Here is a 56,785-nt window from a genome sequence, read left to right as displayed (position 1 = left end):
CGAGTTCCTTGAGAGCGTCTTCGATGAAAACGCCCGAGACCTGTGGCAGCGCGCTGTCAAGCAGTCGGTTTCCAACGAGGCGCTGCGTTGGACCCTGTTCAAGAATGATCTGTGGCAAGTGTTCAATGCGCTTTTGCCGATGGTCAGGGGCCCGGTGGCGGTGGCGGGCTGGTTGTCCCAGACCTTCAGGACATTCCAGGCGGTGCTGGCGCTGCCGGCCGAGACGAGCCGCGAAGATTCCGCCAATGCCTTCGCCGAGCTGATCGGCAGCGTGGCCGGCCTGCTGATGAGCCCGGTGGTCACGCTGGATCAACGACTGCGCTTGAGTTCGGGCGCTGCCCAGGCACATGACTTGATCCCGGCCAGCCACACGCGCCACTCGGCGTCGACGTTTGCCTGGCAGCGTTCATTCGCCGACGTCACGGCAATGGATTTTTCCTGGGCCAACTCAAGGTCCAGGCTTACGACCCGGCAGCGTGTCCAGCTCGAGACTTTCCAATGGTCACCCAGGCAGGGCGAGCGCTGGCCCGACTCGCCGACACTGGCCTCGGCGGCCAGCCCGGTGCGTGGTCGGGTGCTGGTCCAGCGCGACGGCAGCGCGGCCCGTCACGAGCAGTACACCTTGATAGACAGCAAAGTCTATGGCGTGAGGACGGTCAGGGATGGCTGGCGGGTCGTCGATCTGCGGCAACCCCAGCGTCTCGGCCCGTGGCTGGACAAGGATGCCCATGGGGTGTGGAAAGTCGACCTGGGCCTGCGCCTGGTTGGCGGGCAGCCAAAGAGCACGGTGGCCCAGCGGCGTGCCCACATCGAGCGGCAAAAGCTTGAGCTTGAGCACGAATACAGCGCGGCAAGCCGCGAATTACAGAGCCTCGAGCGTGTCGTGACCGCGGCCGAAGACCTGTGTGAGAAGGCGCACCTGACCTCCGAGGCGGCCTTTACCGAGCAGCACCGGCGCGATGCCAGGGCGCGTTACCTGCGCGAGTTGGAAAAAAAGGCCGATGCGCAACAGAAAAAACTCAATGTGCTGATGCGCAGAAACGCCAACAAGCCCCTGGACGGCTTTGAACGGGAACAGTGCCTGCAGTTGGAAGATATCGTGCTGAACATGCGCCGGCAGATGTTCGTGCTGACCTTCAGTCGCCGCGAGGAGCAGTTTTCCGCAGCGCATCTCGCGCAACTGTCGGAGCGAGTGGCGGGGGAGGACGCGACCGCAGTCCAGGCGGTGATTGGGACCTTGACCGAAGAGAGCCGCAGGATCGGCGAGTTTCACGACAAGATGGTCAACCTGAGCTTCTGGGAGCGGGTCAATTACGAGCGGTTGCTCAGCATTCCTGCCTACAAGTCCTACATCGGTGAGTTGCAACCGTCCTCATACGGGCTGCCATTGGACTGGCGGACCGTGCAGTTGCAGGTGCTCAAGGAGCAGCTGTGGCGCCGGCTGCCCCTGCCTGAAGAACAGGATGATTACAGTCGGATCGACGCGGCCATGGATGAGGCGATCCAGTCGGCCCAGTCCCAGAAAACCATCGATGAGCCAGGCGTGCTGAGTGTGCAACAGCGCATCGACGGTACCCGGGCGGTGCTGCACGAATACGCGAAAACCCTGGCGCTCCTGGATGAATACCGTGCCGCCGCGCCGGAATTGATCCATGGGGATGCCGAGGTGCCGGTGCAAGCCACGATCCTCAGCCTGGAACAGGAGTCGAGAATCGCCCTGGCAAAGCTGCTGCGCGAGCACGAGCGCAACCCTCAGCCTGGCCGGGTACGGCCCCTTGAAGCTGATCAACGGCTGATCCGCGATTCGAAAAAGCGCTATCAATTGGGGCGGGTTCGCGCCCGCACGCCGGAAGCGACCGAAGACATCGTTGATGTCATCAACCCGATTGACCAGGCCGTGGTGGTCAGCCTGCATCAGCAGCCGGGTTCGGATACGTTCGAAGCGATCACCGAGGCTGGCGCGGTGATGCCGCGGCCGACGCGTTCCCTGGAAAAACTCAAGGCCGACGCGCGCCGCTTGTTGGCCAGGGCACCGCTGGTGCTGCAGCAGGCCCGCGATGAAGCGCGCAGTGCCACGCTGCCGGCCAGCGTCGAAGCCCGGTTGACGCGGCAGTCCGAGGGCATCAAGGCGGTTGCCGAAAAGATCCGCAAGGCGCTGCCGTCAACGCCGGATACCGCGGCCCAGGCGCTGCTCGATGAACTGGAACAGGCCGCCAGCGACTCTCTGGAGCAGGGGCGAGGGTTGCGCATCGAGATGATCAAGCGCTTGCCGCCCGATGAGGATGGGATTGCCTGGCTCCAGGCCCAGGACCAGGTGCAGATACTGCGCATCGAGGGGCGTATTGCGCTCAAGCGGGTGGATGATTTCCTGCAGGAGTATGTGGTCAAGGACAGGCAGGGCAAGGTCCTGGCTTATGCGCACTTTCATTACTCGTCGCCCACGGACCCCGATTTACCCTACAACGCCGGCCATCTGAAAAGGCCGGAGCAGCGCTTCATGAGTTTTCGCAGCCTGCTCGACAAAACCGACAACGAGGCCATCGCGATCTACTATTCGCGCATCAGCCCGCCCATGGCCACGCAACTGTTTTTCAGCGCCACCGGCGTTATCAAGCATCGTGGCCGGCGTGCGTTCTGGTGAGGCAGGCGCTAGGGTTTTGCGGGAATGCCGTACTTGCGCAAGCGGTGGGCGATGGCGGTGTGTGAGGTTTGCAGGCGGCTGGCCAACTGCCGGGTCGAGGGGTAACTGACGTAGAGTTTCTCCAGCAGGCTGCGCTCGAAGTCCTCGACGGCCTGTTCCAGGCTATCGACTTCGCCGTCGTTCTGGCGGGCCACGGAGGTGCCGGCGATGTCGAGGTCACCGATGTCCACCAGGCTGCTTTCGCAGATGGCGGCGGCGCGGAAGATCACATTCTGCAACTGGCGCACATTGCCCGGCCAGCGGTTGCCCAACAGCGCCGGATAGGTGCCGGGCGCCAGGCGGCACACCGGGCGCTGGATCTGCGCACAGGCCTGCTGCATGAAGTAGCGGGCCAGCAACAGGATGTCCTGGCCGCGTTCGCGCAGGGGCGGCACTTCGACGTTGAGCACGTTGAGGCGGTAGAACAGGTCTTCGCGGAAGGTGCCTTCGCTGACCATTTTTTCCAGGTCGCGGTGGGTGGCGCTGAGGATGCGCACATTGACCTTCACCTCGCGGTCGCCGCCGACCCGGCGGAAGCTGCCGTCGTTGAGAAAACGCAGCAGCTTGGCTTGCAAATAGGGCGACATTTCGCCGATTTCATCGAGAAACACCGTGCCCTGGTTGGCCAGCTCCATCAGCCCCGGCTTGCCGCCGCGTTGGGCACCGGTAAAGGCGCCGGGGGCGTAACCGAACAATTCACTCTCGGCGAGATTCTCCGGCAACGCCGCGCAGTTCAGCGCCAAAAACGGCGCACTGTGACGTGCGCTGATGGCGTGGCAGGCCCGCGCCACCAACTCCTTGCCGGTGCCGGTTTCGCCCTGGATCAACAGCGGCGCATCGAGTGCGGCAACCCGTTGTGCGCGTGCCTTGAGGGTGCGGATCACCGGGGATTCGCCCAGCAGCGCATCAAAGCCTTCGGCATGATCGTGGTGCAGCGCCGACAGTTGTTCGCCGATGCGGTTGGGTTGGTACAGGGTGAGCAGGGCGCCGGCATCGGTGATCGGCGTGGCGTCGAGCAAAAACGTCTGGCCGTTGACGCTGATTTCACGCAAGGGCAGGCGAAAGCCGTTTTCCAGCAAGGTGTCCAGCAAGGCCGGATCATTGAACAGCTCGGCGATACTTTCCCCGGCCGGTTCGCGACCGTACAGCGCGATCAGCGCCGGGTTGGCCAGCAGGATCTTGCCCGCACTGTCCAGGGCCAGCACCGGGTCGGTCATGGCTGCCAGCAGGGCATCGAGTTGCAGGTGGCGGCGTTGGCCGGGGAGAATGTCCACCACCGTCACCGCTTGTACGCCGCGCACGCTGAACAGCGCGTCACGCAGCTCTTCGAGCACGTCGGCGCTGAGGGTCGGCGCATCGATATAGACGTTGGGCGGCACCATTTCCACCGCATCCAGGTTGAGATTGCGCCCACCGAGCAAGGCCAGGACTTCCTGGGTGATACCGACGCGGTCGATAAAGCTGACGTGGATACGCATGGGGCGAATGTTGGTTCTGGCGTACTGAGGGTGGCCAGTATGCCTGACAGGTGATGGAGATCAAAAATGTGGGAGCGGGCTTGCTCCCACATATGAGGGTTGGAGTCGGGGGCGTCGGGTTATTCCAGGTGTTCAGGCTTGATCGGGTCCCCGGATTTCACATCCAGTTGATGCCGCACATCCTCGAACATCAGGTCGTACTGTTTGTGCATCGAGCCATTCAACACCGCAATCTTCGGCATCCCATACTTCTGCGCGATGTTCATCGCATGCCGGGCAAAGTCGAATGCCTGGTCCTTGGGCAAGAAGAACTCTTCCTTGAGGTCCTTGCCCTGCACCGAGCCGTGCAGCTTGAACAGCATGCCCTTGCCTTCCTTTGGATCCTGGCTGACTTCGTAGTCGATACACAGGTTGTAGCTGTAGTCGTCCTTGTTCAGCGCGTGACGTTCGACGTGCAGGTGACCGGGTTCAAAGGTGGCCATAGGCGTATCTCCTCTACTTCACAGATAGGTGATGCCAGGTGTCGCCGTGCTGATGCGTGTGCCGGCGCTGCCCTGGACGATGGCTTCGATGTCCGAGAGTGAACCGATCACCGCGGTTTTGCCAGTCTGGCGGGCGAACTCGCAGGCGGCTTGCACCTTGGGCCCCATGGAACCGGCGGCGAAGCCGAGTTTTTCCATGTCGTCGGGGTGGGCCTGGCCGATGGCTTTCTGGGTCGGCTTGCCGAAGTCGATAAAAGCGGCGTTGACGTCGGTGGCGATCACCAGCAAATCGGCGTCCAGTTGCGTGGCCAGCAACGAGGAGCACAGGTCTTTGTCGATCACGGCTTCGATGCCCTTGAGCTTACCGTCTTCACCGTACAGGGTCGGGATACCGCCACCACCGGCGCAGATCACGATGGCGCTTTTTTCCAGCAGCCACTTGATCGGGCGAATCTCGAAGATGCGTTTGGGCCGTGGGCTGGCCACGACGCGGCGATATTTATCGCCATCCGGGGCGATGGCCCAGCCTTTCTCGGCGGCGAGTTTTTCCGCTTCGGCCTTGGAGTACACCGGGCCGATGGGCTTGGTCGGGTTCTGGAAGGCCGGGTCCTTGGCATCCACTTCCACCTGGGTGAGCAGGGTGGCGAACGGCACTTCGAAGTCCAGCAGGTTGCCCAGTTCCTGTTCGATGATGTAGCCGATCATGCCTTCGGTTTCGGCACCGAGCACGTCCAGCGGGTACGGCGAAACGCTGGTGTAGGCCGCCGCCTGCAACGACAGCAGGCCGACCTGCGGGCCATTGCCGTGGGCGATGACCAGTTCGTTGCCGGCATGGATCTTGGCGATCTGTTCGGTGGCAATGCGGATATTGGCGCGTTGGTTGTCTGCGGTCATGGGTTCACCACGGCGCAGGAGGGCGTTGCCGCCCAGGGCTACGACGATGCGCATAATGCAATCCTTCTATAGGTGTGAACACAGAGGCCAATGTGGGAGGGGGGCAAGCCCCCTCCCACATTTGACCGTGTAGCCTTTAGATATCCGCGAGTGCCGACACCAGGATCGCCTTGATGGTGTGCATGCGGTTTTCCGCCTGCTCAAAGGCGATGTTGGCCGGCGACTCGAAGACTTCCTCGGTCACTTCCACACCATTGGCCAGGTTCGGATAACGTGCGGCGATGTCCTTGCCGACCTTGGTTTCGCTGTTGTGGAACGCCGGCAGGCAGTGCATGAATTTCACCCGAGGGTTGCCCGAGGCTTTCATCATCTTGGCGTTGACCTGATACGGCAGCAGTTGCTCGATGCGTTCGTCCCACGCTTCCACCGGCTCACCCATGGACACCCAGATATCGGTGTGGATGAAGTCCACGCCTTTGACGGCTTCTTTCGGGTCTTCAGTGATGGTAATGCGTGCGCCGCTTTCCTCGGCGAAGGCCTGGCACTGTTTGATGAAGTCTTCATGGGGCCACAGGGCTTTCGGCGCGCCGATGCGCACGTCCATGCCGAGCTTGGCGCCGATCATCAGCAGCGAGTTACCCATGTTGTAGCGCGCGTCGCCCAGGTAGGCGTAGCTGATGTCATGCAGCGGCTTGTCGCTGTGCTCGCGCATGGTCAGGGTGTCGGCGATCATTTGGGTCGGGTGGAACTCGGCGGTGAGGCCGTTGAACACCGGCACGCCGGCGAACTTGGCCAGTTCTTCGACGATTTCCTGCTCGAAGCCACGGTATTCAATGGCGTCGAACATGCGACCGAGTACGCGGGCGGTGTCTTTCATGCTTTCTTTGTGGCCGATCTGCGACGACACCGGGTCGATATAGGTGACGTGGGCACCCTGGTCGTGGGCCGCCACTTCGAAGGCGCAACGGGTGCGGGTCGAGGTTTTTTCGAAGATCAGCGCGATGTTCTTGCCTTGCAGGTGCGGACGCTCGGTGCCGGTGTATTTGGCGCGCTTGAGGTCGCGGGACAGGTCCAGCAGGTAGTGCAGTTCGCGGGTGGTGTGGTGCATCAGCGACAGTAGGCTGCGGTTGCGCATATTGAAAGCCATGATGGGATCTCCTTAATAGTCGATAGGGTCGCGGATGATCGGGCAGGTCATGCAGTGGCCGCCGCCACGGCCACGGCCGAGTTCACCGGCGCTGATGGTGATGACTTCCACGCCGGCCTTGCGCAGCAGGGTGTTGGTGTAGGTGTTGCGGTCGTAGCCGATCACTACGCCAGGCTCCACGGCCACCACGTTGTTGCCGTCGTCCCACTGCTCGCGTTCGGCGGCGAAGCTGTTGCCGCCGGTCTCGACCACGCGCAGGGCCTTGAGGTTGAGCGCGGCGGCCACGGTCTCGAGGAAGTTGGTTTTCTCCCGCTGAATGTCGATGCCGTGGGGTTTGCTTTCGTCAGGGCGCAGGGTGAAGGGCACGATCTGGTTGACCACTTCGGGGAAGATGGTCACCAGGTCGCGGTCGCAGAAGCTGAACACGGTGTCCAGGTGCATCGCCGCGCGGGACTTAGGCAGACCGGCAACGATCACCCGTTCCACCGCTTTGTTCTTGAACAGGTTGCGCGCCAGTTGGCCGATGGCCTGGTGGGACGAGCGCTCGCCCATGCCGATCAACACCACGCCATTGCCAATCGGCATGACGTCACCGCCTTCGAGCGTGGCGGCACCGTGTTCCTGGTCGGGGTCGCCGTACCAGATCTGGAAGTCCGCGTTGGTGAACTCGGGGTGGAATTTGTAGATGGCGCTGGCCAGCAGGGTTTCCTGGCGTCGCGCCGGCCAGTACATCGGGTTGAGCGTCACGCCGCCGTAGATCCAGCAGGTGGTGTCGCGGGTGAACTGGGTGTTGGGCAGCGGCGGCAGGATAAAACTGGCGTGGCCGAGGAAGTCGCGGAACATCTCGATGGTCTTGCCACCGAAGCTGCTCGGCAGGTCATCGGCCGACACGCCACCGATCAGGAACTCGGCGATCTTGCGTGGCTCCAGGCTGCGCAGCCAGGAGCTGACCTCCTCGACCAGGCCCAGGCCCACGGTGTTGGAGGTGATCTTGCGTTCCAGGATCCAGTCCAGGGCTTCGGGGTTGGCAACGATATCGGTCAGCAGGTTGTGCATTTCCAGCACATCGATGTCCCGTTCGCGCATCTTGGTCACGAAGTCGAAATGGTCGCGCTTGGCCTGGGCTACCCAGAGCACGTCATCGAACAGCAGTTCATCGCAGTTGTTAGGGGTCAGCCGCTGGTGGGCCAAGCCTGGGGAGCACACCATGACTTTGCGCAGTTTGCCGGCTTCGGAATGTACGCCGTACTTCACTTTTTCCGTGGTCATTACAGATCCTCCAGTGAACATCAGTTACAGAGTCAGGAAGCCGTCGTAGAGGCCATAGGCAGCCACCAGGGCGCCAATGACGACTGCGGCGAAAATCAGCTTCTCGACGTTGGTGAAAATCGGTTTGCCCAGTTCATGCTTGGCCTTGGCGAACAGGATCGCGCCGGGGGCATAGAGCAGGGCGGACAACAGCAGGTACTTGGTGCCGCCGGCATAGAGCAGCCAGACCGCGTAGATCAGTGCGATCGCGCCGATAAACAGGTCTTTCCTGCGCTCCTTGAGGGCGTTTTCGTAGGTTTCGCCGCGTACCGCCAGTAGCAGCGCGTAGGCCGCCGACCACAGGTAAGGCACCAGGATCATCGAGGTGGCGAGGTAGATCAGCGACAGGTAGGTACTGGCGGAAAACAGCGTGATCACCAGGAATATCTGGACCATGGCGTTGGTCAGCCACAGGGCGTTGGCCGGCACATGGTTGGCGTTTTCCTTGCGCAGGAACTCCGGCATGGTGTGGTCCTTGGCGGCGGCGAACATGATCTCCGCACACAGCAGCACCCACGACAGCAGCGCACCCAGCAACGAGATGATCAAGCCGACGCTGATCAGCACCGCACCCCAGTGGCCCACCACATGCTCCAGCACGGCGGCCATCGACGGGTTCTGCAGCTTGGCCAGCTCCGGTTGAGTCATGATGCCCAGGGACAGCACGTTCACCAGCATCAGGAACAGCAGCACGGTGATAAAACCGATCACGGTGGCCTTGCCGACGTCGCTGCGTTTTTCGGCGCGTGCCGAGAAGATGCTCGCGCCTTCGATGCCGATGAACACCCACACGGTGACCAGCATCATGTTGCGCACCTGGTTCATCACGCTGCCCAGGTCCGGGTTCTTCACGCCCCAGATGTCAGCGGTGAAGATGTCCAGCTTGAAGGCGAACACGGCGATCAACACGAACAGCACCAGGGGCACCACCTTGGCGACGGTGGTCACCAGGTTGATGAACGCCGCTTCCTTGATCCCGCGCAGTACCAGAAAGTGCACGGCCCAGAGCAAGACCGACGCGCCAATCACCGCCGCAGGCGTATTGCCTTCGCCGAAGATCGGGAAGAAGTAACCGAGGGTGCTGAACAGGAGGACGAAGTAACCGACGTTGCCCAACCAGGCGCTGATCCAGTAACCCCAGGCCGACGAAAAGCCCATGTAGTCACCGAAGCCGGCCTTGGCATAGGCGTAGACGCCGCCGTCCAGGTCAGGTTTGCGATTGGCCAGGGTCTGGAAGACAAACGCCAGGGTCAGCATGCCCACGGCGGTGATCACCCAGCCGATCAATACCGCGCCAACATCGGCACTGGCGGCCATGTTTTGCGGCAGAGAGAAGATCCCGCCGCCAATCATTGAGCCGACGACAAGTGCAACCAATGCACCCAATCGAAGTTTTCCGGGAGATTCAGACATCGCATAACTCCAATGCAGGAGAAGAGAGACCACAGAATAATTCCGTGCGCTAATCAAACAGCTGACTCAGATCACTTCATTGGCACATTCCATTGTGAATTAATGACTTAGACTGGAAAGTCGTGGGCAATAGTTTTCCGCGCAAAGGCGCTTTCCAGAGCGATCTCTGCGGTTTGGTCAATCATTTAGTGCTGCGTATGGACGTTTGAAACTAGCCCGTTTTCCCGAATGTGCAAACTTTTCGCAATGGCGACAATAAATAGCTTGGAAGCGACAAAGTATTCGGCGTATTTAAAATCTAAATAAGCCTAAACTATAAAAACTGTCATGCCGCTGAGTTATGAGCGTGGCGGTTTTATCGCTGTCTTTAATAAACGCTACACTCGCTGAGTTAATTAGTTGAGTGCACGGTTGTCCGCTCAAATCTTATTCAGGAGTCTGCATGTCTCAACCGGCCCAGAAACTTCGGCTTGGCGCCCTGATTGCCCTGGTGGTGGGCTCGATGATCGGCGGGGGGATTTTCTCGTTGCCGCAGAACATGGCCGCGCGCGCGGAGGTGGGCGCGGTGTTGATCGGTTGGGCGATCACCGCCGTGGGCATGCTGACCCTGGCGTTTGTCTTCCAGACCCTGGCCAATCGCAAGCCGGAACTGGATTCCGGGGTGTACGCCTACGCCAAGGCGGGTTTCGGCGACTACATGGGTTTTTCATCGGCCTGGGGTTACTGGATCAGCGCGTGGATGGGCAATGTCGGTTATTTCGTGTTGCTGTTCAGCACCCTCGGCTATTTTTTCCCGGTGTTCGGCCAAGGCAACACGCCGGTGGCCATCGGCTGCGCATCGTTGCTGCTGTGGGCCGTGCATTTCCTGGTGATGCGCGGGATCAAGGAAGCCGCGTTCATCAACCAGATCACCACTGTGGCCAAGCTGGTGCCGCTGCTGATGTTCGTGGTGATCGCCGCCGTGGCGTTCAAGGCCGATATCTTCACGGCTGACATCTGGGGCCTGGAAAAGCCGCAATTCGGCAGTGTGGTGGACCAGGTGCGCAATATGATGCTGGTCACGGTATTTGTGTTTATCGGCATCGAAGGCGCCAGTGTGTATTCGGCGCGGGCCGAGAAGCGCGCGGACGTAGGGCGGGCCACGGTGATCGGCTTTCTCGGCGTGCTGGCGCTGTTGGTGCTGGTGAATGTGTTGTCCCTGGGCATCATGAGCCAGGCGGAGCTGGCCGGCCTGCAAAACCCGTCCCTGGCCGGTGTGCTCGAGCATATCGTCGGTCCCTGGGGCGCGTTGCTGATCAGTATCGGCCTGGCCGTGTCGCTGCTGGGTGCCTTGCTGTCCTGGGCGCTGCTGTGTGCCGAGATCCTCTATGCCACCGCCCATGACAAGACCATGCCGGCCTTCCTGAAGAAGGAAAATGCCAACCAGGTGCCGGTCAACGCCTTGTGGCTGACCAATGTGATGATCCAGGTCTTCCTGGTGATCACGCTGTTTTCCCACAGCACCTACACCACCCTGATCTACCTGGCGTCGTCGATGATCCTCGTGCCTTACCTGTGGTCGGCGGCCTACGCGGTGTTGCTGAGCGGGCGTGGTGAAACCTATGAAGGTGCCCACCGCCATCGCATCAAGGACCTGCTGGTGGGGTTGATCGCCCTGGGTTACGCCGTATGGTTGCTCTACGCCGGGGGCCTTAAATACCTGCTGCTGTCGGCGCTGCTGTATGCGCCGGGCGTGATCCTGTTCGCCCTGGCCAAGCGCGAACAGGGCCAGCCGTTGTTCACCCACGTTGAGAAAGGCATTTTCAGCTGCGTGATCGCCGGCGCGGGGCTGGCGGCGTATGGGTTGTACAGCGGGGTGTTGTCGTTGTGATGGGGTGACGGTACTGGCCTCATCGGGAGCAAGCCCCCTCCCACATTTTGAATATGTTCACCCATCAAAGTGTGGGAGGGGGCTTGCTCCCGATAGCGGCCGTCAAGTCACCATTGAGGCCGGTGGGAGCCCAATTCTCCCGCCGGCAAATCCCATTGCAATGGCGTACCGCTGATGGTCAGCGGGGGCAGCAGCCGATGGGCCTGGCCCCAGGCGGTCTGTTCGACGACCAGGCCTTGATCCCCTGGTTCTTCCTCGCGCAACGCCGGTTGGTCGGGCACTTGGCCTGCTTGCACCAGTAACGTTGCGGTGCGTGCCAACGACAACCGCGCCGAACCACCGCGCCCCGACTGCAACCGTTCGCCCAGCGCCTGAATCGCACTGGCCGCCATCAGATACCCGGTCGCGTGATCCAGCGCCTGCAACGGCAGTGGCAGCGGTTTATCCGCGTGTTTCCAGCGCATGCCGGCCTCGGCGATCCCGCTGCTCATCTGCACCAGGCTGTCGAAGCCCCGGCGATTACGCCACGGGCCGCTCCAGCCGTAGGCGTTGAGGCTGACGTCGATCAGGCCTGGGGCGAGGTGTTGCAGTTCGGGAGCGGTGTAGCCCAGATGCTCCAGGGCGTCAGCGCGGTAACCGTGGAACAGGATGTCGGCGTCCCTGAGCAAATGCTCGAAAACCCGCCGACCTTCGGGCGTTTTCAGGTCCAGGCGCGCGCAGCGTTTGCCCAGGGTCATTTCCGGGACTACGCCGGGCTCGTTCCAGGTGGGTGAGTCGATGCGCAGTACATCCGCGCCGAGGCCGGCAAGGAAACGACTGGCCACCGGGCCGGCCAATACGCGGGTCAGGTCCAGCACCTTGAGGCCGGCCAGCGGGCGTGCCAGCGAACCGTGCCAGGGTTTGTCGGTCGTGGTTTCGAAGGTCTGGCGTTGGACCAACGCCTCGGCGTTCACCGCCAACCCCTGCGGGTGCTGCTGCCAGGCTTGCCAGGCACGCATCTGCGCGGCGCAGCCACCTTGGTCGACAATCGCCTGTTCCAGTTCTGCCGCGTTCCACGCCGCGACCTTGCCGGCCATCCCGGCGCGGTCGGCGACCGTGCCCAGCACCCGCTCGGCGGCGGCACGGTGATGAGGCGCGTTGGTGTGCAGGCGAATCCAGCCATCGGCGCTGGCGTAATCGCCGGCCACCGGATCCCACAACGGCGGCACTTGCCAGCCCCGCGGGCGGATCGAGGACGAGAACCAGAAAGAGGCGAGGCGTCGGTCCACGGTCACGTCGGGCAGGCGCCCGGTCCGTTGCCGGATCAACTGGGCGACGGCCTGCCCGGCGGCGCCGATGCTGGCACTGGCCAGTTCGGTGACGGCGAAGGTCGAGGGCAGCGCGCCAGCCTCGGTGAAGGTCAGCGGGGTGTGGGGTAGATCGAGTGCGGCTTGGATGGGAGTCAGCAGGTCAGTCATCAAAGGCCCTCCGTAAGAGAAGGGCCACTATAGAAGATCATCACACCGGCGTGACAACTCCCGGTTCCAACGGCAGGTCGATGCTGGCGATAAAACCACCGGCTGGGTGATTGGCCAGGATCAGGCTGCCACCGTGGCGTTCGGCCGCGCGTCGCGCGATCGCCAGGCCCAGGCCGTGGCCTTGGGCGGTCTGGCCGGGAGCGCGGTAGAACGGTTCACCGAGTTGACTCAGGTGTTCGGCGTCCACACCGGGGCCATGGTCGCGCACGCTGATCAGGATACGTTCGCCCTGGAGCTGGGCGTGCAAATCGATCGGTTGCCCCGGCGGGTTGAAGCGCTGGGCATTGCGCAGCAGGTTATCCACAGCCCGTTCGATCATGGTCGGCCAGCCCTTCAGTTGCAGGTCGGCGTCGGTGCTCAGTTGCACCACCTGGTCCGGCGCGCTGAGTTGGGCATCCTTTTGCAGGGTTTTGAGCAGGGCGATGAGGTCGACGTCTTCGGCGCTGGCATTGTCGGCATCGACGCGGGCCAGTACCAGGATCTCGCTGATCAGCGCTTCCAGGCGGTCGCATTCGCGGGTCAGGCGTGGCCAGAGTTTTTCCCGTTCTTCGGGGCTGGCGCGTTCGGCCAGGGCCAGGGCGATGCGCAGGCGCGCGAGGGGCGAGCGCAGCTCATGGGACACGTCGCGCAGCAGCTGGCGTTGACTGCCGATCAGGCTTTGCAGGCGTGCGCCCATGCGGTTGAAGTCGGTGGCGAGTACGCCGAACTCATCGCGGCGGTTGGCCAGTTGCGCCAGGCTGTTCTGCTGGTAGGTGGCCTGGCCGAGGTCATGCACCGCGCCGCGCAGGCGGCTCAGTGGACGGGTGATGGACAAGGTGACGAACAGGCTGAACAAGGTCAGCACCACCAGGGCAATCACCAGTGCGCTCAAGGGCCATGCCAGGCTGCTGCGGTGCCACTCGTCCAGCTCCGGGTGCGGGATGCGGTAGATCAACAGGTAAGTGTCGCCGGTCTTCTCGCTGGTGTACTCGGCGGTCAGGCGTCGCCAGGGCAGATGGCCTTCCTTGCTGTCGTTCTGTCGGGCTTCAAAGGCGGCGGCGCGGCGCGGGAAGGTGCCGCGCACCACCGGCTCGCCGCTTTCGTTGAGCACTTGCACGTCGATGTGGTACTGGCGCTTGCGCTGTTGCAGCAGGTCCTGGGCGGCATCCTCGCCCTGGGTTTCGTAGAGTTGGGTCCACTCTTGCGCGAGGTTATTGAGGCCGGGGTGGCGGCTGAGAATCCAGGCATCCTGGTTAAGCATGTGCCCAAGCAGGATCGACAACCCGGCAACCAGGGCGATGGCCAGCCAGAAACTGGCCAGGATGCGCCAGAACAATGAACGCACAGGAAACCCTCAAACAGGAAAAGCCCAGTGGCGGTGGCCACTGGGCTGGGAGTGTTAACGCGGGGGCATTATTGCGCTTTTTGCGGCTGTTGCGCTTTCCAGGCCTGGAATTCCTTCCATTCGGCACGGCGCTGTTCTTGCTTCTTGACGATCTCGTCGAACTTCTTCTGCTGGTCAGGCTTGAGCACGGCACGGATATCGGCCTGGGTCTTCTGCTTGCCGGCGGCGATTTCATCCTGCATGGCTTTCTGGTCGGCGGCCGGGAGTTTGTCCAGGTACTTTTTGACCAGGTCTTTGCGAGCGTGCCATTGGTCACCCATCAGCTTGCCGATCTGCTCGCGCTGTTCGCGGCTCAGGTCCAGTTGGCTGAAGGGGCCGCCTTTGCCACGCGGACCGTGTTCACCGCCGTGGCCCGGGCCACCCATCATGTGCCCTTCAGGGCCGCCCATCGGGCCTGGGCCTTCGGGCAGTGCGGCCATGGCAACGGTCGGCAGGGCGGCGGCGAACATCAAAGCGATAAGGGTCTTGCGCATGGTGATTCTCCTGTCTCTATTCCGGTGAGTCCGGATGTGAGTAGATTACGGAGATCAAGGTCAGCGGCGGTCAGGTGTGGGTAAAGCTTGGGTAAAGAGGGTTTTGTTGTGAACTGACAAAACCCTGCAGGAGCGAAGGGGACTTAGAGGCTGTAGTAGTAGCCCCGGCTGCGCAACGCCACGATCCGTGGCCGGCCATCGGGGTGCGGGCCGATCTTCTTGCGCAGGTTGCTGACGTGCATGTCCAGGCTGCGATCGTAAAGGGTCAGCTTGCGGCCCAGGGCGATCTGCGCCAGTTCCTGCTTGTCCAGCGGTTCGCCGGGCTGGCGCAATAATGCTTCCAGCAGGCGGCTTTCGGAGACGGTGAGGGTGAACTCCTGCTCATCGATGCTGACCACGCCGCGCACCGGGCTGAAGCACAGGTCGCCCAGTTCCAGTTGGCTGGACACGGCGGCCGGGTGGCTGCGGCGCAATACCGCGCGCAGCCGCGCGGTGAGTTCGCGCGGGTCGCAGGGCTTGGCCAGGTAGTCGTCGGCGCCCAATTCCAGGCCGAGGATGCGGTCCAGGGGTTCGCCCCGCGCCGAAAGCATCAGCACCGGCAGCTCCGGGTGGTCGTTGCGCAATTGCTTGAGCAGCTCCAGGCCGCTGCCGTCGGGCAGCATCACATCCAGCACTACCGCTGCCGGGGCGCTGTCGGCCAAGGCCTTGCGTGCGCTCAAGCCGTCGTGGCAGGCGCGCACCTGGAAACCTTCCTGGCTCAGCCAACTGCTCAGCAGCTCGCAGAGCTCCTGGTCATCATCTATCAGTAACAGCTCGCTCATGACTCACTCAATTTAGCCATTGTCGACGGCGACGGTGCCCACCGCTGGCGAAGATCCCGCACAACAGGGCGATCAGTGCGACGGCCCCACCGGTGACGAACCATTGTTGCTGCTCGGTCAGCCAGCGGGTCAAGGCGCCGCCCTGTGCATCTTTGAGTTGCTGGGCCAGGCGTTGGTTCTCCTGGCGAAGGCGACTCAATTGAGCGCTTTCGCGGGTGGCATCCGCGCTTTGCAGTTGCTTGCTCAGTTCTTCACGTTGCCGTTCGCTTTCTTTCAAACGTTGCTGCAACTCGGTGATCTGGGCGCCGGCGCTCAAGGACAGGGGCGTGGAACTGCCGGTGCTCGAGGTTTCTTCAGCGTGGGCCGTAGCCCCGATCATTAACACTGCCAACAGACACAACTGACGTAAGCGCATCGGAACTCCTGATTCCACACGAATATTCAGAACGTTGTCGGCAGGTTGCCGAAAATAATGAGCAATTAGGAGTGCGCCGTACTCAATAGGTTCGGCGCAATCGGGATCAGGGCAGGACTTGCTTGAAGGGTTTGATCACTACGTCGGCGTAGACCCCCGCGGCGACATAGGGATCGGCCTTGGCCCAGGCCTGGGCATCGGCCAGCGAGGCAAACTCGGCGACGATCAGGCTACCGGTAAAACCGGCGTCGCCCGGGTCGTTGCTGTCCACGGCCGGGTGCGGGCCGGCCAGCACGATGCGGCCTTCGGCTTGAAGGACTTTCAGGCGCTCGACGTGGGCCGGGCGCACGGACAGGCGTTTTTCCAGCGAGTTGGCGACGTCGGTGGCAATGATGGCGTAGAGCATGTCAGTCCTCGGTTTTCGGCGTAGTAGGCTCGGTGTCATGCAGGTGGCGCGACAGGTAGATGCCCTGGGCGACCAGGAACAGCACGGTCATGCCCAGGCTGCCGAACACTTTGAAGTCGACCCAGTAGTCCTGGAAGGTAAACGCCACGAACAGGTTGGCGGCGCCGCAGAAGATGAAAAACGCGATCCAGGCCAGGTTCAAGCGTGTCCACACCGGTTCCGGCAGGGTCAGCGCGTGGCCCATGATCCGCTTGATCAGCAGGCGATCACCGATGAAGTGGCTGCCGATGAACGCCAGGGCGAACAGCCAGTTCACCACCGGCGCTTTCCATTTCAGGAAGGTTTCGCTGTGGAAGGCCAGGGTCAGGCTGCCGAAGACCAGGCAGGCGACCAGGGTCAGCCACTGGCTTTTTTCCAGTTTGCGCTGGGAAATGAAGATGGCGCCGTAGACCACCACAGAGCTGATGATGAGCACGGCGGTGGCACTGTAGATGCCGCCGACAGTCAGCTCATGGCCGGCCAGGTCGATGACCCTGGGGTCGAGTTTGTAAACGATGAAAAACAGCAACAGCGGGATGAAGTCGATGAATTGTTTCACAGTAAGAGCCAGAAGCTGGATGTGGCGGCATAATAACAAACATCCTTGGTTGCGATAGCGCCAGCTGACTTGAGGTTACACCCCCCCGTGAATGTTGATTTGCACTGCCACAGCACGGCCTCCGACGGCGCCCTGGCGCCCGCGGTACTGGTTGCGCGTGCGTTTGAAAAAGGCGTGCGAGTCCTCTCGTTGACCGACCACGACACCCTCGAAGGCCTCGACGAAGCCCGTACAACGGCCCATGCCCTGGGCATGCAGCTGGTCAACGGGGTGGAATTGTCCTGCACCTGGGGCGGCGCCACCATTCATGTGCTCGGCTACGGCTTCGATCAAAAAGCGCCGCCGCTGGTGGAGGCTATCGCGCAATTGCACGATGGCCGCTGGCTGCGGTCCGAAGAAATAAGCCGAAAACTCAGCCTCAAAGGCATGCCCAACGCCCTCGACGGCGCCCGCGCCATCCAGCAGGAACTGGGTGACAGCGGCAACGCGCCGGCCCGTCCGCACTTTGCCGACTGGATGGTGCGTGAGGGTTTTGTCAAGGACCGCGCCGAAGCCTTTCGCAAGTGGCTGGGCGCCGGCAAGTTGGGCGATGTGAAGCAACATTGGCCGACCCTCGAAGACACCGTCGAGACCCTGCGGGCCTCCGGAGCCTGGGTCAGCCTGGCCCATCCCTGGCATTACGATTTCACCCGCAGCAAGCGTCGCAAGCTGATTGGCGACTATATTGGAGCTGGCGGTCACGCGATTGAAGTGGTCAACGGCTTTCAACCCGCCGAACAGGTGGGCAGCCTGTCGATCCTTGCTCGCGAATTTGGTCTGCTGGTCAGCGCCGGCAGTGACTTTCATGGCCCTGGCGGCTGGTCCGAGATCGGCGAGTACCGCGCGGTCCCGGAAGATTTGCCGCTGTTGTGGGGGAGATTCAAGCATGACCCCATTATTGCCACCGTCTGAACAGGTAGAACCCGTGAGTCAATTCTTCCAGATTCATCCGGAAAACCCCCAGGCGCGCCTGATCAAGCAGGCCGTAGAGATCATTCGCGCCGGCGGTGTGGTGATCTACCCGACCGATTCGTCCTACGCCATCGGTTGCCAGATCGGTGACAAGGGCGCTGTCGAGCGTGTCAGACGTCTGCGCCAGCTGGATGACAAGCACAACTTCGCGCTGATCTGCAGCGACTTGTCCCAGCTGGGCCTGTTCGCCAAGGTCGACACCGGCACCTTCCGCCTGCTCAAGGCCCACACGCCAGGGCCCTACACCTTTATCCTCAACGCGACCCGCGAAGTGCCGCGCCTGCTGCTGCACCCGAAAAAACGCACCATTGGCCTGCGGGTGCCGGAGCATCCCATCGCCCTAGCGTTGCTGGCCGAGCTGGGTGAGCCGTTGATGAGTGTGTCGCTGATCATGCCCGGCGACACCGAGCCCCTGGAAGACCCATACGAAATGCGCCAATTGCTGGAAAAACAGGTCGACCTGATCATCGACGGCGGTTTCGGCGGCAACAAGGCCTCCACCGTGATCAACCTGGCCGACGGCGAACCTGAAGTGATCCGTGTCGGTTGCGGCGATCCTGCGCCCTTTATGGCCGAGGCCTGAATGTCAGCCGTGGAAACCGTCGACAGCCAGGCGGGCGCCCAGCAGGAGCTGCCGTTTGCCATGGTCTACGGCCAGGCGGTGCTGGAAATGCCGCTGGACCTGTACATTCCGCCGGACGCCCTGGAGGTCTTCCTTGAGGCTTTCGAGGGCCCGCTGGACTTGCTGCTGTACCTGATCCGCAAGCAGAACATCAACATCCTCGACATCCCGGTGGCGGAAATCACCCGCCAGTACATGGGCTATGTCGAATTGATGCAGTCGGTACGCCTGGAACTGGCTGCCGAGTACCTGGTGATGGCCGCCATGCTCGCCGAGATCAAGTCGCGCATGCTGTTGCCGCGCGCGGAGACGGTCGAGGCCGAAGAGGACGACCCGCGCGCCGAACTGATCCGCCGGCTGCAGGAATACGAGCGCTTCAAGGCCGCCGCCGAAGGTATCGACGGCCTGAGCCGCGTCGGTCGCGACGTGGTGGTACCCAAGCTCGACGCCCCCGAGGCCCGTGCACGCAAGCTGCTGCCGGACGTGAGCCTGGAAGAGTTGCTGATGTCCATGGCCGAGGTGCTGCGCCGTGGCGATATGTTCGAGCACCACCAGGTCAGCCGCGAGGCCCTGTCCACCCGCGAGCGCATGAGCGATGTACTCGAACGCCTCAAGGGCGGCGGGTTTGTGCCGTTTGTGGAGCTGTTCACGGCGGAAGAAGGGCGCCTGGGGGTGGTGGTGACCTTTATGGCGGTCCTCGAACTGGTCAAGGAGTCCTTGGTCGAGCTGGTCCAGAATGAGCCTTTTGCGGCTATCCACGTGCGGGCGCGAGCCGAATAAAGAGCTGAAACGATGAATCTGACTGAACCCCGCGAACTGGCCCCGTTACTGGAGGCCTTTCTCCTGGCCTCGGGTAAGCCGCAATCCCTGGAGCGTCTGTTCGAACTGTTTGAGGAAGCCGAGCGCCCTGAACCGCCGGTGTTCAAGAAGGCACTGGAAATCCTGCGCAAATCCTGCGACGGCCGCGCCTTTGAACTGCGCGAGGTGGCGTCGGGTTATCGCCTGCAGATCCGTGAGAAGTTTTCCCCGTGGGTCGGCCGCCTCTGGGAAGAGCGCCCGCAGCGCTATTCACGGGCGATGCTGGAGACCATGGCGCTGATCGCCTATCGCCAGCCCATCACCCGTGGCGAAATCGAGGACGTGCGGGGCGTGGCGGTCAACAGCCATATCGTCAAGACGCTGCTGGAGCGTGAGTGGATCCGCATCGTCGGCTACCGCGACGTGCCCGGCAAACCGGCGATGTTCGCCACCACCAAGGTGTTCCTCGACCATTTCAACCTGAAAAACCTCGACGACCTGCCGCCCCTGGCCGAATTGCGCGAGATGGAAGCCGAGCCGGTACTTGACTTCGACGACGCCCCGGTCCCGGCGAGCCTGCAGGAACTGGCCGACGCCACCGCCGAGCCGGAAGAGCCCAAGGACGAAACCAGTTTCCATACGTTGTTGCTGGAACTGGACGACATGGAGCAGGGCATCAAGACCGACTTTGATGACTTGCTGCGCGATGGTGCGGCCGAGCCGGACGCCCAGGTGAGCGTGGAGGTCGAGCCTGAACCTGAGGACGATATCCTCGGCGTGGCCGAAGCCCGCGAAAAACTCCTGGCCGCCGTCGCCGCCCTCGAACAACCGCCCCTGAGCGACGAAGAAGACGAAGCCCGGGCACTGGCCGAGGCCATCGAGGCAGAACGCCGCCAGTTCGAAGACTGACGCAGTCCAATGTAGGAGGGGGCTTGCCCCCGATAGCGGTGGTTCAGTTAAAGAGATTGAGACTGACACACCGCAATCGGGGGCAAGCCCCCTCCCACAAGGGTTCAGTGGTGCCCTGGGCATCGCCGGTCGGCGGAAAAAGCAATGACCTGGCGCTTATCGACTAGTCTCTGATGCGCAATGCGCGCCATGGGCGTATGATTCGCGACCCTTTGCCGACCTATTCGGCCAAAGCCCCGCTTTCAACACTCTTCAGGCCACGCCTGAATCGACCCACCGGGAGGTGCTTAAGATGAACGATAAAGACCAGAACGACAGCCAGGAAATCGGCCCTGCAGGCGAAAAGCTGCAAAAGGTGCTGGCGCGTATCGGCGTGGGCTCGCGCCGCGACGTCGAAGCCTGGATCACCCAGAAGCGCATCAAGGTCAACGGCGTCGAGGCCACCCTTGGCCAGCGCGTCGACCTGCACGATGCAATCACCATTGATGGCAAGGTCATCAAGCGTGAAGAGGCCGCCGAATCGGTGCGCCGCGTGATCATGTACAACAAGCCCGATGGCGAGATCTGCACCCGTGACGACCCGGAAGGCCGTCCGACCGTGTTCGACAAGATGCCTAAGCCCAAGGAAGGCCGTTGGATCAACATCGGTCGTCTCGACATCAACACCACCGGCTTGCTGATGTTCACCACCGACGGTGAACTGGCCAACCGCCTGATGCACCCGTCCTACGAGATGGACCGCGAATACGCCGTGCGTGTGCGTGGTGAAGTCGATGACGAGATGATCGAACGCCTCAAGGCCGGCGTGGTGCTGGAAGACGGCCCGGCCAAGTTCACCGACATCAAGCAGGCGCCGGGCGGTGAAGGTTTCAACCACTGGTACCACTGCGTGGTGATGGAAGGCCGTAACCGTGAAGTGCGTCGCCTGTGGGAATCCCAGGGCCTGGTGGTCAGCCGCCTGAAGCGCGTGCGTTTTGGCCCGGTGTTCCTCAACTCCGACCTGCCGATGGGCCGCTGGCGTGAAATGAGCCAGTACGAAGTCGACATCCTCAGCGCCGAAGTCGGCCTGACGCCGGTCGCCATGCCGCAGATGAACGCCAAGAGCAAAGACAAGCTCGATCGTATGCAGCGTAAATCGTCGCGCCCCGTGGCCCGCACCGAACGTGTTGCCCGCACCCTGCGCCCGGCGCTGGATGCACCGGCGACCGGCGGGCGTATCTCGCGTCAACCGCATATCGAAGGCGAGCGTCGCCCCACCGCGCCATCGCGCCAGGAAGGCGAACGTGCGCCACGCACCCCACGCCCAGCCGGTCGTGGTGACGCGCCAAGCGGTGGTCGCAGCAACCGTGGTGACGCCGGTCGCGGTGCTCCGGCATCCGATCACCCAGCCGACAGCGCCAACACCAAGCGCCCGGCCAAGCCAGCGCCGAAAAAGCGCCCAGGCCTGAAGCTGGTGGCGGACGAGCCATCGGGCAAGCGCCGTGGCGCACCGGCCGGTTCGGGTCAGCGTCCAGGCTTCGGTCGCAAGAAGCCGCAGTGATGTAACCGCTGCACACAAACGCCAACCCTAGGGTTGGCGTTTTTTTTTGCCTTGGAATACAGGTAAAACATGTGGGATGGGGCTTGCTCCCACAGTTGGTTCTCCATCATTTTCAAGTTCGGTGTTCAGAACGCGAAGGTGCCGTCAAACACCGGTTTGTCATCCAGCGCCAACACCCCACTGGCAAAGATCAGGTCCAGGTGATGGCTGCCTTTCTGCCCGCCACCCAAGCCCAGGTGCAAGCCGCAATGGCGCTCCTCGAACCCGGCATTGCGCGCGTACAGGTCCTTCACCCCTTCATTGGTGCCAATCCCCAGTTCCTCCACCCGGCGATTGGACGGGTTGGCATTCAGGTATTTATTGAAGTCGTCGGCCAGCCCCGGCACGTCACTGGCCACGCTGCAGATGGTCGAGTTTTCGATCCACAGTTCCAGCGGTGACTGCAGCACGCCGTACTTGCGTGCGAAGGGGATGGTGCTGAGAAAGGTGCCGACAAACCGCACCTGGCCATTGATGGCTTCGCTGTGGGTGGCGATTTCGCCGGGGGCCAGGTCGTGGTTGCCGATGCCGTTGATATTGGTCCACTTCTTGATGCTGCTCATGGGCGCCTGCAGGCGTGAGCCGTGTTTGTCGGTAAAGCTCAGCACAGCGGCTTGGGACATGCGCCGGATCAGCGTGGCGTTGAGGTCGGCGATGCGCTGCGGCTCGACGCTGAAGGTGTCGTAGAAATAGTCGCCGTAATCCTTGAACAGCAGGGATTTCTTCCAGTGTTCGGCCATCACGCCTTGCAGGGCACGGATAAAGTCCGGGCCTTCGGCGCGCGGGTTGGGCAGGGTGGAGGAATCGTAGAGGAACAGGTACAGGTCGCAGGCTTCGATGGCCTGCGCCAGGCTGTCGCTGTCGGCCAGGTCCAGGCGCTGCACCTGGAAGTTGAAACGGGCGGCGCTGCTCTGGGCGATCGCCTGGGCGATGGCGTCGTAGCGCTCGGTGTGGCCCAGCAGCACGGTGGGGCAGTTCAGGCCGCCGAGGGCCGGATGGTGTGCAAGGTAGTAGAGAAAGTGTTCAACGGCGCGGGCCTTGTCCATGACGTATGTCCTTGTGTGCCTTGGGTAAGGAGGCAGGTGCCGTGCACAGCACCTGCCGAATACGTGCCGGGTGTCAGAAAGGCCACATCGCCGTGCCAAATGGCACAACGGCATCGGCTTGCATCATTTCAACGGCGGCCTCGTGGGTCGGCGCTTCAAACCAATCGTCGAGTTGCAGTTCGGTTTCCAGGTCGTTTTCCAGTGCTTGCATGGTGTATCTCCTAGAGGACGTTGTTTGAGAACGGCTTGCCAGCGGGCTTCGCTGGGCAAGTGAAAGAACCTAGGTGAGAGTGTTTGGTAATGCAAAAAATTTATTGACACGGTCTCATTTGGATTTTTTCTTCTGTTTTTTCGCCGGCTTTTTTTCTTCAGCAAATACAGTGAGCTGGCGTCGCTAATGGTGATGAATTTTCCTACCGCCATTTTTTCAAAAACTTACAGCTGTAACGCCGATTTTCCAGGCTGTAACGATTAATTTACGTGTAGCTCGCGGCATGATTGCCCTATTTACCGCTGTAAGGAATACCTGACAGATCGTCGCACGTGCTCCGCGGGTACGGCTTGAAGCTGTCGAGCGGTGTACAATGCGCCGCGTTTTACTGTGACCCCCTTGCGTAACCACGCAAAAGGCCAAGACCTCAGGGTTTACCCACCCTGATCACTCCGCCTGGCCACGAGCCCGGCGGGTTCGATTTCGTCACAGATAAAAACAAACAGGTGACGCATGACCGTTAGAAAGACGCTGTACTCCTGGTGCCTGCGCTGGGGTTTGAGCGGCGCTGCTTGAGTCGGTAATTCAAGGCAGCAACCTGCATTCAACATCATCAAACCTTGCGTGAGACCCTTTTCATGAGTGAACCCCATTCCTCTTCAGGCGAGCTGAAACGCGGCCTGAAAAATCGGCATATCCAGTTGATCGCCCTTGGTGGCGCCATCGGCACCGGCCTGTTCCTGGGCTCGGCCGGCGTGCTCAAATCCGCCGGCCCGTCGATGATCCTGGGTTATGCCATCTGCGGCTTCATTGCCTTCATGATCATGCGCCAGCTCGGCGAAATGATCGTCGAAGAGCCGGTCGCCGGTTCCTTCAGCCACTTTGCCCACAAGTACTGGGGCGGTTTCGCCGGCTTCCTGTCGGGCTGGAACTGCTGGATCCTGTACATCCTGGTGGGCATGTCCGAGCTGACAGCCGTCGGCAAATACGTGCACTACTGGTGGCCGGAGATCCCGACCTGGGTGTCGGCGGCGGCGTTCTTCGTGCTGATCAACCTGATCAACCTGGCCAACGTCAAAGTCTTTGGTGAAGCGGAGTTCTGGTTCGCCATCATCAAGGTGGTGGCCATCGTCGGCATGATCGCCCTGGGCAGCTACCTGCTGGTCAGCGGCAGCGGCGGCCCGCAAGCCTCGGTGAGCAACCTGTGGGAACACGGCGGCTTCTTCCCCCATGGCGTCAGCGGCTTGGTGATGGCCATGGCGATCATCATGTTCTCCTTCGGCGGCCTGGAAATGCTCGGCTTTACCGCCGCCGAAGCCGACCAGCCACGCACCGTGATCCCCAAGGCGATCAACCAGGTGATCTACCGCATCCTGATCTTCTACATCGGCGCCCTGGTGGTATTGCTGTCGCTGACACCATGGGACAGCCTGCTGGCCACCCTCAACGCCTCCGGCGATGCCTACAGTGGCAGCCCGTTCGTGCAGGTGTTCTCCATGCTGGGCAGCAACACCGCCGCGCATATCCTCAACTTCGTGGTGTTGACGGCGGCGTTGTCGGTGTACAACAGCGGCACCTACTGCAACAGCCGCATGCTGCTGGGCATGGCTGAGCAGGGTGATGCGCCCAAGGCGCTGGCCAAGATCGACAAGCGCGGCGTGCCGGTGCGTTCGATCCTCGCGTCGGCGGCGGTCACGCTGGTGGCGGTGTTGATGAACTACTTCATCCCGCAACATGCGCTGGAATTGCTGATGTCCCTGGTGGTGGCCACGCTGGTGATCAACTGGGCGATGATCAGCTTCTCCCACTTCAAGTTCCGCCAGCACATGAACCGCACCGGCCAGGTGCCGCTGTTCAAGGCGCTGTGGTACCCGTATGGCAACTATGTGTGCCTGGCGTTCGTGGTGTTTATCCTGGTGATCATGCTGATGATTCCGGGAATCCAGGTGTCGGTGTACGCGATCCCGCTGTGGGTGGCGTTTATGGCGGTGTGTTATTGGATCAAGAACAAGCGCAGTGCTGAAGCGGCGTTGAGCACCGCGAGTGCAGCGTTGAAGTAAACAGGCGCCTACCTGGAAAACCCCGCATCCTGCATAGGGCGCGGGGTTTTTTGCGGTTTGAAGCCGTCAACTTTTTGAAATCACACCGCTCATGTATTCATTCAAGTCGCGAAAGTCCTTAACGTTCCAGGCATGCGGCGCGACCTTCACCCCATTCTCGCGCAGCGTTTTTGGGATCAGGTCTCCATTCGGGCGAAGTATGACCGACGACACAATAACGCCCGGGTAAGCCGCCAGCCGTTTTTTGAAGGCTGGGGTTGTCAGGTCAGGTGTAGGCGGGTTGCTTTTATTGGCCAACGGCCCCGTTGCCTTGAGGTCCGGCCCGTGGCACATGGCGCAGCGCTGTGAATAGAGGTTTTTGCCATTGGCGTTATCTGCAAAGGACAGTGACGTTTGAATGAGTGATAAGGTGCCGAGCAAAGTGATCAATAGTCTTTTCATTGTCATGCGTCCTTGTTGTTGAGGCTGTTGTCCTGATTGGGTGTGTCTGTTGCCTAGGGTTTATTGAGTGATGCTGGTTATTTCCAACAACGTGCACCTGCCCGATGCCGAAATCGAGCTGACCGCCATCCGCGCCCAGGGCGCCGGCGGGCAGAACGTCAACAAGGTGTCGAGCGCGGTGCACCTGCGGTTTGATATTCCGGCGTCGTCGCTGCCGGCGTTCTACAAGGAGCGACTGCTGGCACTGCGTGACAGCCGTATCACCAGCGAAGGCGTGCTGGTGCTCAAGGCCCAGCAGTACCGGACCCAGGAACAGAACCGCGCCGACGCGCTGGAGCGCCTGGTGGAGCTGATCCTCAGTGCCACCAAGGTCGAGAAGAAGCGCCGCCCGACCAAGCCCACCCTGGGCTCGAAAAAGCGGCGCCTGGAATCCAAGACCAAGCGCGGCAGCATCAAGGCCGGGCGCGGCAAGGTCGACTTCTAGGCATCGCGCGCTTCGCGGGCCTTGGGTGCTTGCCGGTACAGGTAGACACTCAGCAGCAGCCCACCGAGGGCGGCGAGGGCGGCGAACAGGAAGATCGACGCAAAACCGAAACCTGCCGCCACGGCCCCGGCCAGCGGCCCGGTAATGCCCAGCGACAGGTCGATAAACAGCGAATAGGCGCCCACCGCCGAACCACGGCTGGATGCGGGCACCAGGTTGACCGCCTCCACCCCCAGCGCCGGAAACACCAGGGAGAAGCCGAAACCGCTCAACGCCGCGCCGGCCAGGGCCAGGTTGGCATCCGGCGCCAGCCACAACAGCAGCAGGCCGAGGATCTCCACCGACAGGCAGGCGATCGCTACGCGAAAGCCGCCGATACGGTTGATCAAGTTGCCGAACAGCAGGCGCGCACCGATAAAGCTGGCGCCGAACAGGCTCAATGCCCACACCGCGTTATCCCAGTGCTGGGTGGTGTAATACAGGGTGATAAAGGTGGCGATGGTGCCAAAGCCGATGGAGCCCAGGGCCAGCGCGCAGCCGTGGGGCAGGACTCGGCCCAGTACGTTCATGAACGGCAGGCGCACGCCGGCGACGATGGGGGCGGCCACTTTGTTCCAGGCCAGCAGCACGCCGACGACCGCCAGCAGGATAATGCTGACACCCATGCTCCACAGTCCGAAATTCCGCACCAGCAGCACACCCAACGGCGCACCGACCGCCAGCGCGCCGTAACTGGCGATGCCGTTCCACGAAATGACCTTGGCGGTATTGGCCGCGCCCACCCGGCCGATGCCCCAGCCGATGGCACCTGAGCCCACCAGGCTTTCTGCGCTGCCCAGTACCAATCGACCAATGAGCAGGCTGGCCAGGCTGACGGCCGGCACGCTTGAAAACCACGCCGCAAGCAACATGAACACGCCACTCGCGCCGCAGCCCACCAGGCCGATCAGCACCGCCCGCTTGCTGCCCAGGTTATCGATGATTTTGCCGGCATAGGGGCGGCTCAGCAGCGTGGCCAGGTACTGCACGCTGATCACCAGGCCGGCGATCACCGCGCCGTAGCCCAGTTCACTGTGGACATAGCCCGGCAACACGGCCAGGGGAATGCCGATATTCAGGTAGCCGATAAAGGTGAACAACACGATGGAAACAACTTGCAGCGTTACCGCCAGGGGGCGCTGGGTATCTGGCATGGGAGAGGTCCACTGTCGCAGCAGGTAAAGATAGGCTGCTAATGATACCGGGGCTTGGGCGTGCGCAGGGCGGTAAAACGCAAAAACGTCAGATCAAAAAGACGTCAGGCTTGAAGGGGGGCGAGTAACTGGGTGGTGACCAGGGCGGCCAGGGCGTTTTCCTGGGTGCCGAAGCGCTTGAGCAGCAAGGCTTGTTTGTCCGCGCTGAGGCGGTTCCACACGTCGACCATCTGCAGGGCGGTGTCGAGTACGGCGGTGTCCGGGAGGGTGTCTGTCATGGCGGGTACCTCGGGGTGATTCAGGCAGTGTGGAAAGCGTTCAAAGGTACGCTTTCCACACGGTCTGGTACGGCGTCAGTCCTGGCTCTTGCTGTCGACTGGTTTTGCTTCTTTGGCCTCAGGCTGCTTCGCGCTGGCCTGCTGCGGTGTTGGCTGCTCAGTTTCGTGCAGGCTTGGGAAGGGGAGATTAGGTATCTCGTGCATCGTCGTCGCTCCTCGCAAAGTCTGTTTTTTCAATCGCAGGTGATTCCGCGCTCTCAAAAAGCCTTGGCAGGATACAGCACTGTAAATGACAAAAAGACTTTTATATCGCCGGCTGTACGAACCTTTTATCGTTTTTACGCAAGTGACAAGAGGTCACATCGCTCAGAACGGCACCTTGCCGAGGATCATGTCGCGGTACATCACAAAATCCCCGAGCAAGCTGTAGAACGGGTGCTGGAAGGTCGCCGGACGGTTCTTTTCGAAGAAGAAGTGCCCGATCCAGGCAAAACTGTAGCCGGCAATCGGCACGGCCAACAACAGGACCAGCGAACCCCTGCCGATGGCATAGGCCAGGATGCCGATCACCAGGGTAGTGCCGATAAAGTGCAGGCGCCGGCAGGTGCTGTTGCCGTGCTCGGTCAGGTAATAGGGGTAAAACTCGGCAAAGCTGTTGAATCGATTGAGGTTTTCCACTGCAGCCGGCCCTTTGATTGTTGTGCCGCCGAACAGATGTTCGGCGGGGAGCTTATTTGAGTCTAGAGTGATCAGTGGTAACAGCCAGTGACAATAGATGCCACTTTAGTATCCTTGGCTTTCCTGGCTGCCATTTTGAGCCTGCTTTATTAAGAAGACGCCATGAGCGAACGAACAACTTCTGCAAGCTGGGCGATGGGGATAGTCAAGGCACTGGAAATGGACGGCCTGGATTGCCGCGCCTTGTTCAAGCAACTGGGCCTGGACTACGCCGCCCTGAGTGACCCCGATGCACGGTTCCCGCAAGACTCCATGACTCGCCTGTGGCAGCGCGCGGTCGAGCTGTCGGGTAACCCGGCGATTGGCCTGAACATGGGCAAGGTGGTGCGCCCGGCGTCGTTTCATGTGGCCGGTTACGCCTTGATGTCCAGCAACACCCTGGCCGAGGGCTTTATGCGCCTGGTGCGTTACCAGCGGATCATCGCCGAAAGCGCCGATTTGAGTTTCCGACTATTACCTGAAGGCTATGCGCTGATTCTGACGGTGCATGGCGATCATCTTCCGCCGACCCGACAAAGCGCCGAAGCCTCCCTGGCCTGTGCGTTGGCGCTGTGCGGCTGGCTCACCGGGCGGACCCTGCAACCCCGCAAAGTGCTGTTGCAGGGCGATCAACCGGGGGACCTGGCCCCCTATAAACAAGCGTTCCATGCCCCGCTGGAGTTCAATGCGCCGTATGACGCGCTGATCTTTGAGCGCGCCGACATGGACGCGCCGCTGCCCACGGCCAACGAGGCCATGGCGCTGTTGCACGATCGATTTGCCGGTGAATACCTGGCGCGGTTCTCCGAAAGCCGCGTGACCCACAAGGCGCGGCAGGTGCTGTGCCGACTGCTGCCCCAGGGCGAGCCCAAGCGCGAAGTGGTGGCCCAGACCCTGCACCTGTCCCAGCGCACCTTGCAGCGGCGCCTGCAGGAAGAAGGCACGAGTTTCCAGACCCTGCTCGACGACACCCGCCGCGAACTGGCCGAGCAGTACCTGGCGCAGCCGAGCATGACCCTGTTAGAGATCGCCTACCTGCTGGGCTTTGCCGACCCGAGCAACTTCTTTCGCGCGTTTCGCCGCTGGTTCGATGCCACGCCCGGCGAATACCGGGCGCGACTGCAGGACGCGTCGACGGTCAGTGACGCCAGAACGCCGGAATGCACAGAACAAAGACTGTGATGATTTCCAGCCGGCCCAGCAGCATGCCCAGGGACAGGATCCACTTGGCCGCATCCGGCAGGCTGGCGAAGTTGCCGGCCGGGCCAATGGTTTCCCCCAGGCCCGGGCCGACACCGGACACGGTGCTGGCGGCGCCGGTGAGTGCGGTCATCCAGTCCAGGCCCAGCAGCGACAAGGCCAGGGCGATGGCGCAGATGGTGATGGCGAAGAAAAACGAAAAGGTCAGGATCGAACGCACGATCTCTTCGTCGAGGCGGTGGCCGTTGTACTTCTGCTTGATTACCGCGCGCGGGTGAATCAGCTGGTTCAAGTTGGCCTTGAGCAGGATATAGGCGACCTGGAAGCGGAAAATCTTGATCCCGCCCGCCGTGGAGCCGGAACAGCCACCGATGAAGCCCAGGTAGAAAAACAGCATCAGTGAGAAGTTGCCCCACAGGCTGTAGTCCCCCAGTGCAAAACCGGTGGTGGTCACTACCGACGTGACGTTCAACGCCACATGGCGCAGGGCGTCCAGCCAATGCAGGTTGGTGGTCCACCAGTACCAGGTGCCGAGCACCAGCCAGGTCACCAGCAACAGGCCGAGCAAGCCTTGTACTTGCTGATCCTTGATCAATGCCTTGCGATTACCCCGCAAGGTGGCCACGTACAGGGTGAACGGCAAGCTGCCGAGGATCATCACCACCACCGCCACCCAGTGCACCGCCGGTTGTTTCCAGTGCGCCAGGGATTCGTCCGAGGTGGAGAACCCACCGGTGGAAATCGCCGACATCGCATGGTTGATCGCATCGAACAGGCCCATGCCGGCCCACCAGAACGCCAGGCTGCCGAGGATGGTGATGCCGACGTAGGCCGCCACGATCAGCCGCGCCACCATGTGCGAGCGGGGCATGACCTTCTCTGAGCGGTCCGAGGATTCGGTCTGGAACAGGCGCATGCCACCGATACGCAGCAGCGGCAGGATCGCCACCGCCATGCCGATAAAGCCGATGCCGCCGAGCCAGTGCAGCAGCGAGCGCCACATCAAAATGCCGGGGGACAGGGTGTCCAGGCCGCTCAGCACCGTGGAACCGGTGGCGGTGATACCTGACATGCTTTCGAAAAACGAGTCGGTGTAGCTGATGTGCTGGGTCAGCAGGAACGGCAGCGCGGCGAACACGCATACCACCACCCAACTGCTGACCGTGAGCAGGTACATGTCTCGCGGACGCAGGTGCACGTGTTCGGGACGACCGGGAATCACCAGGGCAAGCCCGGCGACAAAGGTGATCAGGCTGGCCCAGAGGAACGAGGGCAGGTCGCTGGTCCGTTCGAAAATCACCAGGGTGGCCATGGGCACGACCATGGCGATCGCAAGGGTGATCAGGAAGATGCCGATGATGAAACCGATGATGCGTAGGGTCGGCAACGCCATGAAGTGAGCTCGAAATAGGGCAGAGGCGTCATTCTACCTGGGGTGCCGGGCATGTAAACCGGGCCTTGAAAGCGACGCAAATCAAATGTGGGAGGGGGTGGCGGTCCTACTGTGAAAGGCAGGTAAAAAAAAGGCGACCCGAAGGCCGCCTCATTCAACACCGTACTGATCAGAACTCGTGATCAGCGTTATCCGGGTTCAGGTCGCTGATGCCCAGCTTGCCTGCCGCGGCCTCGATCGAACCGGTCTGCTTGACCAGGGCGGCGATGGCGTCACGCACGATCTGGTTGCCTGCGTCGTTACCGGCCGCGATCAACTGGTCGTAGTGTTCACCTTTCTGAGCGTGATCAACCATGACCTGGATTTTCGCTTCGGTCGCCGCCAGGTCCGCTTTCAGCGCGGTATCGGCAGCCGGGTCGACCTTGGCCACCAGGGACGACAGGCTGGCGCCGGTCAGTTTGGTGCCGTCGACGCGGGTGTACTCGCCCAGGTAGACGTTGCGGATACCCTTGGCGTCGTAGAAGTGCGAGTAATGGGTGTTGTCGCTGAAGCAGTCCTGTTCGTCTTCGGGCGAGTTGGCTTCCAGGGAAACCTTCATGCGTTCACCGGCCAGTTCGCCCAAGGACAGGCTGCCCATGCCGAACAACATTTTGCGCAGGCCGTCGGTGGCAGGTTCTGCCTCCAGGGTGGCGCGGTAGTTGTCTTCGACGTTGGGTTTCCAGTTGCCGACCATTTCCTGCAGGTCGCTGACCAGCAGTTGGGTCACGGCGGTCAGGTAGGCGCGGCGGCGCTCGTTGTGGCCGCCGGTTGCGCCGTCGCCGGTCAGGTAATCCGACGCAGGGCGGTTGCCGGCGCCTGGGCCGGTGCCGTTCAGGTCCTGGCCCCAGAGCAGGAATTCGATGGCGTGGTAGCCGGTGGCGACGTTGGCTTCGGAACCGCCCAGCTCATTGAGGCTGGCGAGTTTTTCCGGGGTGATGTCCTTCACGTCGACCTTGTCTTCGCCGACCTGGACTTCGGTGTTGGCGATGATGTTGGCGGTAGCGCCCGGGTTGCCCAGAGCGTGTTCGTAGGATTTGTCGACGTAGTCGATCAGACCTTCGTCCAGAGGCCAGGCGTTAACCTGACCTTCCCAGTCATCGATGATGGTGTTGCCGAAGCGGAACACTTCGCTCTGCAGGTACGGAACGCGCGCGGCAACCCAGGCGGCGCGGGCGGCTTTCAGGGTTTCGTCGTTCGGTTTGGCGAGGAAGGCGTCGATTGCGGTTTGCAGGGTTTTTGCCGTGGACTCGGCATCGCTGTACACCGCGAAGACCATGTCGGCGTAATGCGCAACCACGGCCTTGGCGGCCGCTTCATCGACCTGGCCGGCAGGGGTGGCAGCCGCTGGAGCGGTGGTGCTGGCAGCCGGGGTCGGCGCCTGGTTGGCTGCGGGCTTGTCTTTACCTTCGCCGCAACCGGCGAGAGAAATGGCAATGGCCAGCAGACTGGCGGTGGCCAGGGGCATACGAATCATGGCGAACATCCTGCTTCGGTTGTTGATGGGCGCGCGGGGGTCGCGCAAAACTGCGACATAATGCGAAAGATTTGCATTTTGTGTAAAGGGTTATACGCGGGAAATCTTCAGTATCGTTTTGTCCGCTCAGAGAATAGCCGCGCCATTGCGCTCCGCCTGCTTCAAAAAAGCCGCCAACTCCCGGGCCGGCAGGGGTTTACTGTAGTAGTAACCCTGACCTTCATGGCAACCCTCGGAGATGATGTAGGCCTCCTGCTCCGCGGTTTCCACGCCTTCCGCGATGACCTGCATGCCCAGGCTTTTGCCCAGTTGGATAATGGCGCGAACGATGGTGGCGTCGTCATCGTCGTCCAGCAGGTCCTGGACGAAGCTTTTGTCGATCTTGATCTTGTCCAGGGGCAGGCTCTTCAAATAGCTCAAGGAGGAATAGCCGGTGCCGAAATCATCAATCGCGATCAATGCCCCGGAGCGGCGCAGGCTCAACAGGTGTTGGGCGGCGGTGCTGATGTCTTCCATCAGGCCGGTCTCGGTGACTTCCAGTTCCAGGCTGCGCGGCGGCAGGCGGTAGATCTGCATCAGGTTGTTGACCACCCGTGGCAACTCGGTGTGGTGCAACTGCACGGTGGACAGGTTGACCGCCATGCGCAGTTCGGTGAAGCCCAGGTCATGCCATTCGCGCAATTGTCGACAGGCCTGGTCCAGTACCCATTCGCCAATCGGAATAATGGTGCCGTTCTGTTCTGCCAGCGGGATGAACAGGTCCGGCGGCACCAGGCCGTGTTCCGGGTGCTGCCAGCGGATCAGGGCTTCCACGCCTACCACACGCTGGTCGCGGTAGCTGATCTGCGGCTGGTAGACCAGGTGGAACTGGTCGCGGCTGAGGGCATCGCGCAGGTCTTTTTCCAGCTCGCGGCGGCGGCGCATTTCGCTGTCGACGCTGGCGATATAGAACTGATAGCGGTTGCGAGAGCGACTCTTGGCCAGGGTCATGGTCTGTTCGGCTTTTTGCAGCAGCTTCTCGGTGCTGTCGCCATCTTCGGGAAACAAGGTGATGCCGATGGTGGCGCGCAGGCGAATTTCCTCGTGGTCGAGGGCGAACTCCGCCTCCAGGTCGTCGAGGATGCTTTGCGCCAGTTCGGCCGCTTCGTAGGGCTGGTCGATATCGGCCTGTACCAGCGCGAACTGGTCGCCCCCCAGGCGGGCGAGGGCGCCGAGGCGACCGCTGTGGGCGCGCAGACGGTCGGCCAGGGCCAGCAGCAATTTGTCGCCGGCCTGGTAGGTGAACTGCTCGTTGACGCTTTTGAAGTCATCCAGTCCCACGCACAGCACCGCTACGCGGCGCTGGCGGCGGCCGGCGTCGATGAGGATCTTGTCCAGTTGCTCCTGCAGTTTCTGGCGGTTGGGCAGGCCGGTGAGAAAATCGTACTGGGCCATGCGCAGCAGGCTGGATTCCGCCTCATGGCGCAGGTGGGTGTTGCGCTCGATGGATTCGAGCAACTGGTTGGCGGTGTTGATCCACAACCCCAACTCGTTGCGCTCGTGGCCCTTGAGTTGCGGGATCTTGTGCTCGCTGGGACGGTCCGGGTTGATCGATGTCAGGTGTTCGATAATCCGCGACAGCGGCTTGGTCAGCAGCCAGTGGTAAACCAGGTACAACACCAGGCCCATGGCCAAGGCGCGTAACACGCCGGAAATGAAGATGATCACCGAACTGACAATAAAACCCTGGCCGTACGTGGCGGTGTCGAGGGTAATGCTCAGGTCGCCGTAATATTCGCTGTAGGGGCCTTTGCCGACCAAGGCCGTGGTGAAGGTGCGTTCCCGGCCAAGAATCAGGTCGGTGAGCCAGCGGCTGGGGGAGTGCTGCAAGGCGCGGCTTTTTTCTGCCAGCATGGTTTCGTTGGGATGGCCGATGGAGGCCATGCGCACCGCCTCGTCCTGGAACAGCCCCTCTATCACCTGCATGCCCATCTCGCGGTCCAGGCTATAGACGGCCTGGGTCGAGGGGTCGCGAAACATGTCGAGGATGCGCTGGGCATCACCGGCCACGGCCTGGCGCGTCTTGTAGGCATCGAAAACGATCTGCGCCACGCTCAGCGTCACGCCCACGATCAACGCCGACAGCAGCACGACCCGTAGCAACTTCACCGACAAGCTGTTTTTGAGTTCCAGCTTCAAAGGGGCATTCCTTGTCTCATGCGGGTGGCCTTCAATATGCCATGAGTATTGGCAATCTGAGGTTGGCAGTCAAAGGAACATTGCGGCTGGGGATGGTTTGGGAAAAATGTCGAGGAGCGTTGTGGCTCAGCGTCGCGTGGGGTGAGAAATAAAACTGGGGCGCGAGGGGGCTGTAGGCGGATTGAGATCCGCCATTCCCTCTTTATCCTCCTATCTTCGGCAGTACCTCTGCGGCGGAAGATGCAAAGTTGATTGTTCCTTTGAGCGCTTGCCCTGCGCCTGGTGCGGCGCTGTCCAGTACAGGAGCGGCTACATCAGCGACTACGGGGAGCGCGGTTTGAGTCGCTTGGGTGGCGACCCCGACGGCTAATCCGACTGCTGCGGTTTCTGCTATTGGCATGAGAACTCTCCGATATTGGATAAGAGGGGGATTCCTCTCGCCGTATAGGTGGCAAGTTCCCATTGCTGAGTTCCATCATTCCCGCCTCGCATAAAAAAGCCCGGCAATCGCCGGGCTCTTTCTACTGCAAGGGTTGCTTAGGCAGTGAAGGTCTTGCCTTCGAACTGCTCAGCGACGAACTTCCAGTTGACCAGGTTCCAGAACGCTTCCACATACTTTGGACGTACGTTGCGGTAGTCGATGTAGTAGGCGTGTTCCCACACGTCGCAGGTCAGCAGCGGGGTGTCGCCGCTGGTCAGCGGGTTGCCGGCGCCGATGGTGCTGGCCAGGGCCAGGGAACCGTCAGCCTTTTTCACCAGCCAGCCCCAACCGGAACCGAAGGTGCCGACGGACGTCTTGGTGAATTCTTCCTTGAACTTGTCGAACGAACCGAACGCGGCGTTGATGGCTTCAGCCAGCGCGCCGGTAGGTTGGCCGCCGGCGTTTGGTGCCAGGCAGTTCCAGTAGAAGGTGTGGTTCCAGACCTGAGCGGCGTTGTTGAAGATGCCGCCCGAAGAAGACTTGACGATTTCTTCCAGGGTCTTGCCTTCGAACTCGGTGCCTGGCACCAGGTTGTTCAGGTTCACGACATAGGTGTTGTGGTGCTTGTCGTGGTGGTACTCCAAGGTTTCCTTGGAGATGTGCGGCTGCAGGGCATCGTGTGCGTAGGGCAGCGGCGGCAATTCGAAAGCCATGATGATTCTCCTAATCAGGTCAGTTGCGGTGAGCGCAAGGCCGATCACGGGCGGCCAAACAAGCGCCGGGGAGTTTGTACTCTTTGCGGCGCAGGGTCCGGATCATAGCACCGGGGGTGCGGCAAAACCACGCAACAACTGTGTGGGATAGAGGTTCCAGAGCGTTTTGGAATATTCATCAGGCGCTGATCAATTGATAGGCCACGCTGAACATCATCACTGCTACCAACAGGTCCAACAGGCGCCATGTCGCCGGGCGTGCCAGCCACGGCGCCAACCAGGCCGCGCCGAGCGCCAGGGTGGCGAACCACAGCAACGATGCACTCGCGGCCCCGGCCACGTAGGCGCCGGGTTCGGTTTGTTGCGCGCCCAGCGAGCCGATCAGCAGCACCGTGTCCAGATACACATGCGGATTGAGCAACGTGACCGCCAGGGCACTGAGCAATACGGCGCGCAATGAGCGGACCTTGAGGTCGCCCCCTTGCTCCAGGCCCTGTGTCGAAAACGCCCGGCGCAGCGCCAGGGTGCCGTACCACAGCAGGAACGCGGCGCCGCCCCAGCGGGCAATTGCCAGCAGCAGCGGGTTTTGTGCCAGTACCGTCGCCAGGCCGAATACCCCGGCTGCCACGAGCAAGGCGTCGCACACCACGCACAACGCTGCCACTGGCAGGTGATGTTCACGGCGCAGGCTTTGCGCCAATACAAATGCGTTTTGCGTGCCGATGGCCATGATCAGCCCCAGGGCCACCAATAATCCGTTCAGATAGCTTTGCCACATAACCATTACTCCGAAGTCGCTGCCAGTTGCCGCAATACGTCCATGGCTCGCTCGGCATCCGCGCGGCCGACGAACAGGTGGTCGTGGTAGTAGCCGGCGATCACGTTGCAACTGATCCCGGCCTTGCCGAGTGCGCTGGCGAAGGCGGCCGTCAGGCCCACGGCTTGCAGCGCTGAATGCACATTCAGGGTGATCCACGCCGCGATGTAGTCGAACGCCAGGCCGGCCTGTTCCGCCTGCCGGCGCTCCAGGATCAGGGTCAGGCCTTCCTGTTCGCGAAAGCTGCCGATGGCCTCGCAACCGGCCGGAATCCGATGGTCAGGCAGGGTGCAGAACACGTAGTCACCGTCATTGAGCTGCGGGCTCATGCTGCGCAGCAGGGTTGCCAGGGCGGTTTCGCCAGCCATGCTGAAGGTCCTTATGAAGAGAGAAGCGATGCTGGCTATTCTCATGGCCCAGGCTGTATAAGAAAAACCAATATTGCTGATCGCTCATTAGAGAAACTGATGTTCGACTATAAATTGCTTTCCGCCCTGGCGGCGGTGGTGGAACAGGCCGGCTTCGAGCGCGGTGCCCAGGTATTGGGGCTGTCGCAATCGGCGATTTCCCAGCGCATCAAGTTATTGGAAGCACGCATCGGCCAGCCGGTGCTGGTGCGGGTTACGCCGCCGGCGCCCACCGATATCGGTCGGCGTTTGCTTAACCATGTGCAGCAAGTGCGGCTGCTGGAGCGCGACCTGCAAAGCCAGGTGCCGGCGCTGGACGAAGAAGGCATGCCCGAACGCCTGCGCATCGCCCTGAATGCCGACAGCCTGGCCACTTGGTGGGCCGAGGCGGTGAGCGACTTCTGTGCCGAGCAGCATTTGCTGCTGGATCTGGTGGTAGAAGACCAGACGGTGGGGCTCAAGCGCATGCGCGCCGGCGAGGTGGCCGCCTGTATCTGCGCCAGCGAGCGCCCGGTGGCCGGAGCCCGCAGCCTGTTGCTCGGCGCCATGCGTTATCGGGCGTTGGCCAGCCCGGCATTTGTTGCACGGCATTTCCCCGAAGGTGTGCGTGCCGAGCAACTGGCGCGCACACCGGCGCTGGTGTTTGGCCCGGATGATTTCCTGCAGCATCGCTATTTGGCGTCTCTGGGCGTGGACGGTGGTTTCGAACACCATTTATGCCCATCGTCCGAAGGCTTTATCCGCCTGGCGGAAGCCGGGCTCGGCTGGGGGCTGGTGCCTGAACTGCAGGTGCGCGACCAGCTGGAAAAAGGCGTGCTGGTCGAGTTGATGCCAGATAAGCCCATCGATGTGCCGTTGTACTGGCATCATTGGCGCAGCGGCGGGCAGCTGTTGGGCCTGTTGACCGACCACCTGGCCCAAGCCTGTGGACAATGGTTGGTGCCGTTGGACTGATGGCGGTCGTCAAGGCAACAGCGATGAAAAATGAAAGAACACGGGGTAATACATGAAGATTCTGGTCACCGGCGCAAGCGGCTTCATCGGCGGGCGCTTTGCGCGTTTCGCCCTGGAGCAGGGCCTGGACGTGCGGGTCAACGGGCGGCGCGCCGAGGGGGTGGAGCACCTGGTTCGACGCGGTGCCGAGTTTATCCAGGGTGACTTGAGTGATGCCGACCTGGTGCGCGACCTGTGCCGCGATGTCGAAGCCGTGGTGCATTGTGCAGGCGCCGTGGGCTTGTGGGGGAAGTACCAGGACTTCCATCAAGGCAACGTGCTGGTGACTGAAAACGTCGTGGAAGCCTGCCTCAAGCAGCGCGTGGGCCGTCTGGTGCACCTGTCGTCGCCGTCGATCTACTTCGACGGGCGCGATCACCTCGGGTTGACCGAAGAGCAAGTCCCCAAGCGCTTCAAGCATCCCTATGCGGCCACGAAGTACCTGGCCGAACAGAAAGTGTTCGGCGCCCAGGAGTTCGGCCTCGAGGTGCTGGCCCTGCGCCCGCGGTTCGTCACCGGGGCCGGTGACATGAGTATTTTTCCGCGCCTGCTGAAAATGCAGAGCAAGAACCGCCTGGCTATCGTCGGCGACGGTCTCAACAAGGTCGACTTCACCAGTGTGCACAACCTCAACGAAGCGCTGCTCAGCAGTTTGCTGGCCACCGGTTCGGCCCTGGGCAAGGCCTACAACATCAGCAACGGCACGCCGGTGCCGGTGTGGGATGTGGTCAATTACGTGATGCGCCAAATGGAGTTGCCCCAGGTGACCCGTTATCGCTCCTACGGCTTGTCCTACAGCGTGGCGGCACTTAACGAAGCCTTTTGCGCAATGTGGCCCGGTCGTCCGGAACCGGCGTTATCGCGCCTGGGCATGCAGGTAATGAACAAAGATTTCACCCTCGACATCAGCCGGGCCAGGCATTATCTGGATTACGAGCCCAAGGTCAGCCTGTGGACCGCCCTCGACGAGTTCTGCAGTTGGTGGAAGGCCCAGGATCCCGGGTTCAAATAAGGTCACAACAGGCAACACATCGGGAACCGAATTCCAGGTTCCGGGTCGATCAACGCGATGGGGTTGGGGTTTATACTCCCGTCGCTCGGCTTTCCAGCCGGCTAACTCACTGATTCAGGGTTGATTCATGCGTAACGATGCCAAAGACGATTTCGACAACATTCCCAGCCTGCGGGCCGATCTTGGGGATGACGATGATTTCGAGCCTTCCCCGGCCACCTCGGTGCGTTCGCGCAACACGCCCGTGGTCAAGGTCAAGGGCGCCAGCACCGGCCCGCTGTGGGCATTGATCGGCGCGCTGCTGATCGCCTTCGCCGGCCTGGCCTGGTGGAGCTTCCAGCAGATTTCCCTGATGGGCCAGCAGTTGGTCGCCACCCAGGAAAGTTTTGCGCGCATCAGCGAAGAAGCGGCGGGGCGCCTGCAGGACATTTCCGGCAAGGTCGTAGCCAGTGAAGCCAACGTGAACAACGGCAGCGAAGCACTGAAACTGCAGATCAAACAGCTGGAAACCCAGCTGCTGGAGCAGGGCAAGCAGCAACTCGGCGTTGCCGGCCAGGCCACCGAGCTGGACAAGCGCCTGGCGCAAATGACTGCCAGCACCACTGAGCTGTCGGGCGCCAATGCCAAGCTGCAGGGCCAGGTGCAAGCCTTGACCGATGCAGTGGCCACCCTGAAGGCAGCGCAGGGCGATGCCGGCAAGCGCGATACCGAGATAAAGGAATTGGCTGCTGATGTGGCCGCCTTGAAAAAGCAAGGTAACCCGAGCGCAGCCATCGCCCGTCTTGAGCAGGACCTCGTGGTACTCAAAAGCGCCCAGGACAGCCAGCCGGCCAACAGCGATGCGCCGACCAACAAGGAGTTCGACGTGTTTCGCATCCAGACCACCCGCAATATCACCACCTTGCAGAGCCAGGTGCAGAACCTGAATCAGCGCCTCAACGCGCCAGCGGCTGTCACGCCGCTCGGCCAGTAATATCGGGCCTGTGGCAAGCCCGCTCGCCACAGGCCGACTAAGCGGCTTGAATGTCACCATCTGGTGACATTTCCCATCCCCTTCGTTACTTGCCCCCACCTCGCCCTTGTTTAGACTCCGCGTCATCCCACAAACAATAATAAGGGCCACCCATGACCACGCAACCACTGCCTGCCAGCAGTTGGCTGAATGCACCTGCCCATCACGCCTGGCTCGCCGCCGAAGGCCAACGCCTGCTGGCATTCGCCAAGGCCTCCCGTCTGCCTGAGGGGTTTGGCAACCTCGACGACAAAGGCCAGTTGCCGGCCGATGCCCACGCCGAAACCATGAATACCGCGCGCATGACCCACAGCTTCGCCATGGCCCATGCCATGGGCTTGCCGGGTTATGCCGAATTGGTGGCGCACGGTGTTGCGGCCTTGGGCGGACCTTTGCGTGACAGCGAACACGGTGGCTGGTTCGCCGCACCCCAGGCCCTGGACGGCAACACCGGCAAGGCGGCCTACCTGCATGCCTTTGTCGCCCTGGCCGCCAGCTCTGCCGTGGTGGCGGGCGCGCCTGGCGCGCAAAATCTGCTGAGCGACGCCATTCATATCATCGACCAGTTCTTCTGGAGCGAAGAGGAGGGCGTGATGCTCGAATCCTTCGCCCGGGACTGGAACGGCGTCGAAGCCTATCGCGGCGCCAACAGCAACATGCACGCCACCGAAGCCTTCCTGGCCCTGGCCGATGTCACCGCCGACACTCGTTGGCTGGACCGCGCCCTGCGCATCGTCGAACGAGTGATTCATACCCACGCCGCCGCCAACCAGTTCATGGTGATCGAGCATTTCGACGCGCAATGGCAACCCCTGCTCGATTACAACGAAGACAACCCCGCCGATGGCTTCCGCCCGTATGGCATCACCCCTGGCCATGGCTTTGAGTGGGCGCGGCTGGTGCTGCACCTGGAAGCCGCGCGCCTGCAGGCCGGGCTGGCCACGCCGGACTGGCTGCTGAGCGCCGCCAAGGGCCTGTTCGCCAGCGCCTGCGACTATGCCTGGGCCGTGGATGGCGCCCCCGGTATCGTCTACACCCTCGACTGGAACCACCGCCCGGTCGTGCGCGAGCGTCTGCACTGGACCCACGCCGAAGCCAGCGCCGCTGCCCAGGCCTTGCTCAAACGCACGGGTGAGCTGCATTACGAAACCTGGTACCGGCGTTTCTGGGAGTTTTGCGACACCCATTTCATCGACCGCCTCCACGGCAGCTGGCACCACGAACTCAGCCCGCACAACCAGCCCAGCAGCACCATCTGGGGCGGTAAACCGGACCTGTACCATGCCTGGCAAGCGGTCGTGCTGCCTGCACTGCCCCTGGCCCCGAGCATGGCCAGCGCTTTAGGCGCTGGGTGTTATGTCACCAAGTGGTGACATTTGTGCATCCCTTTGTTACCTGTGCTCGAAAAAACCATGTTTAAACTCCGTGCAGCGCAAGCTCCAGACTTGCATGCATAACAACAAGAAAAGGTATTCAGATGAACGCGATTAATCGCCTCGCCGTAGCTATTTCCGTTGCCTCGTTGTTTCCCCTCAGTGCATTTGCCGCCGACTCCAAAGGGACGGTTGAAGTTGTGCATTGGTGGACCTCGGGTGGCGAAAAAGCGGCTGTAGATGTCCTGAAGGCCCAAGTCGAGAAAGACGGCTTCACCTGGAAAGACGGTGCCGTTGCAGGTGGTGGCGGTGCCACGGCCATGACCGTGCTGAAAAGCCGCGCGGTCGCCGGCAACCCGCCAGGCGTTGCCCAGATCAAGGGCCCCGACATCCAGGAATGGGCGTCTACCGGCCTGCTCGACACCGACGTCCTGAAGTCCGTCGCCAAAGACGAAAAATGGGATTCCCTGCTCGACAAGAAAGTCTCCGACACCGTGAAGTACGACGGCGACTACGTTGCCGTACCGGTCAACATCCACCGCGTGAACTGGCTGTGGATCAACCCGGAAGTCTTCAAGAAAGCCGGTATCACCAAGAACCCCACCACCCTCGAAGAATTCTACGCCGCCGGCGACAAGCTCAAGGCCGCGGGCTTCATCCCGCTTGCCCACGGTGGCCAGCCTTGGCAGGACAGCACCGTGTTCGAAGCGGTGGTCCTGTCGGTAATGGGCGCCGATGGCTACAAGAAAGCCCTGGTCGACCTCGATAACGCTGCGCTGACCGGCCCGGAAATGGTCAAGTCCCTGACCGAGCTGAAGAAAGTCGCGACCTATATGGACGTCGACGGCAAAGGCCAGGACTGGAACCTCGAAGCAGGCAAGGTCATCAACGGCAAGGCCGGTATGCAGATCATGGGTGACTGGGCCAAGTCCGAATGGACCGCCGCGAAGAAAGTCGCCGGCAAAGACTACGAGTGCGTAGCCTTCCCGGGCACCGACAAAGCCTTCACCTACAACATCGACTCCCTGGCGGTGTTCAAGCAGAAAGACAAAGGCACTGCCGCTGGCCAGCAGGACATCGCCAAAGTCGTGCTGGGTGAAAACTTCCAGAAGGTGTTCAGCATCAACAAGGGCTCGATCCCTGTTCGCAACGACATGCTGAACAAAATGGACTCCTACGGTTTCGACTCCTGCGCCCAGACCGCCGCCAAGGACTTCCTGGCTGACGCCAAGACCGGCGGCCTGCAGCCAAGCATGGCGCACAACATGGCCACCACCCTGGCGGTGCAAGGTGCGTTCTTCGATGTCGTGACCAACTACATCAACGACCCGAAAGCCGACCCGGCCGACACCGCCAAGAAACTCGGCGCTGCGATCAAGTCTGCCAAGTAACGGTTGACCTTGTGAGGGGGATCCCTGACCCCTCACAAGGCGTGCTTCTGTAGTCCTTTTTCCCTGTATTGGATTTCCCCATGAGTTCTGTTGCTGTGTTCAGCAAAGCCTCGCCGTTCGATGCACTGCAGCGCTGGCTACCCAAACTGGTGCTGGCGCCCAGCATGTTCATCGTGTTGGTGGGCTTCTACGGCTACATCCTGTGGACGTTTGTGCTCTCGTTCACCACCTCTACGTTCCTGCCAAGCTACAAATGGGCGGGGCTTGCGCAATACGAGCGGTTGTTCGACAACGACCGCTGGTGGGTGGCGAGCAAGAACCTGGCGCTGTTCGGCGGGATGTTCATCGGCATCACCCTGGTGATCGGCGTGACGCTGGCGATTTTCCTCGACCAGAAAATCCGCCGCGAAGGTTTTATCCGCACCATTTACCTGTACCCGATGGCGCTCTCGATGATCGTCACCGGTACCGCCTGGAAATGGCTGCTCAATCCGGGCATGGGCCTGGACAAACTCCTGCGTGACTGGGGCTGGGAAGGCTTCCGTCTCGACTGGCTGATCGACCCGGACCGGGTGGTCTACTGCCTGGTGATTGCCGCCGTGTGGCAAGCCTCCGGTTTCATCATGGCGATGTTCCTCGCCGGCCTGCGTGGGGTTGATCAGTCGATCATCCGTGCCGCCCAGATCGACGGCGCGAGCCTGCCGCGCATCTACTGGAGCGTGGTGCTGCCCAGTCTGCGTCCGGTGTTCTTCAGTGCGGTGATGATCCTGGCGCACATTGCGATCAAGAGCTTCGACCTGGTGGCGGCCATGACGGCCGGTGGCCCGGGCTATTCGTCCGACCTGCCCGCCATGTTCATGTACTCGTTCACCTTCAGCCGTGGCCAGATGGGCATGGGCTCGGCCAGTGCAATCCTGATGCTCGGTGCGATCCTCGCGATCATCGTGCCTTACCTCTACTCCGAGCTGAGGACCAAGCGTAATGACTAGTCTCGCTGCCAAACCTGCCATCAGCCTGAGCCGCATCGCGATCTACGCGGTGTTGATCCTCGCTGTATTGCTGTACCTGGTACCGCTGGTGGTGATGTTGCTCACCAGCTTCAAGACCCCGGAAGACATCAGCACCGGCAACCTGTTGAGCTGGCCGACCGTGGTCAGCGGCATCGGCTGGGTCAAGGCCTGGGCCACCGTGGATGGCTACTTCTGGAACTCGCTCAAGATCACCGTGCCGGCCGTGCTGATTTCCACCGCCATCGGTGCATTGAACGGTTATGTGCTGTCGTTCTGGCGCTTCCGTGGTTCGCAGCTGTTCTTCGGCTTGCTGTTGTTCGGCTGCTTCCTGCCGTTCCAGACCGTGCTGCTGCCCGCGTCGTTCACCCTCGGCAAGATGGGCCTGGCCAGCACCACCACCGGCCTGGTGTTTGTGCACGTGGTGTACGGCCTGGCGTTCACCACGCTGTTCTTCCGTAACTACTACGTGAGCATCCCGGATGCGCTGATCAAGGCGGCACGCCTGGACGGGGCCGGTTTCTTCACCATCTTCCGTCAGATCATTCTGCCGATGTCCACGCCGATCATCATGGTCTGCCTGATCTGGCAGTTCACCCAGATCTGGAACGACTTCCTGTTCGGTGTGGTGTTCTCCAGTGGCGACTCCCAGCCCATCACGGTGGCGCTGAACAACCTGGTCAACACCAGCACCGGGGCCAAGGAATATAACGTGGATATGGCGGCGGCGATGATCGCCGGGCTGCCGACCCTGCTGGTCTATGTGATCGCAGGCAAGTATTTCGTGCGCGGCCTGACGGCCGGCGCGGTCAAGGGGTAATCATGGCTACGCTTGAACTTCGCAATGTAAACAAGACCTATGGCGCCGGCCTGCCCGACACCTTGAAGAACATCGAACTGTCGATCAAGGAAGGGGAGTTCCTGATCCTGGTCGGTCCTTCGGGTTGCGGTAAGTCCACGCTGATGAACTGCATCGCCGGCCTGGAGACCATCACCGGCGGCGCGATCATGATCGGCGACCAGGACGTCAGCGGCATGAGCCCCAAGGACCGTGACATCGCCATGGTGTTCCAGTCCTACGCGCTGTACCCGACCATGAGCGTGCGCGAGAACATCGAGTTCGGCCTCAAGATCCGCAAGATGCCCCAGGCCGACATCGACGCCGAAGTGGCGCGGGTGGCCAAGCTGCTGCAGATCGAACACCTGCTCAACCGCAAGCCGGGCCAGCTCTCCGGCGGCCAGCAACAGCGCGTGGCCATGGGCCGGGCCCTGGCACGTCGGCCGAAGATCTACCTGTTCGACGAACCGCTGTCGAACCTCGACGCCAAGCTGCGCGTCGAGATGCGTACCGAAATGAAGCTGATGCACCAGCGCCTCAAGACCACCACGGTCTACGTGACCCACGACCAGATCGAAGCGATGACCCTGGGCGATAAAGTGGCGGTGATGAAGGACGGCATCATCCAACAATTCGGCACGCCGAAAGAAATTTACAACGACCCTGCTAACCTATTTGTGGCAAGCTTTATCGGTTCACCACCGATGAACTTCGTTCCTATGCGCCTAAAACGCAAGGACGGGAAGTTGGTGGCGCTGCTCGACAGCGGCCAGGCGCGATGCGAATTGCCGCTGGGTATGAACGACGCCGGCCTGGAAGACCGTGATGTGATTCTGGGCCTGCGCCCGGAGCAGATCGTGCTGGCGTCGGGTGAGGGTAATGGTTCGTCGAGCATTCGTGCCGAGGTCCAGGTCACCGAGCCGACCGGCCCGGACACACTGGTGTTTGTGCAGCTCAATGACACCAAGGTCTGCTGCCGTTTGGCGCCTGATGTGGCGCCGCAGGTGGGCGAGACCCTGACACTGCAATTCGATCCATCCAAGGTATTGCTGTTCGACGCCAACACGGGCGAGCGCCTCGGCACTGCTTCTTCATTGCCCGCACAGGGGCATGCGGACAACGTGGCCCAATTCAAAGGTCGCTGAAGTAGATAAGTTGTTGTTTTAGATGAAAAAAGTAACCCGCGTTAGATAAAAACAGTTTAATAACAATAAAGACGAGGATGTAGGGATGAAAAAGCAACACAACAACACTCGGCTGATCTGCCAACTGTCAGCAGCAGCAGCCCTTGTACTGTCCGCCAATGCGATGGCGGCCGATGCATTCAGTGCCGACTCCAAGTGGATGACCGGTGATTGGGGCGGCGAGCGTACCAAGCTGATCGAGCAAGGTATCGACATCAAGGCTGACTACGTAGGGGAAATGGGCGCCAACCTGCGCGGCGGCTACAACGACGACAAGACCGGCCGTTACTCCGACCAGTTTGGGTTGGGCGTGGCGCTGGACCTGCAAAAGCTGTGGGGCTGGGATAACACCCAGGCCAAGATCCAGCTGACTAACCGTAATGGCCAGAACATCTCCAACGACCGCATTGGCGACCCGCGTGCCGGCACGCTGAGCTCGTCCATGGAAGTCTACGGTCGTGGCCACATGGTGCGTCTGACCCAGTTCTGGATTCAGCACCAGATGTTCGACAACAAGCTGGACGTGAAGCTCGGCTACTTCGGTGAAGGCGAAGACTTCAATACCTTCCCGTGCGACTTCCAGAACCTGTCGTTCTGTGGCTCCCAGGTCGGCAACTATGTAAACACCTGGTACAACTGGCCGGTCAGCCAGGCCGCGATCCGCGTGAAGTACAACATCACGCCTGAGCTGTATGCGCAAATCGGTGCGTACAACCAGAACCCGTCGCAGCTGGAGCACGGCAACGGCTTCAAGCTCAGCGGCAGCGGCACCAAGGGCACCGTGATTCCGGTGGAATTGGTCTGGTCGCCGAAGGTGAATAACCTGCCGGGCGAATACCGTGTGGGTTACTACAAGAGCGCCGCCGATGCTGCTGACGTTCGTGAAGACGTCAATGGCAACGATGCTGCTACCACCGGTGCGGCCTACCGTACCCGCAGCAGCAAAAAAGGCTACTGGTTCGTTGCCCAGCAGCAACTCACCACCCATAACGGCGACGCTTCCCGTGGCTTGAACATCGCCGCCAACGCGACCTTCCACGACAAGGAAACCAACCTGGTTGACAACTACCAGTCGTTGATGCTGGTGTACAAAGGCCCATTCGACGCGCGTCCGAAAGATGACGTCGGTATTGGTGCCGCGCGTCTGCACGTCAACGATGACGTGAAGAAAAACGCCGAACTGCTGAATGCCGCCAACGGCGTGGCCGATTACGACAACCCGCTGTTCTCGCCGATCCGCGAAACCGAGTACAACTTCGAAATCAACTACGGTTTCCACGTCACCAACTGGCTGACCGTGCGTCCCAACCTGCAATACGTTGTCCAACCGGGCGGCGTGGATAAAGTCGACAACGCGCTGGTGGCGGGCCTGAAAATTCAGTCTACGTTCTAACGCTGTTGCGATAAGCTCCTTCTCTCTGTGCGCATTTTGCGGGTAGCCATGGCTATCCGCTTTTTTTTGGGTGGCACTGTGATATTTGGGACCGTGGCACATGCATGAGCAACCGCTGCAACGCTTTTTCAAATCCCTGCGCGAGCGTCCGGTGTTCGCCTGGGAGCGCTTTCAGATGCGCGACGTGTTGGTAATCGACCATCCGCTGTGCCAGGCGGTGTTCAGTCGCCAGGGCGCGCAACTGTTGCACTTTCAGCCCCGTGGCCAGAAACCCTGGCTGTGGTGCGCAGCCAAGTGGCCGCAAGTCGGCGCCATCCGTGGCGGCGTGCCGGTGTGCTGGCCGTGGTATGGCCGCCATCCGAGCGAAAACGCATGGCCGTCCCATGGTTGGGCGCGTTTGATCGACTGGAAACTGCTCGACAGCAGCAGCGACGACGACGGCGTGCGCCTGCACTGGCAATTGCAGCTGTGCGACTGGCAGGTCGACCTGCACGCGCACCTGGGCGACACCCTGGAACTGCGCCTGAGCACCGAGCATCAGGACGAGTTGCCGTGCCAGTTGAGCCATGCTTTGCACGCTTACTGGCGTATTGGTCACGTTGATGAGATAGCGCTGTCTGGGCTCGACGGCGCGCACGGTTACGACCAGCTCAATCGCCAGGCGTGCCAGCAGGAAGGCGAACTGAGGGTGGATGGCGGCTGCCAGCGGGTGTTCCAGCATGACGGCGAACTGCACCTCAAGGATCACGCCTGGCAGCGTGAACTGTGCATCGATACCGGCGACAGCGCCGACACCGTCGTATGGCATCCGGGCAGCCGGCCACTATTGGGCGTTAGTTTTAACGAGGCGTCGGGGTTTGTGTGCGTGGAGTCGGCGATGGCCGGGGCGAGCCTGGCGCCGGGGGAGCGGGCGCATCTCAGTCTGCAGGCACGGGCGGGAGTCTAGCGTCGTGGCTTATGGCCTCATCGGGGGCAAGTTGAATCGTCCCCGATGAGGCCAGTGAAGCCAGCACACAGGCTGGCTTAGTTGAACTCATCCCCCACCGGATACCGGCTGTCATTCAAGCTCTCTTTGATCTTGCGCAAATGCGGCTGGAAATCCACCCCGCGGCGCAAGGTCATGCCGGTGGCCAGCACATCCAGCACCGTCAACTGAATGATCCGCGAGGTCATCGGCATATAGATGTCGGTGTCTTCGGGCAGTGGAATGTTCAGGCTTACGGTGCTGGCCTTGGCCAGCGGCGAGTTCTCGGCGGTTACGCCCAGCACCGACGCACCGTTTTCCCGGGCGATACGCGCCACTTCCACCAGCTCACGGGTGCGCCCGGTGTAGGAAATGATCACGAACAGCTCGCCCGTGTGGGCCACCGAGGCGATCATGCGTTGCATCAGCACGTCGGCGTGGGCGGTGACCGCCAGGTTGAAGCGGAAAAACTTGTGCAGCGCGTCCATGGCCACCGGCGCCGAAGCGCCCAGGCCGAAGAAGTGGATCTGCCGCGCCTGGATCAACAGGTCCACGGCCTTGCTGATCAGGGCCGGGTCCAGGGCCTGGCAGGCGGCGTCCAGCGAGGCGATGGCGCTGCCAAAGATCTTCTGGGTGTAGGCCTCGGGGTTATCATCGGCCTCCACGGCGCGGCTGACATACGCTGCGCCACTGGCCAGGCTTTGCGCCAACTGCAATTTAAGTTCAGGGTAACCGCTGACGCCGAACGAACGGCAGAAACGGTTGACCGTCGGTTCACTGACCGAGGCGGCCTGGGCGAGGGCTGCGATGGAGAAGCGGGTCGCCTGCTGCGGGTTGAGCAGGATGACCTCGGCCACTTTTTTCTCAGCCTTGTTCAATTCTTCGAGGCGGTTCCGGATCTGTTCCAGAAGATTTCGCACGCGGTCCATTCAGTCTTTCCTTCGGGCGACGATGCAAATAAAAGGGTGGCAACCAATCGACGAGTGGCCTTTTGCGGTGGCCTATCCTACTGAGGGTAGCTGAACACCACCACTCGGAATGCGTATTTCCGGAAAATGTTGTGGTTATTACTACATTTTTCCTTGAGTGATGCCTTGAAAAAAGGTATTTGTAGCTTAACTTGATAAAAGAACAAACATCATGCCTTCGATAACCGTAGAACCCTGCACCTTTGCCCTGTTTGGCGCCTTGGGTGATCTGGCGCTGCGCAAGTTATTTCCTGCCCTCTATCAGCTGGATGGCGCGGGGCTGCTGCACGACGATACCCGTATCCTGGCCCTGGCCCGGGAAGCCGGTTCCGAGCAGCAACACCTGGCCCATATCGAAAAAGAATTGCGTAAATACGTCGGCAAGGAACTGGACGAGAGCATCGCCCAGCGCTTCCTGGCGCGCCTGACCTATGTCCACGTCGACTTCATGAAAGCCGATGACTACGTGGCCCTGGCGGAAAAGGCCGGCACCGAGCAACGCCTGATTGCCTACTTCGCCACGCCTGCGGCGGTGTACGGTGCGATCTGCGAGAACCTGTCCAAGGTCGGCCTGGCGGAAAACACCCGCGTCGTGCTGGAGAAACCCATCGGTTCGGACCTGGAATCCTCGCGCAAGGTCAACGATGCCGTGGCGCAGTTCTTCCCGGAAAACCGCACCTACCGTATCGACCACTACCTGGGCAAAGAGACCGTCCAGAACCTGATCGCCCTGCGTTTCGCCAACAGTCTGTTCGAAACCCAGTGGAACCAGAACTACATTTCCCACGTGGAAATCACCGTGGCCGAGCAGGTCGGCATCGAAGGCCGTTGGGGCTATTTCGACAAGGCCGGCCAGCTGCGCGACATGATCCAGAACCACTTGCTGCAACTGCTTTGCCTGATCGCCATGGACCCGCCGGCCGACTTGTCCGCCGACAGCATCCGTGACGAGAAGGTCAAGGTGCTCAAGGCCCTGGCGCCGATCAGCCCGGATGGCCTTACCACTCAAGTGGTGCGTGGCCAGTACATCGCCGGCTACAGCGCCGGCAAGCCGGTGCCGGGTTACCTGGAAGAAGATAATTCCAACACCCAGAGCGACACCGAAACCTTCGTCGCGCTGCGGGCCGATATCCGTAACTGGCGTTGGGCCGGGGTGCCGTTCTACCTGCGTACCGGCAAGCGTATGCCGCAGAAGCTGTCGCAGATCGTCATTCACTTCAAGGAACCGTCTCATTACATCTTCGCCCCCGAGCAGCGCTTGCAGATCAGCAACAAGTTGATCATCCGCCTGCAGCCGGACGAAGGCATTTCCTTGCGCGTGATGACCAAGGAGCAGGGCCTGGACAAGGGCATGCAACTGCGCAGCGGGCCTCTGCAACTGAATTTTTCCGACACCTACCGCAGCGCACGCATCCCCGATGCCTACGAGCGGTTGTTGCTGGAAGTGATGCGCGGCAATCAGAACCTGTTTGTTCGCAAAGATGAAATCGAAGCCGCGTGGAAGTGGTGTGACCAGTTGATCGCCGGGTGGAAAAAATCCGGTGATGCGCCCAAGCCGTATGCGGCGGGGTCCTGGGGGCCGATGAGCTCGATTGCACTGATCACGCGGGATGGGAGGTCTTGGTATGGCGATATCTGAATTGAAACTGCCTCGGGGCGTGACTGCCCACGAGTACCGCACGCCTGTGCTGCTGGCGGACGGCCTGGCCAACGACGTGGCCGAGCAACTGCGCGCGGCCATCAGTGCCCGTGGCGAGGCGACCCTGGTGGTGTCCGGTGGCCGCAGCCCCGTGGCGTTTTTCCAGAACCTGGCCAAGCAAGGCCTGGACTGGTCCAAGGTCACCATCACCCTGGCCGATGAGCGCTGGGTGCCGGTGGAACACGCCGACAGCAATGCCGGCCTGTTGAAGCAGCACCTGTTGCAAGGCCCGGCGGCCAAGGCCAGGTTCCTCAGCCTGTACAGCGCCGCCGCCAACCTTGAAGACGCTGCCGAGCAGGCCGATCGCCTGCTGGCCGAGCTGCCGGCCATTGATGTGCTGGTGCTGGGCATGGGCGATGACGGCCACACCGCATCGCTGTTTCCCAACAGCCCGAACCTCGCCGCTGCACTGCAGGCCGACGGTACCCGCCGTTGCTGGCCGATGCTGGCGCCGACCGTGCCGCACCAGCGCCTGACCATGAGTCGCGCATTGCTGGCCACGGCCCACTACACCGCGCTGTCGATTTCCGGCAGTTCGAAATTGACCACCTTGAGCGCCGCGCTGGCCAGTGACGACGTTGCTGCCATGCCGATTCGCGCGTTTTTGCAACCTACTTTAGAGATTTACTGGTGCCCATGAGCCAAGGATCAGCCGCTATGAAAAGCCCTCAACCGACCGTGTCCATGGCGGATAAAGTTGCCCTGATCGACAGCCTCTGCGCCAAGGCGCGGATCCTGCCGGTGATCACCATCGCTCGCGAGCAGGACATCCTGCCGCTGGCCGATGCCCTGGCAGCCGGTGGTTTGACCGCATTGGAAGTGACCTTGCGTTCCGAGTTCGGCCTCAAGGCCATTCAGGTGCTGCGTGAGCAGCGGCCTGAACTGTGCACCGGCGCCGGCACCGTACTCGACCGCCACATGCTTGAAGCGGCTGAAGTCGCCGGTTCGCAATTTATCGTCACCCCCGGCATCACCCGCGACCTGCTGGAAGCCTCGGTGCACAGCCCGATCCCGCTGCTGCCAGGCATCAGCAACGCCTCCGGCATCATGGAAGGCTACGGCCTGGGCTACCGTCGCTTCAAACTGTTCCCGGCCGAAGTCAGCGGCGGTGTTGCCGCGATCAAGGCCCTGGGCGGCCCGTTCGGCGAAGTGAAGTTCTGCCCGACCGGCGGCGTCGGCCCGGCCAATATCAAGAGCTACATGGCGTTGAAAAACGTGATGTGCGTGGGCGGTAGCTGGATGCTTGACCCGGAGTGGGTCAAGAACGGCGACTGGGCCCGTATCCAGGAAGTCACCGCGCAGGCGCTGGCGCTGCTGGATTGATCTGATTCATCGAATCGTTGTTGCTGTGCTTAACGGCATTTTTGCGGTGCACTTGGTCGGTGTACCGCTTTTTTTTGCCGGTAAAAACCTGAGGCCCGCCTTTAGTCTCTGCTTAGCTCGGTAATGGCATTGACCAGGACATTGATGTCCTCCGCCGACGTCACCAACCCCGGTGTCACGCGGATACAGGTACCAAACGCCGCACCGGTGCGCGTGGTGGTAAACAGCCCATAGTCCTTGAGCATGCGATCCACCATCACCTGCTGATCCCGCCCGCTGAACTTGAATGCCGTGATCCCGCAATACAGCCGTGGATCGTCCGGCGTCAGCACCTCGATCCCCGGCAACGGTCGCACCTGGCTCACCCATACATCCCGCAGGTAACTGACACGCGCACCCTTGGCCGCCGCGCCGCCCATGGCGCGATGTTCTTCAAGCACCAACGGCAACGTCATTAACGCGGGGAAATTCGGCGTGCTGTACGAAGTACGCGCACGCACGTCGGTGGCGGGGTAGTGGAACTCGCCCATGTCCGGATCAATATCAGCCAGGCGTTCGGGGGCGACATAGAGGAACCCCAGGGTCAGCGGCGCGCCGATCCATTTGTGCAGGTTGAAGCCGGCGAACGCAATGCCCAGTTCGGCGAGGTGGAACTCGATCTGGCCCAGTGCATGGGCGCCGTCGAGGATCACGTCAATGGCATGCTCACGTGCAGCCTTGGCGATGGTTTCAACAGGCATCACCAGGCCGGTGCGGTGGGTCACATGGGTCAGTGCCATGAGCTTCAGGCGCGGGTATTGGGCGAACGCATCGCGATAGGTCTGCACCAGGCTGTCGAAACTGGCCGGGTGGGTATGGGACAGTTCTATCACTTCTACACCGCGAACCCCGGCCAACCAGCGCATCGCGCCTTTGACCGTGTCGTACTCCAGGTCGCTGATCAGCACCTGATCGCCGGGTTGCAGGCGGTTGTAGTTGCGGATCAGCGACTGCAAGGCTTCGGTGGCGTTGCGGGTAAAGGCGACTGCCTCGGGGTCGACGTCGATCAGGCCCGCCAGTTGGCGACGGATCTCGACGTTTTCACCTTGCTCGAAGCGCTGGCGCACATACAGCGAGTTGCTGCGGTTGATAAAAGCCACGTGCTCCAGGTACTGCGCCTGCACCTCGCGGCTCATACGCCCGAAGTAGCCGTTCTCCAGGTTGATCGGGCCGGGCTCCAGCGCATAGCGCTGGGCGATGGCCTGCCAGTGAGGTTCGTTGTCGGCATTCCTTGGCATGGTGAGTCTCTTAATGGCGGGGGGCGGGTTTGCCGTGTTTAACGCGCAGCGGTTCCAACAATTCGGACAAGCCGTTGTGGTCGATTTCCTGCATCAATGCCAGCAACCCGCCCAGTTCGCCGTGGGGAAAGCCTTCGCGGGCGAACCAGTTCAGGTAGGGACCCGGCAGGTCGGCGATGATCCGGCCCTTGTATTTGCCGAAGGGCATTTCGCGGGTGATCAGCAGTTCGAGTTTTTCGGGATTCATGGGCTTCATGTGAAGTGAGGCGAGGTCTTCGAAAATACAGGCATTCTGCATGAAGGCCAAATGACAGATCATGCAAATAACGTACATACAGATGGTTCAAATATTTTTAAGTTATTGAAAATAAACATAAAAGTAATTTTTCAAAACCTGGCACGAGCGCTGCAATCATTAAGACAACCCTTCTTCACCTGCCTAAGGAATTGAAAAATGACTGACATCAACAAAGAATCGATCTCCGTACTGAACGACCTGATCGAGACCAGCATCGACGGCCAGAAAGGCTTCAAGGAATGCGCAGAAGACATCAAGCATCCGGAACTCAAGGCACTGTTTGCCAAGCGCTCCGCTGACTGCGCTACCGCCGCCGCCGAATTGAAGACCGCCGTGCGTGCCCTGGGCGGTGATCCGGAAGACTCCGGCAGCGTAGCCGGCGCCCTGCACCGTGGCTGGGTCGACGTGAAGTCGATGCTGACCGGTAAGGACGAAGAGGCTGTGCTGAACGAAGCCGAGCGCGGCGAAGACCACGCACTGAAGGCTTACAAAGAAGCCATCGAGAAGATCAACAAGCACAATCTGCTGGGCATTCGTGACCTGGTTGAGCGTCAGTACCACGGCGTGCAACGCAATCACGACCAAGTAAAAGCCCTGCGTAACCAGGCTCGCGCTCAGTCCTAAGCGCTGCTGTGTAACACATGTGGGAGGGGGCTTGCGCCCGATAGCGGTGGATCAGTCGATATTTCAATGACTGACACACCGCCATCGGGGGCAAGCCCCCTCCCACATTTGTATTGTGTTGGCCTTGAAACCCTACTCAGCCGATGCTGATCGGCGGCAGCTCGGTCAAGGTCACGACCTGCTGCTTGCGTGGTGCAAGAATTTCCGCCTCGCCATCCACGACCAACTCATCGCGCTGGTTGAACACACGGGTGGCAATGCGTACGCGAAACTTCGGCAGCTTCTCGAGGATTTCCAGGCGCACGGTCAGGGTATCGCCGATTTTCACCGGCTTCTGGAAGGTCATCTGCTGGCCGATATAGATAGTGCCCGGCCCGGGCAGCTCACACGCAACGGCTGCGCTGATCAGGGCGCCGCTGAACATTCCGTGGGCGATACGCTCCTTGAACATGGTCGCCTTGGCGTATTCAGCATCCAGGTGCACCGGGTTGTGGTCGCCGGACATGGCGGCAAACAGCTGGATATCACGCTCTTCGACGGTCTTGCTGTAGCTGGCGGTCTGGCCGACTTCAAGGGCTTCGTACGGGGTGTTGGTTACCTGGGTCATCTAAAGGTGCATCCTGTGGCTAATCGGTAATTTAACTATCTGATTTTAAACGTAAATTTATTCGCAGTGGGCCGGCCTGCGCAAGGTCAGGGCCTGGTCGAGCCACCTCAGCACATCGGCGGTGACTTCGTCGCGATTGGTTTCGTTGAACACTTCGTGACGCGCCTGCGGGTAGATATTCAGTTGCAGGTGCTGGCTGCCGGCCTCTCGCAGGGCATGGGCCAGGCTTTTGAGACGCTTGCCCTCACTGACCGGATCACATTCGCCGCCCATCACCAGGATCGGCAGGCCCGGATCGATCTGGGCGAGATTGGACGCTTTGCTGATTTGCTGCAAGCCGCCGAGCAGATCGATCCATAGTTGGTTGGTACAGCGGAAACCGCAGAGTGGATCGTTGATGTATTTGTCGACTTCGTTCGGGTCACGGCTGAGCCAGTCGAACGCGGTGCGGTTGGGCCTGAATGCCTTGTTGAACGAGCCGAAGGACAGGAACTCGATCAACGCACTGCGCCCACGGACACCCTGGCGCAGGCGTTCGGCGCGAGCGATCAGCCGTGCGGCGCGGTACAGCGCCACGGGCTGGAGATTCGAACCGCTGAGAATCGCTCCATGCAGGCTGGCGCTGTGGTGCAGCAGGTAGGCCTGGGCGATATAGCTGCCCATGCTGTGGCCGAGCAAAATGATCGGCAGCCCCGGCTGCTGCTGGCCGATGTGCTGGTTGAGGCTGGCCAGGTCGCCCACCACTTTGTTCCAGCCGTCCTTTTCGGCATACAGGCCCAGCGTACCTTCGTCGGCGGTGCGGCCGTGGCCACGCTGGTCCGGCGCATACACGCCATAGCCTGCACTGCACAAGGCTTCGGCCAGCCGCGCATAGCGCCCGCTGTGCTCCGCCATGCCGTGGGACAGCATGACCACCGCCTTGGCCGGGCCGTCGGGCATCCAATGATTGACGTACAGGCGGCTGCGGTCATTCGCGGTCAGCCAGAAGGTGCTGTGGTTCATGGGGTTCCCTTTCTCAAGGTCTGCTCAAGGTCTGCTCGACGTTGTTGCAGTGTATAGCTCATCTGTCAGGCGACGGGGTATCTGCCTGCGCATCAGGGACAAGATTCATACAATCAATGACGCAATTTGCTGTATTTGCCTGTTTGGCCATAGCTGCTAACGTCCCCCAAGCTCCGCTTTCTATAAAAGCGGCCGGACACCTTCAGGTAAGGGGACAAGAATAATGCAACCTGATTTCTGGAATGACAAACGCGCGGCGGGCGTTCCCAATGACATCGACCTGTCGGCCTACAAGTCGGTAATCGAAGTCTTCGAGCGCTCGTGCAAGGCCTTTGCCGACCGTCCGGCATTCAGCAACATGGGCGTCACCCTGACCTACGCCGAGCTTGAGCGCCAGAGTGCGGCGTTCGCCGGCTACCTGCAGCAGCACACCGACCTCAAGCCCGGCGAGCGCATCGCCGTACAGATGCCCAACGTGCTGCACTACCCGATTGCCGTGTTCGGCGCACTGCGCGCCGGGCTGATCGTGGTCAACACCAACCCGCTCTACACCCCGCGCGAGATGCGCCACCAGTTCAAGGACGCCGGCGTGCGTGCCCTGGTCTACCTCAACCTGTTCGGTTCGCGGGTGCAGGACGTGTGCACCGACACCGAGATCGACTACCTGATCGAAGCCAGGATGGGCGACTTCATGCCCGCCGCCAGAGGCTGGCTGGTCAACACCGTGGTCGACAAGGTCAAGAAGATGGTCCCGGCCTACCACCTGCCGCGTGCGGTGTCGTTCAAGCGCGCCCTGCGCATGGGCGCGGGCCTCGGCGTGACGCGCCATCCGGTGAACCTGGACGATATTGCCGTGCTGCAATACACCGGCGGCACCACCGGCCTGGCCAAGGGGGCGATGCTCACCCATGGCAACCTGGTGGCGAACATGCAACAGGTGCGC

Annotated in this window: 55 protein-coding genes (2 of these 55 only partly in view); 25 read left to right on the top strand and 30 right to left on the bottom strand. The window is 61.3% G+C overall.

Features of this window, described 5'->3' with window-relative positions; all coding sequences use genetic code 11:
* Positions 1–2,641, top strand: partial view of a hypothetical protein gene (locus C8K58_RS28370; protein WP_108574752.1) — the 3' portion only. Its footprint begins 2,027 nt before the window's first position; the window shows 2,641 of its 4,668 coding nt (coding positions 2,028–4,668); its start codon lies off the left edge, out of view; it ends in the stop codon at positions 2,639–2,641.
* 8 nt (positions 2,642–2,649) lie between these two features.
* On the opposite strand, the gene C8K58_RS28365 is transcribed toward C8K58_RS28370, so the two are convergent.
* The 6 genes from C8K58_RS28365 to arcD (C8K58_RS28340) form a co-directional block, all read right to left on the bottom strand.
* Entirely contained in the window at positions 2,650–4,158 is a 1,509-nt protein-coding gene (locus tag C8K58_RS28365; protein ID WP_027605556.1) for a sigma-54-dependent transcriptional regulator, read from the bottom strand.
* 119 nt (positions 4,159–4,277) lie between these two features.
* Complete coding sequence (locus tag C8K58_RS28360; RefSeq protein ID WP_027605557.1) at positions 4,278–4,640, bottom strand: DUF5064 family protein; 363 nt, start codon at positions 4,638–4,640, stop codon at positions 4,278–4,280.
* Positions 4,641–4,658: 18 nt separating this feature from the next.
* Positions 4,659–5,588 carry a carbamate kinase gene (gene arcC, locus C8K58_RS28355; protein ID WP_065925908.1) on the bottom strand — a complete coding sequence of 310 codons (930 nt, stop codon included), beginning with the start codon at positions 5,586–5,588 and terminating at the stop codon, positions 4,659–4,661.
* An 82-nt stretch (positions 5,589–5,670) separates the two neighbouring features.
* Complete coding sequence (locus tag C8K58_RS28350) at positions 5,671–6,681, bottom strand: ornithine carbamoyltransferase (RefSeq protein ID WP_027605559.1); 1,011 nt, start codon at positions 6,679–6,681, stop codon at positions 5,671–5,673.
* A gap of 12 nt (positions 6,682–6,693) precedes the next feature.
* Positions 6,694–7,950: an arginine deiminase gene (arcA, locus tag C8K58_RS28345; RefSeq protein WP_027605560.1), complete on the bottom strand. Its 1,257-nt coding sequence runs from the start codon at positions 7,948–7,950 to the stop codon at positions 6,694–6,696.
* Positions 7,951–7,974: 24 nt separating this feature from the next.
* On the bottom strand, positions 7,975–9,402 hold the full coding sequence (gene arcD / locus C8K58_RS28340) for an arginine-ornithine antiporter (protein ID WP_027605561.1): 1,428 nt from the start codon (positions 9,400–9,402) through the stop codon (positions 7,975–7,977).
* A gap of 442 nt (positions 9,403–9,844) precedes the next feature.
* On the opposite strand from arcD (C8K58_RS28340), the gene arcD (C8K58_RS28335) reads away from it, so the two are divergent.
* A complete protein-coding gene (gene arcD, locus C8K58_RS28335; protein ID WP_027605562.1) occupies positions 9,845–11,272 on the top strand; it encodes an arginine-ornithine antiporter in 1,428 nt (475 codons plus the stop codon).
* Positions 11,273–11,379: 107 nt separating this feature from the next.
* On the opposite strand, the gene C8K58_RS28330 is transcribed toward arcD (C8K58_RS28335), so the two are convergent.
* From C8K58_RS28330 to C8K58_RS28300, 7 genes are all read right to left on the bottom strand, one after another.
* On the bottom strand, positions 11,380–12,729 hold the full coding sequence (locus C8K58_RS28330) for a CoA transferase (protein ID WP_108574751.1): 1,350 nt from the start codon (positions 12,727–12,729) through the stop codon (positions 11,380–11,382).
* Between the two features lie 40 nt (positions 12,730–12,769).
* Positions 12,770–14,113: a HAMP domain-containing sensor histidine kinase gene (locus C8K58_RS28325; RefSeq protein ID WP_108574750.1), complete on the bottom strand. Its 1,344-nt coding sequence runs from the start codon at positions 14,111–14,113 to the stop codon at positions 12,770–12,772.
* Between the two features lie 68 nt (positions 14,114–14,181).
* Positions 14,182–14,646, bottom strand: a complete 465-nt coding sequence (locus C8K58_RS28320) for an LTXXQ domain protein (RefSeq protein WP_027605565.1) — start codon at positions 14,644–14,646, stop codon at positions 14,182–14,184.
* A 143-nt stretch (positions 14,647–14,789) separates the two neighbouring features.
* The gene (locus tag C8K58_RS28315; RefSeq protein WP_027605566.1) at positions 14,790–15,467 is read right to left on the bottom strand and encodes a response regulator transcription factor; all 678 of its coding nucleotides are present in this window, start codon (positions 15,465–15,467) and stop codon (positions 14,790–14,792) included.
* Positions 15,468–15,474: 7 nt separating this feature from the next.
* Entirely contained in the window at positions 15,475–15,882 is a 408-nt protein-coding gene (locus C8K58_RS28310) for a translation initiation factor 2 (RefSeq protein WP_027605567.1), read from the bottom strand.
* 106 nt (positions 15,883–15,988) lie between these two features.
* A complete protein-coding gene (locus C8K58_RS28305; RefSeq protein WP_027605568.1) occupies positions 15,989–16,288 on the bottom strand; it encodes a YciI family protein in 300 nt (99 codons plus the stop codon).
* 1 nt (position 16,289) lies between these two features.
* Complete coding sequence (locus C8K58_RS28300; RefSeq protein WP_027605569.1) at positions 16,290–16,886, bottom strand: septation protein A; 597 nt, start codon at positions 16,884–16,886, stop codon at positions 16,290–16,292.
* Positions 16,887–16,973: 87 nt separating this feature from the next.
* Between C8K58_RS28300 and C8K58_RS28295 the strand changes: the two genes are divergently transcribed.
* From C8K58_RS28295 to rluB, 5 genes are all read left to right on the top strand, one after another.
* Entirely contained in the window at positions 16,974–17,837 is an 864-nt protein-coding gene (locus tag C8K58_RS28295) for a PHP domain-containing protein (RefSeq protein ID WP_027605570.1), read from the top strand.
* A gap of 13 nt (positions 17,838–17,850) precedes the next feature.
* Positions 17,851–18,480: an L-threonylcarbamoyladenylate synthase gene (locus tag C8K58_RS28290; RefSeq protein ID WP_027605571.1), complete on the top strand. Its 630-nt coding sequence runs from the start codon at positions 17,851–17,853 to the stop codon at positions 18,478–18,480.
* Between the two features lie 120 nt (positions 18,481–18,600).
* Positions 18,601–19,299 (top strand): ScpA family protein, encoded by a 699-nt coding sequence (locus C8K58_RS28285; RefSeq protein ID WP_169898658.1) that lies wholly within the window; start codon positions 18,601–18,603, stop codon positions 19,297–19,299.
* A gap of 12 nt (positions 19,300–19,311) precedes the next feature.
* On the top strand, positions 19,312–20,226 hold the full coding sequence (gene scpB, locus C8K58_RS28280; RefSeq protein ID WP_027605573.1) for an SMC-Scp complex subunit ScpB: 915 nt from the start codon (positions 19,312–19,314) through the stop codon (positions 20,224–20,226).
* A 292-nt stretch (positions 20,227–20,518) separates the two neighbouring features.
* Positions 20,519–21,766: a 23S rRNA pseudouridine(2605) synthase RluB gene (gene rluB, locus C8K58_RS28275; protein ID WP_027605574.1), complete on the top strand. Its 1,248-nt coding sequence runs from the start codon at positions 20,519–20,521 to the stop codon at positions 21,764–21,766.
* A 125-nt stretch (positions 21,767–21,891) separates the two neighbouring features.
* On the opposite strand, the gene C8K58_RS28270 is transcribed toward rluB, so the two are convergent.
* The gene (locus C8K58_RS28270; protein WP_027605575.1) at positions 21,892–22,851 is read right to left on the bottom strand and encodes a hypothetical protein; all 960 of its coding nucleotides are present in this window, start codon (positions 22,849–22,851) and stop codon (positions 21,892–21,894) included.
* A gap of 73 nt (positions 22,852–22,924) precedes the next feature.
* A complete protein-coding gene (locus C8K58_RS32560; protein ID WP_003175756.1) occupies positions 22,925–23,062 on the bottom strand; it encodes a hypothetical protein in 138 nt (45 codons plus the stop codon).
* A gap of 638 nt (positions 23,063–23,700) precedes the next feature.
* Between C8K58_RS32560 and C8K58_RS28260 the strand changes: the two genes are divergently transcribed.
* Positions 23,701–25,122, top strand: a complete 1,422-nt coding sequence (locus C8K58_RS28260; RefSeq protein WP_027605577.1) for an amino acid permease — start codon at positions 23,701–23,703, stop codon at positions 25,120–25,122.
* A gap of 66 nt (positions 25,123–25,188) precedes the next feature.
* Here the strand turns inward: C8K58_RS28260 and C8K58_RS28255 are convergent, their stop codons facing one another.
* Positions 25,189–25,563 (bottom strand): cytochrome c, encoded by a 375-nt coding sequence (locus tag C8K58_RS28255; protein ID WP_027605578.1) that lies wholly within the window; start codon positions 25,561–25,563, stop codon positions 25,189–25,191.
* 70 nt (positions 25,564–25,633) lie between these two features.
* Here C8K58_RS28255 and arfB point away from each other — a divergent pair, with 70 nt between their 5' ends.
* The gene (gene arfB, locus C8K58_RS28250; RefSeq protein ID WP_017139168.1) at positions 25,634–26,047 is read left to right on the top strand and encodes an alternative ribosome rescue aminoacyl-tRNA hydrolase ArfB; all 414 of its coding nucleotides are present in this window, start codon (positions 25,634–25,636) and stop codon (positions 26,045–26,047) included.
* Here the strand turns inward: arfB and C8K58_RS28245 are convergent.
* From C8K58_RS28245 to C8K58_RS28240, 3 genes are all read right to left on the bottom strand, one after another.
* Positions 26,044–27,240 carry an MFS transporter gene (locus C8K58_RS28245; protein ID WP_108574749.1) on the bottom strand — a complete coding sequence of 399 codons (1,197 nt, stop codon included), beginning with the start codon at positions 27,238–27,240 and terminating at the stop codon, positions 26,044–26,046. The genes arfB and C8K58_RS28245 overlap by 4 nt on opposite strands.
* A 104-nt stretch (positions 27,241–27,344) precedes the next feature.
* Positions 27,345–27,518 carry a hypothetical protein gene (locus C8K58_RS32555; RefSeq protein ID WP_162844272.1) on the bottom strand — a complete coding sequence of 58 codons (174 nt, stop codon included), beginning with the start codon at positions 27,516–27,518 and terminating at the stop codon, positions 27,345–27,347.
* Positions 27,519–27,884: 366 nt separating this feature from the next.
* Positions 27,885–28,196, bottom strand: a complete 312-nt coding sequence (locus tag C8K58_RS28240; protein ID WP_108574748.1) for a DUF962 domain-containing protein — start codon at positions 28,194–28,196, stop codon at positions 27,885–27,887.
* Between the two features lie 162 nt (positions 28,197–28,358).
* On the opposite strand from C8K58_RS28240, the gene C8K58_RS28235 reads away from it, so the two are divergent.
* The gene (locus C8K58_RS28235) at positions 28,359–29,417 is read left to right on the top strand and encodes an AraC family transcriptional regulator (protein ID WP_027605581.1); all 1,059 of its coding nucleotides are present in this window, start codon (positions 28,359–28,361) and stop codon (positions 29,415–29,417) included.
* On the opposite strand, the gene C8K58_RS28230 is transcribed toward C8K58_RS28235, so the two are convergent.
* From C8K58_RS28230 to C8K58_RS28205, 6 genes are all read right to left on the bottom strand, one after another.
* Positions 29,374–30,828 (bottom strand): TrkH family potassium uptake protein, encoded by a 1,455-nt coding sequence (locus C8K58_RS28230; protein WP_027605582.1) that lies wholly within the window; start codon positions 30,826–30,828, stop codon positions 29,374–29,376. The two genes, C8K58_RS28235 and C8K58_RS28230, sit on opposite strands and share 44 nt — an antisense overlap.
* Before the next feature lie 169 nt (positions 30,829–30,997).
* Positions 30,998–32,341, bottom strand: a complete 1,344-nt coding sequence (locus C8K58_RS28225) for an imelysin family protein (protein ID WP_108574747.1) — start codon at positions 32,339–32,341, stop codon at positions 30,998–31,000.
* A gap of 126 nt (positions 32,342–32,467) precedes the next feature.
* Positions 32,468–34,519, bottom strand: a complete 2,052-nt coding sequence (locus tag C8K58_RS28220; RefSeq protein WP_027605584.1) for a bifunctional diguanylate cyclase/phosphodiesterase — start codon at positions 34,517–34,519, stop codon at positions 32,468–32,470.
* A 537-nt stretch (positions 34,520–35,056) separates the two neighbouring features.
* Complete coding sequence (locus C8K58_RS28215; RefSeq protein WP_003212997.1) at positions 35,057–35,653, bottom strand: superoxide dismutase; 597 nt, start codon at positions 35,651–35,653, stop codon at positions 35,057–35,059.
* A gap of 178 nt (positions 35,654–35,831) precedes the next feature.
* Positions 35,832–36,431 (bottom strand): LysE/ArgO family amino acid transporter, encoded by a 600-nt coding sequence (locus tag C8K58_RS28210; RefSeq protein WP_027605585.1) that lies wholly within the window; start codon positions 36,429–36,431, stop codon positions 35,832–35,834.
* A 5-nt stretch (positions 36,432–36,436) separates the two neighbouring features.
* Positions 36,437–36,838 (bottom strand): ACT domain-containing protein, encoded by a 402-nt coding sequence (locus tag C8K58_RS28205; protein ID WP_027605586.1) that lies wholly within the window; start codon positions 36,836–36,838, stop codon positions 36,437–36,439.
* A 99-nt stretch (positions 36,839–36,937) separates the two neighbouring features.
* Between C8K58_RS28205 and C8K58_RS28200 the strand changes: the two genes are divergently transcribed.
* The 10 genes from C8K58_RS28200 (at position 36,938) to C8K58_RS28155 (ending at position 48,026) form a co-directional block, all read left to right on the top strand.
* Positions 36,938–37,831 carry a LysR family transcriptional regulator ArgP gene (locus C8K58_RS28200; RefSeq protein WP_108574746.1) on the top strand — a complete coding sequence of 298 codons (894 nt, stop codon included), beginning with the start codon at positions 36,938–36,940 and terminating at the stop codon, positions 37,829–37,831.
* A 52-nt stretch (positions 37,832–37,883) separates the two neighbouring features.
* The gene (locus C8K58_RS28195; RefSeq protein WP_108574745.1) at positions 37,884–38,882 is read left to right on the top strand and encodes an NAD(P)-dependent oxidoreductase; all 999 of its coding nucleotides are present in this window, start codon (positions 37,884–37,886) and stop codon (positions 38,880–38,882) included.
* A gap of 127 nt (positions 38,883–39,009) precedes the next feature.
* Complete coding sequence (locus tag C8K58_RS28190) at positions 39,010–39,855, top strand: ATPase (RefSeq protein ID WP_027605589.1); 846 nt, start codon at positions 39,010–39,012, stop codon at positions 39,853–39,855.
* A 152-nt stretch (positions 39,856–40,007) separates the two neighbouring features.
* The gene (locus C8K58_RS28185) at positions 40,008–41,267 is read left to right on the top strand and encodes an AGE family epimerase/isomerase (protein WP_108574744.1); all 1,260 of its coding nucleotides are present in this window, start codon (positions 40,008–40,010) and stop codon (positions 41,265–41,267) included.
* 104 nt (positions 41,268–41,371) lie between these two features.
* Complete coding sequence (locus C8K58_RS28180; RefSeq protein ID WP_027605591.1) at positions 41,372–42,658, top strand: ABC transporter substrate-binding protein; 1,287 nt, start codon at positions 41,372–41,374, stop codon at positions 42,656–42,658.
* Between the two features lie 80 nt (positions 42,659–42,738).
* Positions 42,739–43,647, top strand: a complete 909-nt coding sequence (locus C8K58_RS28175) for a carbohydrate ABC transporter permease (protein WP_003175732.1) — start codon at positions 42,739–42,741, stop codon at positions 43,645–43,647.
* Positions 43,640–44,485, top strand: coding sequence for a carbohydrate ABC transporter permease (locus C8K58_RS28170; RefSeq protein WP_027605592.1), 846 nt, complete (start codon positions 43,640–43,642; stop codon positions 44,483–44,485). The genes C8K58_RS28175 and C8K58_RS28170 overlap by 8 nt, the downstream gene beginning before the upstream one ends.
* A 2-nt stretch (positions 44,486–44,487) precedes the next feature.
* Positions 44,488–45,648, top strand: a complete 1,161-nt coding sequence (locus C8K58_RS28165; protein WP_027605593.1) for an ABC transporter ATP-binding protein — start codon at positions 44,488–44,490, stop codon at positions 45,646–45,648.
* 85 nt (positions 45,649–45,733) lie between these two features.
* Positions 45,734–47,080 (top strand): carbohydrate porin, encoded by a 1,347-nt coding sequence (locus C8K58_RS28160; protein WP_027605594.1) that lies wholly within the window; start codon positions 45,734–45,736, stop codon positions 47,078–47,080.
* A 100-nt stretch (positions 47,081–47,180) separates the two neighbouring features.
* The gene (locus C8K58_RS28155) at positions 47,181–48,026 is read left to right on the top strand and encodes a D-hexose-6-phosphate mutarotase (protein WP_092488915.1); all 846 of its coding nucleotides are present in this window, start codon (positions 47,181–47,183) and stop codon (positions 48,024–48,026) included.
* Positions 48,027–48,103: 77 nt separating this feature from the next.
* Here the strand turns inward: C8K58_RS28155 and C8K58_RS28150 are convergent, their stop codons facing one another.
* Positions 48,104–48,964: a MurR/RpiR family transcriptional regulator gene (locus tag C8K58_RS28150; protein ID WP_169898656.1), complete on the bottom strand. Its 861-nt coding sequence runs from the start codon at positions 48,962–48,964 to the stop codon at positions 48,104–48,106.
* A 220-nt stretch (positions 48,965–49,184) separates the two neighbouring features.
* Between C8K58_RS28150 and zwf the strand changes: the two genes are divergently transcribed.
* Genes zwf through C8K58_RS28135 form a run of 3 tightly spaced genes read left to right on the top strand, consistent with a single transcriptional unit; the run spans position 49,185 to position 52,034 of the window.
* On the top strand, positions 49,185–50,651 hold the full coding sequence (zwf, locus tag C8K58_RS28145; RefSeq protein WP_108574743.1) for a glucose-6-phosphate dehydrogenase: 1,467 nt from the start codon (positions 49,185–49,187) through the stop codon (positions 50,649–50,651).
* On the top strand, positions 50,638–51,351 hold the full coding sequence (gene pgl / locus C8K58_RS28140; protein WP_027605597.1) for a 6-phosphogluconolactonase: 714 nt from the start codon (positions 50,638–50,640) through the stop codon (positions 51,349–51,351). Before zwf ends, pgl begins: the two co-directional genes overlap by 14 nt.
* Positions 51,352–51,368: 17 nt before the next feature.
* Positions 51,369–52,034, top strand: a complete 666-nt coding sequence (locus tag C8K58_RS28135; RefSeq protein WP_026067364.1) for a bifunctional 4-hydroxy-2-oxoglutarate aldolase/2-dehydro-3-deoxy-phosphogluconate aldolase — start codon at positions 51,369–51,371, stop codon at positions 52,032–52,034.
* A 101-nt stretch (positions 52,035–52,135) separates the two neighbouring features.
* On the opposite strand, the gene C8K58_RS28130 is transcribed toward C8K58_RS28135, so the two are convergent.
* Positions 52,136–53,311, bottom strand: coding sequence for an aminotransferase class V-fold PLP-dependent enzyme (locus tag C8K58_RS28130; RefSeq protein ID WP_108574742.1), 1,176 nt, complete (start codon positions 53,309–53,311; stop codon positions 52,136–52,138).
* A gap of 10 nt (positions 53,312–53,321) precedes the next feature.
* The gene (locus tag C8K58_RS28125; RefSeq protein ID WP_017139191.1) at positions 53,322–53,558 is read right to left on the bottom strand and encodes a DUF3820 family protein; all 237 of its coding nucleotides are present in this window, start codon (positions 53,556–53,558) and stop codon (positions 53,322–53,324) included.
* A gap of 207 nt (positions 53,559–53,765) precedes the next feature.
* On the opposite strand from C8K58_RS28125, the gene C8K58_RS28120 reads away from it, so the two are divergent.
* On the top strand, positions 53,766–54,233 hold the full coding sequence (locus tag C8K58_RS28120; protein ID WP_010208206.1) for a PA2169 family four-helix-bundle protein: 468 nt from the start codon (positions 53,766–53,768) through the stop codon (positions 54,231–54,233).
* A gap of 136 nt (positions 54,234–54,369) precedes the next feature.
* On the opposite strand, the gene C8K58_RS28115 is transcribed toward C8K58_RS28120, so the two are convergent.
* Entirely contained in the window at positions 54,370–54,840 is a 471-nt protein-coding gene (locus tag C8K58_RS28115) for a MaoC family dehydratase (RefSeq protein WP_024077080.1), read from the bottom strand.
* Between the two features lie 57 nt (positions 54,841–54,897).
* A complete protein-coding gene (locus C8K58_RS28110) occupies positions 54,898–55,842 on the bottom strand; it encodes an alpha/beta hydrolase (protein WP_108574741.1) in 945 nt (314 codons plus the stop codon).
* Positions 55,843–56,065: 223 nt separating this feature from the next.
* Between C8K58_RS28110 and fadD2 the strand changes: the two genes are divergently transcribed.
* Positions 56,066–56,785 carry the start of a long-chain-fatty-acid--CoA ligase FadD2 gene (gene fadD2, locus C8K58_RS28105; RefSeq protein ID WP_108574740.1) on the top strand. It continues 969 nt past the right edge of the window, so only the first 720 of its 1,689 coding nucleotides appear in the window; the start codon lies at positions 56,066–56,068; its stop codon lies off the right edge, out of view.

This window comes from Pseudomonas sp. GV047 (assembly GCF_003058245.1).
Classification (GTDB): domain Bacteria; phylum Pseudomonadota; class Gammaproteobacteria; order Pseudomonadales; family Pseudomonadaceae; genus Aquipseudomonas; species Aquipseudomonas marginalis.
This window is presented reverse-complemented; position numbering and strand designations above follow the sequence as displayed.

Coding starts and splice junctions, on each gene's coding strand:
- C8K58_RS28200 (WP_108574746.1), top strand. CDS start 36,938: ATGTTCGACTATAAATTGCTTTCCGCCCTGGCGGCGGTGGTGGAACAG.
- rluB (WP_027605574.1), top strand. CDS start 20,519: ATGAACGATAAAGACCAGAACGACAGCCAGGAAATCGGCCCTGCAGGC.
- C8K58_RS28195 (WP_108574745.1), top strand. CDS start 37,884: ATGAAGATTCTGGTCACCGGCGCAAGCGGCTTCATCGGCGGGCGCTTT.
- C8K58_RS28175 (WP_003175732.1), top strand. CDS start 42,739: ATGAGTTCTGTTGCTGTGTTCAGCAAAGCCTCGCCGTTCGATGCACTG.
- C8K58_RS28185 (WP_108574744.1), top strand. CDS start 40,008: ATGACCACGCAACCACTGCCTGCCAGCAGTTGGCTGAATGCACCTGCC.
- arcD (WP_027605562.1), top strand. CDS start 9,845: ATGTCTCAACCGGCCCAGAAACTTCGGCTTGGCGCCCTGATTGCCCTG.
- C8K58_RS28155 (WP_092488915.1), top strand. CDS start 47,181: ATGCATGAGCAACCGCTGCAACGCTTTTTCAAATCCCTGCGCGAGCGT.
- C8K58_RS28365 (WP_027605556.1), bottom strand. CDS start 4,158: ATGCGTATCCACGTCAGCTTTATCGACCGCGTCGGTATCACCCAGGAA.
- arcC (WP_065925908.1), bottom strand. CDS start 5,588: ATGCGCATCGTCGTAGCCCTGGGCGGCAACGCCCTCCTGCGCCGTGGT.
- pgl (WP_027605597.1), top strand. CDS start 50,638: ATGGCGATATCTGAATTGAAACTGCCTCGGGGCGTGACTGCCCACGAG.
- C8K58_RS28305 (WP_027605568.1), bottom strand. CDS start 16,288: ATGCTCTACGCCATCATTGCCACCGACGTCGCCAACTCGCTGGAAAAA.
- C8K58_RS28210 (WP_027605585.1), bottom strand. CDS start 36,431: ATGTGGCAAAGCTATCTGAACGGATTATTGGTGGCCCTGGGGCTGATC.
- zwf (WP_108574743.1), top strand. CDS start 49,185: ATGCCTTCGATAACCGTAGAACCCTGCACCTTTGCCCTGTTTGGCGCC.
- arfB (WP_017139168.1), top strand. CDS start 25,634: ATGCTGGTTATTTCCAACAACGTGCACCTGCCCGATGCCGAAATCGAG.
- C8K58_RS28260 (WP_027605577.1), top strand. CDS start 23,701: ATGAGTGAACCCCATTCCTCTTCAGGCGAGCTGAAACGCGGCCTGAAA.
- C8K58_RS28310 (WP_027605567.1), bottom strand. CDS start 15,882: ATGCGCTTACGTCAGTTGTGTCTGTTGGCAGTGTTAATGATCGGGGCT.
- C8K58_RS32560 (WP_003175756.1), bottom strand. CDS start 23,062: ATGCAAGCACTGGAAAACGACCTGGAAACCGAACTGCAACTCGACGAT.
- arcD (WP_027605561.1), bottom strand. CDS start 9,402: ATGTCTGAATCTCCCGGAAAACTTCGATTGGGTGCATTGGTTGCACTT.
- C8K58_RS28160 (WP_027605594.1), top strand. CDS start 45,734: ATGAAAAAGCAACACAACAACACTCGGCTGATCTGCCAACTGTCAGCA.
- C8K58_RS28255 (WP_027605578.1), bottom strand. CDS start 25,563: ATGAAAAGACTATTGATCACTTTGCTCGGCACCTTATCACTCATTCAA.
- C8K58_RS28320 (WP_027605565.1), bottom strand. CDS start 14,646: ATGCGCAAGACCCTTATCGCTTTGATGTTCGCCGCCGCCCTGCCGACC.
- C8K58_RS28180 (WP_027605591.1), top strand. CDS start 41,372: ATGAACGCGATTAATCGCCTCGCCGTAGCTATTTCCGTTGCCTCGTTG.
- C8K58_RS28170 (WP_027605592.1), top strand. CDS start 43,640: ATGACTAGTCTCGCTGCCAAACCTGCCATCAGCCTGAGCCGCATCGCG.
- C8K58_RS28115 (WP_024077080.1), bottom strand. CDS start 54,840: ATGACCCAGGTAACCAACACCCCGTACGAAGCCCTTGAAGTCGGCCAG.
- C8K58_RS28350 (WP_027605559.1), bottom strand. CDS start 6,681: ATGGCTTTCAATATGCGCAACCGCAGCCTACTGTCGCTGATGCACCAC.
- C8K58_RS28165 (WP_027605593.1), top strand. CDS start 44,488: ATGGCTACGCTTGAACTTCGCAATGTAAACAAGACCTATGGCGCCGGC.
- C8K58_RS28135 (WP_026067364.1), top strand. CDS start 51,369: ATGAAAAGCCCTCAACCGACCGTGTCCATGGCGGATAAAGTTGCCCTG.
- C8K58_RS28125 (WP_017139191.1), bottom strand. CDS start 53,558: ATGAATCCCGAAAAACTCGAACTGCTGATCACCCGCGAAATGCCCTTC.
- C8K58_RS28245 (WP_108574749.1), bottom strand. CDS start 27,240: ATGCCAGATACCCAGCGCCCCCTGGCGGTAACGCTGCAAGTTGTTTCC.
- C8K58_RS28130 (WP_108574742.1), bottom strand. CDS start 53,311: ATGCCAAGGAATGCCGACAACGAACCTCACTGGCAGGCCATCGCCCAG.
- C8K58_RS28225 (WP_108574747.1), bottom strand. CDS start 32,341: ATGATTCGTATGCCCCTGGCCACCGCCAGTCTGCTGGCCATTGCCATT.
- C8K58_RS28360 (WP_027605557.1), bottom strand. CDS start 4,640: ATGGCCACCTTTGAACCCGGTCACCTGCACGTCGAACGTCACGCGCTG.
- C8K58_RS28330 (WP_108574751.1), bottom strand. CDS start 12,729: ATGACTGACCTGCTGACTCCCATCCAAGCCGCACTCGATCTACCCCAC.
- scpB (WP_027605573.1), top strand. CDS start 19,312: ATGAATCTGACTGAACCCCGCGAACTGGCCCCGTTACTGGAGGCCTTT.
- C8K58_RS28205 (WP_027605586.1), bottom strand. CDS start 36,838: ATGGCTGGCGAAACCGCCCTGGCAACCCTGCTGCGCAGCATGAGCCCG.
- C8K58_RS28270 (WP_027605575.1), bottom strand. CDS start 22,851: ATGGACAAGGCCCGCGCCGTTGAACACTTTCTCTACTACCTTGCACAC.
- C8K58_RS32555 (WP_162844272.1), bottom strand. CDS start 27,518: ATGACAGACACCCTCCCGGACACCGCCGTACTCGACACCGCCCTGCAG.
- C8K58_RS28190 (WP_027605589.1), top strand. CDS start 39,010: ATGCGTAACGATGCCAAAGACGATTTCGACAACATTCCCAGCCTGCGG.
- C8K58_RS28315 (WP_027605566.1), bottom strand. CDS start 15,467: ATGAGCGAGCTGTTACTGATAGATGATGACCAGGAGCTCTGCGAGCTG.
- C8K58_RS28235 (WP_027605581.1), top strand. CDS start 28,359: ATGAGCGAACGAACAACTTCTGCAAGCTGGGCGATGGGGATAGTCAAG.
- arcA (WP_027605560.1), bottom strand. CDS start 7,950: ATGACCACGGAAAAAGTGAAGTACGGCGTACATTCCGAAGCCGGCAAA.
- C8K58_RS28110 (WP_108574741.1), bottom strand. CDS start 55,842: ATGAACCACAGCACCTTCTGGCTGACCGCGAATGACCGCAGCCGCCTG.
- C8K58_RS28230 (WP_027605582.1), bottom strand. CDS start 30,828: ATGGCGTTGCCGACCCTACGCATCATCGGTTTCATCATCGGCATCTTC.
- C8K58_RS28120 (WP_010208206.1), top strand. CDS start 53,766: ATGACTGACATCAACAAAGAATCGATCTCCGTACTGAACGACCTGATC.
- C8K58_RS28215 (WP_003212997.1), bottom strand. CDS start 35,653: ATGGCTTTCGAATTGCCGCCGCTGCCCTACGCACACGATGCCCTGCAG.